This is a genomic window from Kluyvera sp. EC_51, assembly GCF_019584505.1.
GTDB classification, from domain to species: Bacteria; Pseudomonadota; Gammaproteobacteria; order Enterobacterales; family Enterobacteriaceae; genus Kluyvera; species Kluyvera sichuanensis.
The window spans coordinates 57,672-113,199 of sequence record NZ_VDAG01000061.1 but is presented as its reverse complement, the minus strand read 5'-3'; the positions used below and the strand labels follow the sequence as shown (position 1 = coordinate 113,199).

59 protein-coding genes and 2 tRNA genes (2 of these 61 only partly in view) are annotated in these 55,528 nt (G+C 55.1%); 33 read left to right on the top strand and 28 right to left on the bottom strand.

The annotated features are described in order from the left end of the window. Positions 1–266: the beginning of a phosphatase gene (locus tag FHC49_RS12195; protein WP_220439888.1), read on the bottom strand. Its footprint begins 472 nt before the window's first position; 266 of the gene's 738 nt are visible here — the first part of the coding sequence; its start codon is at positions 264–266; its stop codon lies beyond the left edge, outside the window. A 66-nt stretch (positions 267–332) separates the two neighbouring features. Further along, positions 333–1,271 (bottom strand): glyoxylate/hydroxypyruvate reductase GhrA, encoded by a 939-nt coding sequence (gene ghrA / locus FHC49_RS12190; protein WP_185666450.1) that lies wholly within the window; start codon positions 1,269–1,271, stop codon positions 333–335. Between the two features lie 259 nt (positions 1,272–1,530). Between ghrA and FHC49_RS12185 the strand changes: the two genes are divergently transcribed. Next, positions 1,531–1,618, top strand: a tRNA-Ser gene (locus FHC49_RS12185). A 134-nt stretch (positions 1,619–1,752) separates the two neighbouring features. Here FHC49_RS12185 and FHC49_RS12180 read toward each other — a convergent pair. The 3 genes from FHC49_RS12180 to FHC49_RS12170 all read right to left on the bottom strand — a co-directional run bounded on the left by FHC49_RS12180 (position 1,753) and on the right by FHC49_RS12170 (position 5,250). Next, on the bottom strand, positions 1,753–3,180 hold the full coding sequence (locus FHC49_RS12180; RefSeq protein ID WP_220439887.1) for a glycosyltransferase family 39 protein: 1,428 nt from the start codon (positions 3,178–3,180) through the stop codon (positions 1,753–1,755). A gap of 237 nt (positions 3,181–3,417) precedes the next feature. Next, on the bottom strand, positions 3,418–4,227 hold the full coding sequence (locus FHC49_RS12175; protein ID WP_220439886.1) for an arylamine N-acetyltransferase: 810 nt from the start codon (positions 4,225–4,227) through the stop codon (positions 3,418–3,420). Between the two features lie 111 nt (positions 4,228–4,338). Continuing rightward, positions 4,339–5,250 carry a LysR family transcriptional regulator gene (locus FHC49_RS12170; RefSeq protein ID WP_220439885.1) on the bottom strand — a complete coding sequence of 304 codons (912 nt, stop codon included), beginning with the start codon at positions 5,248–5,250 and terminating at the stop codon, positions 4,339–4,341. Between the two features lie 108 nt (positions 5,251–5,358). Between FHC49_RS12170 and FHC49_RS12165 the strand changes: the two genes are divergently transcribed. The 3 genes from FHC49_RS12165 to FHC49_RS12155 all read left to right on the top strand — a co-directional run bounded on the left by FHC49_RS12165 (position 5,359) and on the right by FHC49_RS12155 (position 7,149). Continuing rightward, positions 5,359–6,219: a pirin family protein gene (locus tag FHC49_RS12165; RefSeq protein WP_220439884.1), complete on the top strand. Its 861-nt coding sequence runs from the start codon at positions 5,359–5,361 to the stop codon at positions 6,217–6,219. Positions 6,220–6,238: 19 nt separating this feature from the next. Further along, positions 6,239–6,916, top strand: a complete 678-nt coding sequence (locus FHC49_RS12160) for an isochorismatase family protein (RefSeq protein ID WP_220439883.1) — start codon at positions 6,239–6,241, stop codon at positions 6,914–6,916. A 145-nt stretch (positions 6,917–7,061) separates the two neighbouring features. Continuing rightward, a tRNA-Ser gene (locus FHC49_RS12155) sits at positions 7,062–7,149 on the top strand. 163 nt (positions 7,150–7,312) lie between these two features. On the opposite strand, the gene FHC49_RS12150 is transcribed toward FHC49_RS12155, so the two are convergent. The 4 genes from FHC49_RS12150 to FHC49_RS12135 are packed head-to-tail and all read right to left on the bottom strand — an operon-like array spanning position 7,313 to position 11,013. Then, positions 7,313–8,308: a methionine ABC transporter ATP-binding protein gene (locus FHC49_RS12150; protein ID WP_220439882.1), complete on the bottom strand. Its 996-nt coding sequence runs from the start codon at positions 8,306–8,308 to the stop codon at positions 7,313–7,315. Between the two features lie 11 nt (positions 8,309–8,319). Beyond that, positions 8,320–9,093, bottom strand: coding sequence for a MetQ/NlpA family ABC transporter substrate-binding protein (locus FHC49_RS12145; protein WP_220439898.1), 774 nt, complete (start codon positions 9,091–9,093; stop codon positions 8,320–8,322). Positions 9,094–9,114: 21 nt separating this feature from the next. Then, complete coding sequence (locus FHC49_RS12140; RefSeq protein ID WP_185666456.1) at positions 9,115–9,780, bottom strand: methionine ABC transporter permease; 666 nt, start codon at positions 9,778–9,780, stop codon at positions 9,115–9,117. Positions 9,781–9,789: 9 nt separating this feature from the next. Beyond that, complete coding sequence (locus tag FHC49_RS12135) at positions 9,790–11,013, bottom strand: SfnB family sulfur acquisition oxidoreductase (RefSeq protein ID WP_220439881.1); 1,224 nt, start codon at positions 11,011–11,013, stop codon at positions 9,790–9,792. A gap of 412 nt (positions 11,014–11,425) precedes the next feature. Between FHC49_RS12135 and FHC49_RS12130 the strand changes: the two genes are divergently transcribed. From FHC49_RS12130 to FHC49_RS12060, 15 genes are all read left to right on the top strand, one after another. Then, positions 11,426–12,541, top strand: a complete 1,116-nt coding sequence (locus tag FHC49_RS12130; RefSeq protein WP_220439880.1) for a 1-propanol dehydrogenase PduQ — start codon at positions 11,426–11,428, stop codon at positions 12,539–12,541. 124 nt (positions 12,542–12,665) lie between these two features. Continuing rightward, complete coding sequence (gene pduL / locus FHC49_RS12125; RefSeq protein WP_220439879.1) at positions 12,666–13,346, top strand: phosphate propanoyltransferase; 681 nt, start codon at positions 12,666–12,668, stop codon at positions 13,344–13,346. Next, on the top strand, positions 13,339–14,157 hold the full coding sequence (eutJ, locus tag FHC49_RS12120) for an ethanolamine utilization protein EutJ (RefSeq protein WP_220439878.1): 819 nt from the start codon (positions 13,339–13,341) through the stop codon (positions 14,155–14,157). Before pduL ends, eutJ begins: the two co-directional genes overlap by 8 nt. Positions 14,158–14,168: 11 nt before the next feature. Then, on the top strand, positions 14,169–14,912 hold the full coding sequence (locus FHC49_RS12115) for a hypothetical protein (protein WP_220439877.1): 744 nt from the start codon (positions 14,169–14,171) through the stop codon (positions 14,910–14,912). Beyond that, positions 14,894–15,166 carry a EutN/CcmL family microcompartment protein gene (locus FHC49_RS12110; protein WP_220439876.1) on the top strand — a complete coding sequence of 91 codons (273 nt, stop codon included), beginning with the start codon at positions 14,894–14,896 and terminating at the stop codon, positions 15,164–15,166. Before FHC49_RS12115 ends, FHC49_RS12110 begins: the two co-directional genes overlap by 19 nt. A gap of 19 nt (positions 15,167–15,185) precedes the next feature. Continuing rightward, positions 15,186–15,683 (top strand): heme-binding protein, encoded by a 498-nt coding sequence (locus tag FHC49_RS12105; RefSeq protein WP_220439875.1) that lies wholly within the window; start codon positions 15,186–15,188, stop codon positions 15,681–15,683. Positions 15,684–15,706: 23 nt separating this feature from the next. Beyond that, positions 15,707–16,918: a propionate kinase gene (gene tdcD, locus FHC49_RS12100; protein ID WP_220439874.1), complete on the top strand. Its 1,212-nt coding sequence runs from the start codon at positions 15,707–15,709 to the stop codon at positions 16,916–16,918. Between the two features lie 197 nt (positions 16,919–17,115). Further along, a complete protein-coding gene (grpH, locus tag FHC49_RS12095) occupies positions 17,116–17,397 on the top strand; it encodes a propanediol utilization system shell hexameric protein GrpH (RefSeq protein WP_004863596.1) in 282 nt (93 codons plus the stop codon). A 21-nt stretch (positions 17,398–17,418) separates the two neighbouring features. Beyond that, positions 17,419–18,204, top strand: coding sequence for a propanediol utilization microcompartment protein PduB (gene pduB / locus FHC49_RS12090; protein WP_220439873.1), 786 nt, complete (start codon positions 17,419–17,421; stop codon positions 18,202–18,204). Positions 18,205–18,253: 49 nt separating this feature from the next. Further along, positions 18,254–19,756, top strand: coding sequence for an aldehyde dehydrogenase family protein (locus FHC49_RS12085; RefSeq protein ID WP_220439872.1), 1,503 nt, complete (start codon positions 18,254–18,256; stop codon positions 19,754–19,756). A 25-nt stretch (positions 19,757–19,781) separates the two neighbouring features. After that, positions 19,782–20,081 (top strand): BMC domain-containing protein, encoded by a 300-nt coding sequence (locus FHC49_RS12080; RefSeq protein WP_220439871.1) that lies wholly within the window; start codon positions 19,782–19,784, stop codon positions 20,079–20,081. 10 nt (positions 20,082–20,091) lie between these two features. Further along, the gene (locus FHC49_RS12075) at positions 20,092–20,667 is read left to right on the top strand and encodes a DJ-1/PfpI family protein (protein ID WP_220439870.1); all 576 of its coding nucleotides are present in this window, start codon (positions 20,092–20,094) and stop codon (positions 20,665–20,667) included. 79 nt (positions 20,668–20,746) lie between these two features. Next, positions 20,747–23,299, top strand: coding sequence for a glycyl radical diol dehydratase GrpM (gene grpM, locus FHC49_RS12070; protein WP_220439869.1), 2,553 nt, complete (start codon positions 20,747–20,749; stop codon positions 23,297–23,299). A gap of 90 nt (positions 23,300–23,389) precedes the next feature. After that, positions 23,390–24,307 carry a glycyl-radical enzyme activating protein gene (locus FHC49_RS12065; protein ID WP_220439868.1) on the top strand — a complete coding sequence of 306 codons (918 nt, stop codon included), beginning with the start codon at positions 23,390–23,392 and terminating at the stop codon, positions 24,305–24,307. 104 nt (positions 24,308–24,411) lie between these two features. Continuing rightward, positions 24,412–25,221: an MIP/aquaporin family protein gene (locus FHC49_RS12060; protein WP_220439867.1), complete on the top strand. Its 810-nt coding sequence runs from the start codon at positions 24,412–24,414 to the stop codon at positions 25,219–25,221. A gap of 112 nt (positions 25,222–25,333) precedes the next feature. On the opposite strand, the gene FHC49_RS12055 is transcribed toward FHC49_RS12060, so the two are convergent. The 9 genes from FHC49_RS12055 to putP all read right to left on the bottom strand — a co-directional run bounded on the left by FHC49_RS12055 (position 25,334) and on the right by putP (position 36,254). Next, positions 25,334–25,849 carry a BMC domain-containing protein gene (locus tag FHC49_RS12055; RefSeq protein ID WP_220439866.1) on the bottom strand — a complete coding sequence of 172 codons (516 nt, stop codon included), beginning with the start codon at positions 25,847–25,849 and terminating at the stop codon, positions 25,334–25,336. 12 nt (positions 25,850–25,861) lie between these two features. Further along, the gene (gene metK / locus FHC49_RS12050) at positions 25,862–27,052 is read right to left on the bottom strand and encodes a methionine adenosyltransferase (RefSeq protein WP_220439865.1); all 1,191 of its coding nucleotides are present in this window, start codon (positions 27,050–27,052) and stop codon (positions 25,862–25,864) included. A 131-nt stretch (positions 27,053–27,183) separates the two neighbouring features. Beyond that, on the bottom strand, positions 27,184–28,230 hold the full coding sequence (locus FHC49_RS12045) for an AraC family transcriptional regulator (RefSeq protein ID WP_220439864.1): 1,047 nt from the start codon (positions 28,228–28,230) through the stop codon (positions 27,184–27,186). Between the two features lie 15 nt (positions 28,231–28,245). Then, positions 28,246–29,475: a PocR ligand-binding domain-containing protein gene (locus tag FHC49_RS12040; protein WP_220439863.1), complete on the bottom strand. Its 1,230-nt coding sequence runs from the start codon at positions 29,473–29,475 to the stop codon at positions 28,246–28,248. A gap of 345 nt (positions 29,476–29,820) precedes the next feature. Then, entirely contained in the window at positions 29,821–30,612 is a 792-nt protein-coding gene (gene phoH, locus FHC49_RS12035; RefSeq protein WP_185666458.1) for a phosphate starvation-inducible protein PhoH, read from the bottom strand. A gap of 566 nt (positions 30,613–31,178) precedes the next feature. After that, positions 31,179–32,453: an iron uptake transporter deferrochelatase/peroxidase subunit gene (gene efeB / locus FHC49_RS12030; protein ID WP_220439862.1), complete on the bottom strand. Its 1,275-nt coding sequence runs from the start codon at positions 32,451–32,453 to the stop codon at positions 31,179–31,181. A 5-nt stretch (positions 32,454–32,458) separates the two neighbouring features. Then, positions 32,459–33,586, bottom strand: coding sequence for an iron uptake system protein EfeO (efeO, locus tag FHC49_RS12025; RefSeq protein ID WP_185666460.1), 1,128 nt, complete (start codon positions 33,584–33,586; stop codon positions 32,459–32,461). A 49-nt stretch (positions 33,587–33,635) separates the two neighbouring features. Next, positions 33,636–34,469 (bottom strand): iron uptake transporter permease EfeU, encoded by an 834-nt coding sequence (gene efeU, locus FHC49_RS12020; RefSeq protein ID WP_185666461.1) that lies wholly within the window; start codon positions 34,467–34,469, stop codon positions 33,636–33,638. A gap of 264 nt (positions 34,470–34,733) precedes the next feature. After that, positions 34,734–36,254: a sodium/proline symporter PutP gene (putP, locus tag FHC49_RS12015; protein WP_185666462.1), complete on the bottom strand. Its 1,521-nt coding sequence runs from the start codon at positions 36,252–36,254 to the stop codon at positions 34,734–34,736. A gap of 409 nt (positions 36,255–36,663) precedes the next feature. Here putP and putA point away from each other — a divergent pair, with 409 nt between their 5' ends. Continuing rightward, complete coding sequence (gene putA / locus FHC49_RS12010; RefSeq protein WP_220439861.1) at positions 36,664–40,626, top strand: trifunctional transcriptional regulator/proline dehydrogenase/L-glutamate gamma-semialdehyde dehydrogenase; 3,963 nt, start codon at positions 36,664–36,666, stop codon at positions 40,624–40,626. Positions 40,627–40,707: 81 nt separating this feature from the next. On the opposite strand, the gene FHC49_RS12005 is transcribed toward putA, so the two are convergent. Then, positions 40,708–42,057 (bottom strand): MATE family efflux transporter, encoded by a 1,350-nt coding sequence (locus FHC49_RS12005; RefSeq protein WP_255581354.1) that lies wholly within the window; start codon positions 42,055–42,057, stop codon positions 40,708–40,710. Between the two features lie 180 nt (positions 42,058–42,237). Between FHC49_RS12005 and FHC49_RS12000 the strand changes: the two genes are divergently transcribed. After that, positions 42,238–42,633, top strand: a complete 396-nt coding sequence (locus FHC49_RS12000) for a lysozyme inhibitor LprI family protein (RefSeq protein WP_185666464.1) — start codon at positions 42,238–42,240, stop codon at positions 42,631–42,633. On the opposite strand, the gene rutR is transcribed toward FHC49_RS12000, so the two are convergent. Both rutR and FHC49_RS11990 read right to left on the bottom strand, forming a co-directional pair. Further along, positions 42,630–43,268, bottom strand: coding sequence for an HTH-type transcriptional regulator RutR (gene rutR / locus FHC49_RS11995; RefSeq protein WP_185666465.1), 639 nt, complete (start codon positions 43,266–43,268; stop codon positions 42,630–42,632). The two genes, FHC49_RS12000 and rutR, sit on opposite strands and share 4 nt — an antisense overlap. Before the next feature lie 113 nt (positions 43,269–43,381). Continuing rightward, the gene (locus FHC49_RS11990) at positions 43,382–43,558 is read right to left on the bottom strand and encodes a general stress protein (RefSeq protein WP_185666466.1); all 177 of its coding nucleotides are present in this window, start codon (positions 43,556–43,558) and stop codon (positions 43,382–43,384) included. A 369-nt stretch (positions 43,559–43,927) separates the two neighbouring features. Here FHC49_RS11990 and wrbA point away from each other — a divergent pair, with 369 nt between their 5' ends. After that, entirely contained in the window at positions 43,928–44,533 is a 606-nt protein-coding gene (wrbA, locus tag FHC49_RS11985) for an NAD(P)H:quinone oxidoreductase (protein ID WP_035896674.1), read from the top strand. Between the two features lie 20 nt (positions 44,534–44,553). Next, positions 44,554–44,781, top strand: coding sequence for a YccJ family protein (locus tag FHC49_RS11980; protein WP_185666467.1), 228 nt, complete (start codon positions 44,554–44,556; stop codon positions 44,779–44,781). Positions 44,782–44,876: 95 nt separating this feature from the next. On the opposite strand, the gene FHC49_RS11975 is transcribed toward FHC49_RS11980, so the two are convergent. Genes FHC49_RS11975 through FHC49_RS11960 form a run of 4 tightly spaced genes read right to left on the bottom strand, consistent with a single transcriptional unit; the run spans position 44,877 to position 47,982 of the window. After that, on the bottom strand, positions 44,877–45,560 hold the full coding sequence (locus tag FHC49_RS11975; protein ID WP_220439860.1) for an amino acid ABC transporter permease: 684 nt from the start codon (positions 45,558–45,560) through the stop codon (positions 44,877–44,879). Then, complete coding sequence (locus FHC49_RS11970; protein WP_185666469.1) at positions 45,550–46,335, bottom strand: amino acid ABC transporter permease; 786 nt, start codon at positions 46,333–46,335, stop codon at positions 45,550–45,552. The genes FHC49_RS11975 and FHC49_RS11970 overlap by 11 nt, the downstream gene beginning before the upstream one ends. Further along, positions 46,335–47,153, bottom strand: coding sequence for an amino acid ABC transporter ATP-binding protein (locus tag FHC49_RS11965; protein WP_220439859.1), 819 nt, complete (start codon positions 47,151–47,153; stop codon positions 46,335–46,337). The genes FHC49_RS11970 and FHC49_RS11965 overlap by 1 nt, the downstream gene beginning before the upstream one ends. A gap of 1 nt (position 47,154) precedes the next feature. Continuing rightward, a complete protein-coding gene (locus FHC49_RS11960; RefSeq protein WP_223883136.1) occupies positions 47,155–47,982 on the bottom strand; it encodes an ABC transporter substrate-binding protein in 828 nt (275 codons plus the stop codon). 425 nt (positions 47,983–48,407) lie between these two features. On the opposite strand from FHC49_RS11960, the gene FHC49_RS11955 reads away from it, so the two are divergent. Both FHC49_RS11955 and FHC49_RS11950 read left to right on the top strand, forming a co-directional pair. Beyond that, a complete protein-coding gene (locus FHC49_RS11955) occupies positions 48,408–48,818 on the top strand; it encodes a Spy/CpxP family protein refolding chaperone (RefSeq protein ID WP_185666471.1) in 411 nt (136 codons plus the stop codon). 5 nt (positions 48,819–48,823) lie between these two features. After that, positions 48,824–49,075 (top strand): late histone H1, encoded by a 252-nt coding sequence (locus FHC49_RS11950; RefSeq protein ID WP_220439858.1) that lies wholly within the window; start codon positions 48,824–48,826, stop codon positions 49,073–49,075. 83 nt (positions 49,076–49,158) lie between these two features. Here the strand turns inward: FHC49_RS11950 and FHC49_RS11945 are convergent, their stop codons facing one another. Together FHC49_RS11945 and FHC49_RS11940 are read right to left on the bottom strand one after the other, a co-directional pair. Then, a complete protein-coding gene (locus FHC49_RS11945) occupies positions 49,159–49,500 on the bottom strand; it encodes a HigA family addiction module antitoxin (RefSeq protein ID WP_185666473.1) in 342 nt (113 codons plus the stop codon). Positions 49,501–49,566: 66 nt separating this feature from the next. Beyond that, positions 49,567–49,872, bottom strand: a complete 306-nt coding sequence (locus FHC49_RS11940) for a type II toxin-antitoxin system RelE/ParE family toxin (protein WP_185666474.1) — start codon at positions 49,870–49,872, stop codon at positions 49,567–49,569. 266 nt (positions 49,873–50,138) lie between these two features. On the opposite strand from FHC49_RS11940, the gene FHC49_RS11935 reads away from it, so the two are divergent. From FHC49_RS11935 to FHC49_RS11925, 3 genes are read left to right on the top strand one after another with little or no spacing between them, the layout of a single operon-like run. Then, a complete protein-coding gene (locus FHC49_RS11935) occupies positions 50,139–50,717 on the top strand; it encodes a TetR/AcrR family transcriptional regulator (protein WP_220439857.1) in 579 nt (192 codons plus the stop codon). Positions 50,718–50,738: 21 nt separating this feature from the next. After that, the gene (locus tag FHC49_RS11930; RefSeq protein WP_220439856.1) at positions 50,739–51,539 is read left to right on the top strand and encodes a winged helix-turn-helix domain-containing protein; all 801 of its coding nucleotides are present in this window, start codon (positions 50,739–50,741) and stop codon (positions 51,537–51,539) included. Continuing rightward, positions 51,539–52,057 (top strand): FidL-like protein, encoded by a 519-nt coding sequence (locus FHC49_RS11925; protein WP_185666477.1) that lies wholly within the window; start codon positions 51,539–51,541, stop codon positions 52,055–52,057. The genes FHC49_RS11930 and FHC49_RS11925 overlap by 1 nt, the downstream gene beginning before the upstream one ends. Here the strand turns inward: FHC49_RS11925 and FHC49_RS11920 are convergent. Continuing rightward, positions 52,054–52,482 (bottom strand): FosA family fosfomycin resistance glutathione transferase, encoded by a 429-nt coding sequence (locus FHC49_RS11920; RefSeq protein ID WP_220439896.1) that lies wholly within the window; start codon positions 52,480–52,482, stop codon positions 52,054–52,056. The genes FHC49_RS11925 and FHC49_RS11920 overlap by 4 nt on opposite strands. Before the next feature lie 464 nt (positions 52,483–52,946). Here FHC49_RS11920 and FHC49_RS11915 point away from each other — a divergent pair, with 464 nt between their 5' ends. The 5 genes in view from FHC49_RS11915 to FHC49_RS11895 are tightly spaced (at most 53 nt apart) and all read left to right on the top strand, a layout consistent with a single transcriptional unit that may run on beyond the window. Next, the gene (locus FHC49_RS11915; RefSeq protein ID WP_001540796.1) at positions 52,947–53,225 is read left to right on the top strand and encodes a BMC domain-containing protein; all 279 of its coding nucleotides are present in this window, start codon (positions 52,947–52,949) and stop codon (positions 53,223–53,225) included. 16 nt (positions 53,226–53,241) lie between these two features. Then, on the top strand, positions 53,242–53,526 hold the full coding sequence (locus tag FHC49_RS11910) for a BMC domain-containing protein (protein WP_115074640.1): 285 nt from the start codon (positions 53,242–53,244) through the stop codon (positions 53,524–53,526). Between the two features lie 14 nt (positions 53,527–53,540). After that, positions 53,541–53,819 (top strand): BMC domain-containing protein, encoded by a 279-nt coding sequence (locus FHC49_RS11905; protein WP_015585230.1) that lies wholly within the window; start codon positions 53,541–53,543, stop codon positions 53,817–53,819. Positions 53,820–53,872: 53 nt separating this feature from the next. Beyond that, positions 53,873–55,471 (top strand): acetaldehyde dehydrogenase (acetylating), encoded by a 1,599-nt coding sequence (locus tag FHC49_RS11900; protein WP_220439855.1) that lies wholly within the window; start codon positions 53,873–53,875, stop codon positions 55,469–55,471. 26 nt (positions 55,472–55,497) lie between these two features. Next, positions 55,498–55,528 carry the beginning of a EutN/CcmL family microcompartment protein gene (locus FHC49_RS11895; protein WP_220439854.1) on the top strand. Its footprint extends 227 nt past the window's final position, so the window shows 31 of its 258 coding nt (coding positions 1–31); it begins with the start codon at positions 55,498–55,500; the stop codon falls past the right edge of the window.

The window sequence follows — 55,528 nt, the reverse complement described above, 5'->3', positions numbered from 1 at the left end:
ATCGGCCCGGAGCAGTCAATCTCGCCCGCGGTGTTTTTGATATTCGACTCGATACCGCGCAGGATCCCGACCCCATCAACAATACGCGGCCAGATGCGCATGTTCACGAAGTGCCAGTAGTGCGGGGCATCGGCCATATCCGGGCCGTGATCGGTGATGGCGAAGAGTTTAATTCCCTTGCGCTTCGCCTCGGCGATATAGTCGTGCAGCGTACTGTAGGCATGCGTGCTGGCAACGGTGTGCATATGTAGGTCAACAGGATACATCACATTCTCCTTTCTCGTGGTAAGCCAAGGATAGCAGGAAACCCTCATGTTTATTAGCCAGGGACATCAATAGCCGCGCACGCGATCGACCTGCCCGCTTGGCTGTTCACCGCGCTCAAGCTGCGTGATAGTCCGGGCAATATAGGCAATCGCCTCTTTAGGGCGAGTCACGGCGGCAACATGAGGCGTCATCGTTACGCGCGGATGCTGCCAGAGCGGGCTTTCCTGCGGCAGCGGCTCACGGCTAAAGACGTCCAGCATTGCCGCCTTCAGTTTGCCACTGTCGAGCGCTGCCAGCAGATCGTCTTCCACAACGTGAACGCCGCGCGCCAGGTTCAGCACATAGCTATTATCCGGGAGTTGGGACAGATTCTGACGGTTAATAATCCCCACCGTTTCCGCAGTGTTAGGCAGCAGATTAATCAGCACCCGCGTCCCTTGTAAAAAGGCATTCAGCTCGGCTTCCCCGGCAAAGCTCGTCACCTGCGGCCATTCCTTACGGCTACGGCTCCAGCAGCGAACCGGGAAGCCCCACGCCAGCAGGCTCTCAGCGACTTTTGAACCCAGCACGCCCGCGCCCATAATACCGATGGCAAATTCGTCGTGGGTGTAATCCGGCAGTGGCTGCCAGCTGGACTGACGCTGCAGCGCCTGATAGTCATCAAAGCGACGGAACCAGTGTAGTACCTGGCTGACCGCGTACTCCTGCATTTGAATGCCCATACCGGTGTCTTCCAGGCGGAAGAGCGGGATAGATTCCGGCAGCATTTCCGGATGCGCCTTGAGCTTGCTGAGGATCGAGTCAACGCCAGCCCCCAGAGCGAACACGGCTTTAAGACTGCGGCCTTGCAGCATTTCCACCGGCGGATGCCACACCAGCGCGTAGTCGGCAGGTGCATCATCGCCACGCTGCCAGCCGCGAATGCGGGCATTCGGCAGCAATTTGCTTAGCTCGGCAATCCAATAAGGGGTATCAAACGTGGGGTGATAAAAGATGATCTCCATAATGACTCCTGCTCTGTGCACCGTTACCGGGATGGATCGGCGCTGTTTTTGATTATTTTTGTGGTTTAACAGAATAACAAATTTCTTTTGCCTGTCCCGGAAAATGCGGAGGCGATCGCAAAAAATACGATTTATGTCTGTTTAAGAAGCATGTTGGTTGAAGTTTGTGTAAACGCACGATTTTTTTAAAAAGTTTATTGACGGTGAGGAGCCTTTTCCCTACATTAGCGCTCGTCCCAGCAACACGGGACAACAATATGGTGAGGTGTCCGAGTGGCTGAAGGAGCACGCCTGGAAAGTGTGTATACGGCAACGTATCCGGGGTTCGAATCCCCGCCTCACCGCCATATTTGAGAAAGAGCTCGTACGAAAGTACGGGCTTTTCTTTCGCCTATTGCACAGGGCCAGCATCAATACCGCCGACCCCGAGCTACATTCAAACCGTAGCCCGGCCAAGCGCAGCGCCGCCGGGAATCGCTCATCACCCCACCGGACGCACAAAGCCAATACAAACGGTCTGAACGTCATGAGACGGGTCCGTCTGAAAATCGATCGGTATCTTCATATCAATTTGCATATGCGGCCACGCCTGTAGAGCCGTACCAAAATGTTCCGTGGAACATGAGCCCCCTACGCGGCCAATCAGCGCAACACCATCATGCAACAACTGCGCGCGACGAATATCCGCACTGTAGATATTTGGCTGCGTGATGTTGTTCCATTTGGTGATGATTTTAGGCCGGGAAGGAACGTAAAACGTTAACCATTCTGCCAGACGCTCCCCACCGACATACTTCAGCGGAGTACCGTAGCGTTGAAACCAGAGGCGGTTTACCGTATCGCTGAACGGGATAACACCGCTCATCTTTTGCCCTGCATTAGCCACGTTGGCGTACATCACACCACAGTAACCCGCAAGGACCAGCAGTGCAGCGCTGAACAAGGTTACAAACGCGGCGCGTGGAACGATGACGGACGTTTGGTTGACGCCGCTGATCATTAGCGCCGGTGCCAGAATGAAAAAAGGCTGCAGCCATTCAGTTAATCTGCCGCTGTTGAAGAAAAAAAACCAACAGCAAAGCGCTGTCAGCGGAATCAGGTAGACTCCCAGCACTACCCGACCTTCCCATGACGCAGGCCAGCGTAAGCGCGCGCCACAAAAATAGAGAATAGCGCCAGAAATCAGCAGGGGGTAAAAAATGGATATTAAGCAGGTAAAAAGCCCCGGATTAATCCCTGGGTGCATTTCTGAATTTACCCAATGTAGCGCAGCAAAGTTATGCTTCTGTAACCACAGGATATTAGGGATAATTAACAGTACGCCTAATGCTAACGCACAATACCAGACAATATGCCGATAACAGCGACGAATATCCGCCACAACAAGCGTTGAGAGAAAAACAGACCCGACCAGAATCAACGTAGAATATTTTGACATGGTTGCCAGTCCGGCCAATAGAGCAAAGGCAAGCCACCAATACGGGCTTCGGCTAATAGCCTGTAGATAGCAATACATCATCCACGGCCATAGCATCACCAACAGATAATTATCGTTGTAGCTGATGATATCAAAGTTAATTAACCCTGATAAATTAAGGGTTAACAATGCCACCCAGGCCAGCTTTTTGCTGCCAGTAAGCCTGTGTGCAAATACCCAACTGCCGACCATCCCTATTGCAATGGCAAGAAAATGCGCAGCATACCAGTAAATATGCGCGGGTAAATGGAGTGCAGGCTGCATGACCAGGCCGACCAGCCACGGATTTTTTGGCGAGCCCCATTCGGCGTTTTGCGCCCAATTTAACGCCTCTACGGCATCATAGGGAACCGCAGGGTCGAGCGCTACCGTCGCGACAGTCCACAGTACGGCATACAGCGATGCCCAGATTATAACCAACCGTAAATTCATTATGTTTACCGGGCAGATATTCAACCTATCGAGCTTAGAGTTATCCCTCATAAAAAAGTATAAACAGAGATTCAATGAGATGCTTATTTATGCCCCACTGAAATAGTAAAAATAACAACGTTATCCGGATGACACATTTTAAAATATATCATCAAAATAATTAGTCACAATTTGTTAGATGTAATAGTACAAACAGAACACCGTAGAATATCTCTTTTAATCATTGCCGCGTCCTGGTTACTGCGGCACCTCATCCGCCGGTACCTGTGCCGCAATCTCTTCCGCAATACCAAACCGCTCCACCAGCAGTGCCTTTTGCTGACGGTGCGACAACGTCTCGAACGTCTCCTTCCCTCTGGCTTCTCTGAAAACCTTTTCACCTTTTACTATCCCGGTAATCGAATCATGACCCGCCAGACGAATCAGCAGCGCGCCGTCAAAGCGACTGCTGTGGCGACTGCGTTCATGTCGCTGCGGGTATTCCGTTTCGGCAGCATCCATCTCCAGCAGTTGGCAGTCTATGCGTGAACGCCCCAGCGGTTTCCAGTTCACACACCAGAATCCCTCATCACGGTGCACCCGCGTGCCCCATACCGGATGCGTGGAGTGCCAGGCCTGCAACGGTAACGGCTGGCCGTGAAGCATCGTGGTGTCGACAATAAAAAGAGTGTTATCCAGAGGAACAAACAACGTGCCGTGCCCAGGGGAGTCCGCACTTACCGGGCGCGGTGAGCGCATCGTGGACAGGCCAAACTGTACGGGGAATCCCACGGCTTTCAGCAACGCATATAGCGCGCCGTGGCTCGCCCAGCAGGTGCCACCGGTGCCAAAGCGCAGCCAGTGTGAAAAGAAATCCTCCGGCGTAAAGCCCGGTAAGGCGCCCTGAATGCCCTGCGATACCTGGATTCGTTTACGAATATTGTCGAACGGTACGGAACGGCACCACGCCTGGTAAATCTGCCCCAACCCAGACTCACTAACCGCCGGATAAGCGCGAAAACCCATTTTTTCAAGCGCCTGTTCGGCAAGCGCTGGCGGGATATCCATAGGAACATTATGTGAATTCATCATTTACCTGCGGCGTGTTTCAGACCGTCGAAAAAGAGCAACGGAGCATCAATATCACTACCCGCACGCGATTGTAAATGAAATGTAAATTCACTCTTCGATCATCAGCGCATACTCCTCGCTGAGGAAATCCACCAGCGCGCGCACCGCAGGCAGCAGCCCTCGCCGTGAAGGGAAGACCGCGTGAATCACCTCCCGCTTCGGTTCCCAATCATCGAGCACGCGCACCAGCGATCCATTGGCCAGCTGTTCTCTCGCCATCAGGATCGGCAGCTGCACCACCCCGACACCCGCCACCGCCGCCTCACGCAGCGCCAGCATATCGCTGGTCGTCAGCCGTGGCGTAAAGTGCACTTCGGCCTTTGCGCCATCCGGGCCATGTAGCGACCAGCGATGCACATGCTTACCTGCCGACATGCTTAACCCCGGCCAGCGACTGAGTTCGTCCGGCACCTGCGGCTTGCCCATCGTCGCCACCAGCGACGGGCTGGCGACGAGACAGTGACCGCGGTCCGCCAGTACGCGCATCACCAGGTCGCTGTCATCAAAAGGACTCGGCCTGACGCGAATCGCCACATCAATCCCCTCCGCCACCAGATCCACCCGTCGGTTTGTCGCTTCAAGCTGAATCTGCACGCCCGGATAACGCACCATAAAGCGCGCCAGCATCGGCCCAACGTGCACATGCAACAGCGTGACCGGGCAGGTCAGCTTCACGCAGCCTCTCGGCTCTGCCTGGAGCACGGCAATCGCTTCCTGCGCTGCCTCTGCCTCAATCAGCATCGCCTTACAGTGCTGATAAAACGTCTGCCCAACTTCCGTCACCGTGAACTGCCGGGTGGTGCGCTGGATCAGCCGCACCCCAAGCTGCTCTTCCAGTTGCGCAATGCGTCGGCTGAGCTTTGACTTTGGCATATCCAGCGCGCGCCCCGCCGCAGCGAAGCCGCCGTTGTCCACCACGTGAACAAACCACGCGAAATCATTGAGATCCTGCATCACCACCTCATCGTTCTATTTTTGCAACAGTGTGGGTCATTTCCGCTATCTACCGAGTCATTACATCTGAATATAAGCTAATCCACATCAAAGCTCACTACGCAGGAGAAACAAATGAAACAGATTACGGGTGTTTATACCGCGCCACGTCCGCACTGGGTGGGTGATGGCTTCCCGGTTCGTTCGTTATTTTCCTATCAGTCTCACGGTGAAAGCCTGAGTCCTTTCCTGCTGCTCGACTATGCCGGGCCATACAGCTTCCCGGCAGACGGTGCGAAGCGCGGGGTGGGAGAACATCCACACCGTGGGTTCGAGACGGTCACTATCGTCTACGCCGGGGAAGTAGAGCATCGGGATTCCACCGGTAAAGGCGGCGTGATTGGCCCGGGGGATGTGCAATGGATGACCGCAGGCTCCGGCATTCTGCATCAGGAATTTCACTCGGCGGAGTTTGCCCGTCGCGGCGGCGAACTGAAGATGATCCAGCTGTGGGTCAATCTGCCAGCGAAGGACAAGATGACCGCACCGGGCTACCAGAGTATTGAAGCGGCCGCGATTCCAACGGTAGAGCTGCCGGATAACAGCGGGTCGCTGCGGGTGATTGCCGGTCACTACCAGGAGGCGACGGGCCCGGCCAACACCTTCTCACCGCTGAACGTCTGGGATATGCAGCTTCAGGAAGGTAAAGAGGTCTCTTTCGAGCAGCCTGATGGCTGGAGCACCGCCCTGGTGGTGCTGGAAGGTAGCGTTACGGTGAACAGCGACACCCACGCTCAGGAAGCGCAGCTAGTCGTACTCAGCCAGGAAGGTAAGCGCGTTCATCTGCACGCCAGCAACGACGCAAAAGTACTGGTACTGGCAGGCGCGCCGATCAATGAACCGATTGTGGGCTACGGGCCCTTCGTGATGAACAGTAAAACCGAAATCGACGAAGCCATTCGCGATTTTAACTCCGGCCGCTTTGGTCAGATCTGACACTACAGAGGTGAATAACATGTCTACTCCAGCAAATTTCAACGGCGCGCGTCCAGTGATTGATGTTAACGATGCGGTGATGCTGTTAATCGACCATCAGAGCGGCCTGTTCCAGACGGTGGGCGATATGCCGATGCCAGAGCTGCGCGCTCGCGCTGCGGCACTGGCGAAAATGGCGACGCTTGCCGGACTGACGGTGATCACCACCGCCTCAGTGCCGCAAGGTCCGAACGGTCCGCTGATCCCGGAGATTCACGAAAATGCACCGCATGCGCACTATATTGCGCGTAAAGGCGAGATTAACGCCTGGGATAACCCGGAGTTCGTGGCTGCCGTGAAGGCCACGGGTCGCAAAACGTTAATTATCGCCGGGACGATCACCAGCGTCTGCATGGCCTTCCCAGCTATTGCCGCCGTCGCCGATGGTTATAAAGTGTTTGCGGTCATTGATGCTTCCGGCACCTACAGCAAGATGGCGCAGGAAGTGACGCTGGCCCGCGTGGCGCAGGCAGGCGTAGTGCCAATGGATACCGCGGCGGTCGCCTCTGAACTGCAGCGTACCTGGAACCGCCCGGATGCCGCCGAATGGGCCGAGGTGTATACCAAAATCTTCCCGGCGTATCAGCTGTTGATTGAAAGCTACGCAAAGGCGCAGGACGTCGTGAAAAACAACGAACAGCTTGATTCTCAGCGTTAACCCACCCGCCCCGCCGCTTTTCGGCGGGGCGGTGTTCATTGCTTAACCGAACGATAAATAAATCTGAATTTATGCTTGACCGTTTCAGGTCAACTCCCTATAGTAGCGCCCCGTTGACCACCTACGGTGAGCAGCAAAACAATATGGTGAGGTGTCCGAGTGGCTGAAGGAGCACGCCTGGAAAGTGTGTATACGGCAACGTATCCGGGGTTCGAATCCCCGCCTCACCGCCATCTTTGAGAAAGAGCTCGTACGAAAGTACGGGCTTTTTTTTCGCCTATTGCACAGGGCCAGCACCAATACCACCTGTTTCCCCGGGGTCGGCGTAAACGCCTCGCCCGGGATCCATTCAAATCGTAGCCCGGCCAAGCGCAGCGCCGCCGGGAATCGCTCGGTCTACCTCACCGCCACCCTATCCGCCACCTGCGCCGCCTGCCGTAAAGACTCCGCCGTCAGGGGCGAATCGACGCGAATCCGTAGCTGCCCAACGATCCGCCCCTGAATCGGCTCACAGCTGCTGTACACCAGCTGCGGATTGCCACCGAGCGCCCGCGCAATCTGTTGTAAATCCGGCTCCCGCCCGTTAACACCGTTAAAATGCAGCGTGATCAGTTGCTGTCCTTCGGCTAACAGCTCGCGATTCTCCTCGCGCCCGTGATGCAACGTGCCGAGCATCCCGCGCGTCACCTCATGCTGCGGGTCGCCAAACACCTGCCACACCGCCCCTTGCTCAATCACCCTGCCCTTTTCCAGCACCGCGACTCGATCGCAGAGCGTACGGATCACGTCCATCTCGTGGGTAATCAGGATAATCGTCAGTCCCAGCCGCTGATTAATCTCTTTGAGCAGGCTAAGTACCGCCAGCGTGTTTTCCGGGTCGAGCGCCGAGGTCGCCTCATCGCACAGCAAAATCTCCGGCTGCGTGACCAGCGCCCTCGCTATCCCAGTGCGCTGCTTTTGCCCACCGGAAAGCTGGCCAGGAAAGCTATTGCTCAGCGACTCCAGCCCCACCAGCCGCAGCATATCGTCAACGCGATGCCGACGTTCGGCGGCAGGGATACCCGCCATACGCAGCGGCAGCTCGACGTTCTCCGCCACCGTTTTGGTGGCGTGCAGATTGAAGTGCTGGAAAATCATCGCCACCCGGCGTCGCAAATCCCGCAACTGCCCGCGTGCGCCTTCACCAATGGGCACACCGCTTATCGTCATCTCCCCTCGATCAGCGTTCTCCAGGCGGTTAAACAGCCGCAGCAGCGTCGATTTTCCCGCGCCGCTGCGCCCGATAATGCCAAAGATCTCCCCGGCCTGAATCTCCAGGTTGATATCGTCAAGCGCCTGCACACCGTTCGGGTATGCCTTGCGAATCCCGCGCAGGCGGATATGTTGTGTCATGGTCGTCACTCCTAAAATCCGGGCGCAATTTTTCCCTTGTACCGGGTCAGAATAAACTGGCGCACCGCATCGGAATTCAGCGCCTTCGCCAGTTTCTGAATACCGGGATCGTTGATGTTATCCGGGCGAGCGACCAGATATTCGACGTACAGACTTTTCCCCTTTTCCACAATCAGCGCTTTATCGGTATCAATTCCGGCTTCCAGCGCATAGTTGGCAAAGATAAACGCCAGATCAACCTGGCTTACCGCCCGCGCCAGCATCGCCCCTTCCAGCGGACGAATTTTGAAATGGTGCGGGTTGGCGGTGATATCTTTCTCCGTCGACTGAGGATCTTCCGGGCTCTTGAGCGTAATAAGCCCAGCCTCGCTGAGCAGCACCAGCGCCCTGCCAGTATTCACCGGATCGTTAGGGATCGCGATGCTCGCGCCATCCGGCAGGTCCTTAATGCTGGTGTATTTGGTCGAGTACGCGCCAAATGGCTCGATATGCACGCCCACCACCGGCAGCAGATTGGTATGGCGCGTCTTGTTATAATCATCGAGGAACGGACGATACTGGTAGTAGTTCGCATCCAGATTCTTCTCAACAAGCTGCTGGTTTGGCTGAATAAAATCATTAAAGACTTTAATCTTCAGGTCCACCCCTTCTTTTGCCAGCTGCGGCTTCACAAAATTCAGAATTTCAGCATGCGGCACCGGCGTCGCGCCCACCACCAGGGTTTCATTGGCCGCCGCAGATAAAGAGAACAGCGCCATCAGCCCGGCTATCACGGTTTTTTTCATCATTTCATCCTGTCTATAATCTTATTTACGGCTCATGCGGCGCACCAGGCGGTCGCCGCTCATTTGAAGAATTTGTACCAACGCAATCAACAGCACGACCGTCACCGCCATCACGTCAGTCTGAAAACGCTGATAGCCAAAGCGAATCGCCAGGTCGCCTAAACCACCGCCGCCAATCACCCCGGCCATCGAGGTGTAATCGACCAGTACAATGGCGGTTACCGTTACCGCTGCTATCAGCCCACCGCGCGACTCCGGCAGCAGGGTGTGCCAGATAAGCTGCCAGGTGTTACCCCCCATCGCCCAACTGGCCTCCACCAGCCCGTGGTCTACTTCGCGCAACGAGGTCTCAACAAGGCGAGCAAAGAACGGCGCGCAGCCCGCCACCAGCGGCGGAATAGTGCCCTGCACGCCCAGCGAAGTGCCGGTAATTAACGTCGTCAACGGGATCATCACAATCAGCAGAATGATGAACGGCAGCGAACGCATTACGTTCACCAGCAGTGACAGCACCCGATGCAGCAGCGGCGCATACAGCAGCCGGGGCTGCCCCGTCAGATAGAGGATGACGCCCAGCGGCAGCCCAATCAGCACCGTAAATCCCAGTGCACAGGCGAGCATCACCAGCGTATCCAGCCCCGCCTGCGCCACATCGTTCCAGTCAATTCCGGCCAGAAAAGCGAGCATGCTCTCTCCTCAGTTCCAGTCGTGACGCGCCGGGCGCTTGCCGTTCAACACCCAGTTGCCCAGCAGGTGATACTTCCAGCGCACCGGATCATGCAGCGTATGCACGCGTCCGTTACGCCAGTGGCGGTCGTAGTTGTAGCGAGGGTGCGTCGAGCGGGTGCCTCCCAACTCAAACAGCCGCGAGGCGGCCTCAAGCGCGGCTTCGGTGGTGAAAATCTTGGCACGCGCCACGGCAATCGATGCCAGTGCCACCGTCTCCTCCGAGAGGTCATGTTTATAGCGATCCAGCACCTTACCGGCCTGCTCCAGCAGCGCATCGGCGGCGGCTAGGCGACTATCGAGCGCGCCAATCTGGTAGACGGTCAGCGGGTCATCCCCCGCCCGTTCGACACCGGCATCAATCCACGGTCGGGCAAACTGATTCACAAAGCTGACGGTATCGTTCAGCGCCGCGCGGGCGATCCCGGTATCTATGGCCGCGGTGGTCAACTGCGCAAACGGCCCGGCGAGCGTTGGCGTGTCGTAGGATTTCCAGGTCGGTATCAGGTTAAACGGCTCCACGTGAAGGTTTTCAGCCAGCACCGTGCCGCTTGAGGTGGTGCGTTGACCCAGGCACGCCCAGTCGTTTACCACCGTCAGCCCCTTTGTCCCGCGCGGTACAAAGGCCAGCTGCGCGTGTCCGTCATCGTCCAGTGCTAGCACCCCGAGCCAATGGGCGTACAACGAACCGGTGCAGTAGCCTTTACGACCGTTTATCCGCAGGCCATCAGCGGTATGGCAAATCCGCGTCTGGATGTCCTGCACCGTTTTGCCGCCGGTTTCCGACAGCGCGTTGGCAAAGCGATAGCCCTTCAGCGCCAGGTCAAAGAAATAGCGCTGCTGCTCTTCATCCCCCTGCAGGCGAATATCCTCAAGCAGGCAGTAGTGGTTCTGCGGAATTTGCCCCAGCGCAGGGTCAGCGGCGGAGATAATGGCAATCACCGCCGCGAGCGTCGCGGCCGACACCTCTGCACCGCCAAAACGGCGCGGCACGGTAATGCCCCACAGCCCACTGTTGGAATAGGCATTAACCACCTCGGGCGGCACCACGCCGCTGAGGTCGCGCTCAGACGCGCCGGGCTGCAGAAAAGCGGCAATCTCGTGAGCGATGCTAATCGCCTCTTCATCGCGGGTAATCACGTGCGCATGGGGTGCCGCGCGGGTGTAGTCGGGGTTTATTTGCGTCTCTGACATAGCATGGTCTCGGGTGGTGTTATCAGCACGGTAAAAATGCAATATCTGATTGATATTCATGCATATCCCATTAAGGAATGAATGATTGCATCTTTTAACTTTTAGGTTATATGTGTTGATAGCAATGTTTATGCCAGCTTTAACAGCCCCGTATTTCAGGCAGTTATTCTTAACCGTGAGTACCAGAGAGTGGGATTTGCAACACGCCGTTGCTGCAGGTGTTGTATTTGCAACAACGCCCTGCTGCTCCTGTCTTTTTTTGTCCACCTTCAAAGACGGCAACAACATAATCCTGTCAGTGCACAAACATGACTAGCTTATTTTTTTACCGCCTATGCCACCATTTGCTCTCTTTTTATAAGCAGCGTGCACACCCCGGCACGATGTATGACGGGATAAAGGTGATCGAGAGATGGCGAGCGATTTTTTTTCTATTCCTAAAGTCTATTTTGGCGAAAATGCGATTCAGGCATTACGCCAGCTAGGTAATAAGAAGGTCGGTATCGTGACGGATAATTTTATGGTGACGTCGGGGAAGACGCGCTATCTGATTAGCGAGATGCCGCAGGCCTCCGTGTCTATTTTTAGCGACGTCAAGCCCGATCCAAGCGTTGCCACCCTGCAGGCGGGCGCCGCAAAATTTATGCGTTTTAAGCCTGAGGTCATTATTGCACTGGGCGGTGGGTCATCGCTTGACGCCGCTAAGGGCATCAAGGCCACGCTGGAAGAATCACTTGCGGACTGTTCGATAACGCTGGTGGCGATTCCAACAACCAGCGGTTCCGGTTCAGAAGTCACCTCTTATGCCATTATTTCCGATCCGCAAAATGGGCGGAAATATCCTCTGGTAGCGGCCGAGCTGATACCCGACTACGCCATCCTCGATCCGCAGTTGGTGCTATCGGTTCCACGCCAGGTCGCCGTTGATACTGGTATGGATGTACTGACGCACGCCATTGAAGCGCTGGTCTCTTGTGGTGCGAATGATTTCAGCGATGCGCTAGCAGAAAAAGCGATTGCGCTGGTCTGGCAGCATCTCCCCGAGATCTTCCACAACGAAACGGATATTCAGGCCAGAACGCATATGCACAACGCATCATGCATGGCGGGGATGGCATTTAACTCCGCCGGCCTGGGGCTAGTGCACGGCATGGCACATGCCATCGGCGGCATGCTGCATATTGCGCACGGCAAAATTAACGCCATGTTGCTGCCGGGTATCATCGACTGGAATATTCAACATGCGCCGCACGCCATTCCTCGTTACCTGAAATGCGCGGCAATCATGGGCATCAAATCCGCCACGCCAGAACAGACGTTGAACGCATTGAGCAACCGCATTCGCGAAATGAATCGTCATTTTGGTATTCCCGCGACCCTGTGCGAAGCGGGTAAAGATCGTGTCGAGGTCGAATCATTACACCAGCAACTTATTCACGCCACCCTCTCTGATGGTTGCACCGCCTCGAATCCTTGTCGACCAACGGCCGCTGATATTGAGCAACTGTTGACGGACATCACCGGGTAAATCTGGACAACGTTGTCTTTGAATTGTCGGGCCGTCAAAAAAGTCCTGCGTCGGGGCAAAAAGCCCCTCGCAGAAGCGAATACTCTGGATATTGCTCCATTCACCCTTTTAGGTCGTTGACGTTATGAACTCTAGCCAACAGCAAGCCGAACTAATTACGCAACAGATTATTCAGGAACTTGCCGCACGTGGTACCCCATTTTCCCCCGTGCCGCAGGCGCTGGAAATTCCGATTGGCATCTCCAATCGCCATGTGCACTTGAGTCGGGAGGATATGGACACTCTGTTCGGATCCGGCTCTACCCTCACCCGCATGAAGGCGGTAAAACAGCCTGGCCAGTATGCCGCCGAAGAGACGGTTACGCTGCGCGGTCCAAAAGGACAGCTCGCCAACGTTCGCGTACTCGGTCCGCTCCGTCGCGCTACCCAGATCGAAATTTCCGTTTCCGATGGCTTTACGCTGGGCGTCAAAGCGCCCGTCCGTATGTCCGGCGATCTCGAGCATTCACCAGGCATTGAAATTATTGGGCCACGCGGATCGATCAAAAAAACGGAAGGGACAATTGTCGCCTGGCGGCATATTCATATTTCCCCGATACAGGCCCGCCAGTCCGGATTGCAGGACGGCATGGAGATAGACGTCCAGGTTGCGGGACAGCGCGGCGGCGTTCTCAGCCACGTTGTCGTACGCGTGAGTGAAGATGCCGTGCTGGAAATGCATATCGACGTGGAAGAAGCGAATAGCGTCGGCTTACGCAACGGCGATTGCGTCACGCGCGCCATGACGGAATGCCACGATGGCTGACAGCCCTGAAACCCTGCGATTACAGGCGCTGGCTGAATGGGTCAGCCGTGAAGCATGTGCGCCTTACGACGGGAATATCAAGGTCGGCGTCGATCCTGGAACGGCCAATATCGCATTGGTGGTGGTGGATGAGAACGATAATCCCATCGCCGGCATCAGTCACCCTTCGTGCGCGGTGAGAGACGGCATTGTGGTCGATTTTCTGGCGGCAAGTCGGGTGGTTAGCCGTCTGAAAACCTCGCTTGAGGAGCGACTGGGAAGGCCACTGACCCACGCGGCTACCGCCATTCCGCCGGGGATCCTCCCCGGCAACACGAAAGTCATCGTCAACATGGTGGAAGCCGCTGGATTTGAGGTCACGCACATTGTTGATGAACCGGTTGCCGCAGCCCTGGCGCTGAATATTCGCGACGGCGCCGTCGTTGACGTTGGCGGCGGCACCACCGGCATTAGCATCCTGAGGAACGGAGAGGTCGTTTTTAGCGCCGATGAACCAACCGGCGGCAATCATATGACGCTGGTGATTGCCGGTGCGCTAGGCCTCTCTTTTGCACAAGCGGAAGAGATGAAAAAGGCGCCGGAGCATGAAGAACAGGTGTTCGCGCTGGTGCGCCCGGTTGCCGAAAAAATGGCCTCGTTGGTGGCCGAATGGGTTGCCCGTTACCCCATTGACACGCTCTATCTGGTTGGCGGTGCCAGCAGTTTTCATCAGTTCGCTGAAGTTTTTCGCCAGACGACGGGCAAACGGGTGGTACAGGCGCCGCAACCGCTTCTCGTCACACCACTCGGCATTGCGATGCACAGCCATTGAGAAGGGAAACTATGGATACGCAGCAACTCTCTCACCTCGTGGATACCGTTATTGATGAGATGCTGGCGCAGCGTAAACGACGTCTGCAGAGCCACAATAAAGTCATGCGGGTCGTTTTGAGCGGAGAGGATCTCTCCACGCTCCCCTCCACCCTGGAGTGCCTCATCGCGCTTGAACGCTGCGGCTACCTATTGGTCATGGCATTTTCACACAGCGCCAGACGCTCTTTATTACAGTCTCATTGCCTGCAAGCGCTGGCGGAGCAAGGGGTGGAAGTTATTTGCGACAATCAGCCTCCATCGTCAGCACAGAGCACTTATCACGACATTTTTTTCCCGGCGCTCTCAACGAACAGCCTGAGTAAAATTGCGCTCGGCATCCGCGATAATCTGGTATGTCGCTGGGCTTTCCATGCGCTCAGCGCGCGTAAAACCGCCATTATCACGCTCAATGCTGAATGCCGTCCCGACAGCCACTCCGCGCTACCACCAGCCCTGAAAGCGCGCCTGATGAACTACGCCAGCACGCTGACTGAGTACGGTTTTACCGTGATCGGTCTACCAGAATCGACGCCGGAATTACGTTCGCGCCGCTCCCTGATTACGCTCAGCGACGTACGCCAGCATCCTCAAGGGCAACCGCTGAAAATAGACAGCCGCACGCTGATTACCCCGGCCGCCCAGGATGAAATCCGCGATCGCCATCTCGTTATTGTTCAACCCCTCCAGGAGGACTTATGTATCTGGCAAAGGTAACCGGTGCGCTGGTGTCGACCACCAAACACGCATCGCTCAACGGCGCAAAGCTGCTGATCGTCGCCCGTCTGGATGAGCACTATCAACCGACGGGGACCGCGCAGGTCGCCGTTGACTTCGTCGGTGCCGGAAATGGCGAAACGGTTCTCGTCACCACTGGCAGTTCAGCGCGCATGAGTACCAGCAAAGAACACTCCGTCATCGATGCTGCGGTCGTCGGGATTGTCGACTCCCTCGATCTTAACGGTCAGTAACCCTTCGCGAGGAAACGCCATGCCCCCTGAATCAAACGCTGGACTGGACTACCAGATTGACCAGGCCATTTCGTCTCAGCTATCACCGCGTACGCTCAGCCTGGAGGATGCCGCGCGCCTGGCGGAATATGCCCGGGATGCAGCGGATGAGTCCGCGGTTCCCATTGTGTTCAGTCTGGTCGATAGCCGCGGTCAGCAGCGCTACTTTTTCAGCATGGATAATGCGCTGCTGATTAGCCATACGCTAGCAGGTCAAAAAGCCTGGACCGCCGTCGCGCTGAAAATGCCGACACAGCAGCTCGCCGGGCAGATCCAGCCCGGTGCAAGCCTTTATGGTTTGCACCATGAACCTGGCATCTGCGGTATTGGCGGCGGCCTTCCCTGCTGGTCAAACGGCATACTGCTGGGTGCCATTGGCATCAGCGGCGGCAGCGTCGATGAGGACATCGCCATCGCCAGCGCGGCCCTCGCGCGATTTAGCCGTGAACGATTCCCGCTCACCATTTTTCCTGAATAACTTTCAAAAAATACAGGTATATCATGCCGTTATCATCATTGGTTCTGGTTATTAACTGTGGTTCATCTTCACTAAAATTTTCCGCGCTCCCGCTCAATGAAGAGACGCCGCTGCTCTCAGGGCTCGCCGAAAAGCTCGGTCTGGCAGATGCCTGCATCACCTTTAAAGGGGCAGATGGCTGCAAGATTACCGAGCCGCTGGCTGAGTCCAGCCACCTCTGCGCCCTAAAAACGCTCTTCGCCAGACTCGACGAGTCGTCTCTACTCCCGCAAGTCTGCGCGATTGGCCATCGCGTTGCGCACGGCGGCAGCGATTTCAAGCAGTCTGTTCTGCTCACCGACGCCGTGATAGCCCGCATTCATGAACTCTCAGCGCTGGCCCCGTTACATAATCCCGCCAACCTGACAGGCATTAAAGCCGCGATGGCCCTGCTGCCGCACCTTCCCCAGGTCGCGGTATTTGATACCGCATTCCATCAGACCCTGCCGCCCGCAGCCTATACCTACGCGATCCCGTATGAGTATCAGCAGCAGTATCAGGTAAGGCGATACGGCTTTCATGGTACCTCGCACCGTTTTATCGCCGCAGAGGCCGTTGCGCGTTTAAACCTCGACCCGGCAAATCATGGCATTTTGATTGCCCATTTGGGCAACGGTTCATCGGTATGTGCGGTAAAAAATGGCGAAAGCGTCGATACCTCAATGGGCATGACGCCGCTTGAAGGGCTGGTCATGGGCACCCGCTGCGGGGATCTCGATTTCGGTGCGGCCACCTATATCGCCAGGTGTACAGGACAAACCATTGAGTCGCTCTACAGCATGGTCAATAACGACTCCGGCCTGTATGGCATATCGGGCATCTCCAGCGATTGCCGAACCTTGCAGGACGCACGTAACCACGGCGACCCTCGCGCCACGCTTGCGATTGACGTTATGGTGCACCGTCTTGCACGCCATCTTGGCGCGCATCTCGCGTCACTACACCGTTTTGATGCGCTTATTTTTACCGGTGGCATTGGTGAAAACTCAGCGCTGGTGCGTGAACTTACCGCACAAAGAATGTCCGTGTTTGGCATCCTTCTCGATGCGGCAAAAAATAAGCAGATGGTTGCTGGCCGCGAAGGCGTCATTTCGCAGCCCGGTTCCCCCATCGTGGCGGTCATTCCAACCAATGAAGAGAAAATGATTGCACAGGATGCCGCAGCATTCTCCCCCCTATGCCAGGGCGCAGCCTGAATCACATATTGCGATCGCTGACAGGGAGGATTTTATTGTCTGGGATAATGCCAAACAGCAAGAAAGTCTCTCTGACGGGCAAAACATTTTGTCCTTAGCACAATAATATGATGGACGTATTTATTAGATACATGAATTTTCTGCCAAAGGTTAATTCATGACTACCGCTTACCCCTATATTAAATATTGAGGTCGTTATGCAACAAGAAGCATTAGGTATGGTTGAAACAAAAGGTCTGGTATCCGCAATTGAAGCCGCAGATACCATGGTTAAATCCGCTAACGTCACTCTGGTCGGCTACGAAAAAATTGGTTCAGGCCTGGTCACCGTCATGGTTCGCGGCGACGTTGGTGCGGTAAAAGCGGCTACTGATGCCGGTTCTGCCGCTGCGGGTAAAGTCGGTGAACTGGTCTCCGTACACGTTATTCCTCGCCCACATATCGAAGTGGAAAAAATCCTGCCAAAAGCGGTTAGTTAATAACGTCTGGGAATTCTGGCCATGAGAGATAATTTTGTTGAACAGATTATATCTGAGGTAATGAATAAACAGTCTGACACCAACGCTAATAATAAAACCAAGGCCAGCATTGCTGGCTGTGGTTTAACCGAGTTTGTTGGTACAGCCCTTGGTCACACCATTGGATTGGTTATTGCAAACGTTGATCACCAGCTGCATGACGTTATGGAGATCGATAAGAAATATCGTTCTATCGGTATTCTTGGCGCGCGTACTGGCGCGGGCCCGCATATTTTTGCGGCCGATGAAGCCATTAAAGCAACGAACAGTGAAATTCTGTCGATTGAACTGGCTCGCGATACCGAAGGCGGCGGCGGGCACGGATGTTTAATTATTTTCGGCGCTTCCGATGTCTCCGACGTTCGCCGTGCCATCGAAGTCGCACTGGGAGAAATCGAGCGCACCATGGGTGATGTCTACGGTTCACCGGCGGGTCATCTGGAGTTCCAGTACACCGCCCGTGCCAGCTACGCCCTCAACAAAGCCTTTGGCGCACCGCTGGGTAAATCCTTCGGTATGACCTGCGCCTCACCGGCGGCTATCGGTATCGTTGTTGCCGATGCCGCGGCAAAAGCCGCGGTCATTGAGCCTGTGGGATACGCCAGTCCGGCAAAAGGCACCAGTTTTAGTAATGAGGTGATCTTCACGTTTGCCGGTGACTCTGGCGCCGTTCGCCAGGCGGTCATTGCAGCAAGAGAGGTCGGGAAGCAACTGCTGGCTACCCTGGATCCGGCGCCAATCAAATCGACAACAACACCGTATATTTGATAGCGAACGGCAATGCATGCGAAGCGATGTGATGTAAGGAAAGTAGAGCATGAACGATCTTGAAATTACTCAGGCCGTCTCTCGCGTTCTGAGTAAATACACTAAAACCGCACCGGACATCCGGGAAAGTAGCCCCCAACCGGCTGCCCCCGAACGCGACGGCATTGATGCGATTATTGCCAGCGTGCTGGCCAATCGCGTCGATGCTGCACCTGATGACGACTCGTCGTCAGGTGATGGCGCCTTTGCCACAATGGATGAAGCCATTGCGGCAGCACAGCTCGCGCAGCGTCAGTATCGCCACTGCTCAATGCAGGATCGTACCCGTTTTATTGATGGCATCCGCCAGCTGTTTCTACAAGAAACGGTGCTACAGGCCATTTCTCACATGGCCGTAGAAGAGACGGGGATGGGGAATTATGCCGATAAGCTGGTCAAGAACCGCGTCGCCGCGCAAAAAACGCCCGGCGTTGAGGATCTGACAACCGGCGCACTCAGCGGCGATGGCGGCCTGACGCTGAGCGAATACTCCGCCTACGGTGTCATCGGTTCAATTACACCAACCACTAACCCAACGGAAACCATCATTAATAACAGCATCGGTATGCTGGCTGCAGGTAACACGGTGGTATTCAGTCCTCACCCACGCTCTCGCCGCGTCTCGCTGCACTGTATTGCGTTGATTAACCAGCAGCTGGCACGGCTTGGCGCGCCCGCAAACCTGGTGGTGACGGTTTCAACCCCTTCAATTGCTAACACCAATGCCCTCATCAACGACCCGCGCGTCAATATGCTGGTCGCCACCGGTGGGCCAGCGATTGTTAAAACGGTGATGTCGTCAGGCAAAAAGGCCGTGGGTGCCGGTGCCGGTAATCCTCCCGCTGTTGTTGATGAGACTGCCGATATCGAGAAAGCGGCGCGTGACATCATTAATGGCTGCAGTTTCGACAACAACCTGCCCTGCGTTGCCGAAAAAGAGGTCATCGTCGTCAATGACGTCGCGGATTATCTCATTCATTGCATGAAGAAAAGCGGTGCCTGGTTGCTGTGCGATAAGCAGCACATCCAGCAACTGCAATCACTGGTGCTTAATGAAAAAGGAACCGGGCCGAATACGGCGTTCGTCGGGAAAGATGCACGTTACCTTCTACAGCAGATTGGCATCAGCGTACCGGAAGAGATCAAAGTCGTGCTGATCGAAACCGAGCGCGATCATCCGTTCGTCGTGCATGAACTGATGATGCCAATTCTTCCAGTGGTGCGGGTAGAGAACGTCGATGAAGCGATTGAGCTAGCCATCCAGGTGGAACATGGCAATCGTCACACGGCAATGATGCATTCCACTAACGTGGAAAAACTCACCAAAATGGCGCGTCTGATCCAGACCACGATTTTTGTGAAAAACGGCCCTTCTTACGCGGGCATCGGCGTTGGCGGCGAGGGACATGCCACCTTTACGATCGCCGGGCCAACTGGGGAAGGTCTGACCTCCGCACGTACATTTGCCAGAAATCGTCGCTGCGTAATGGTCGAAGCGCTCAATATTCGTTGATATAAGCAAAGTGGGTAACCCAGAGATGAATAAACGGATCATCAATGCACCGACGCCGGAAACGCTGGCCATGCTGAAACGGCGGATGCCTTCTGAGTCTCGCAACCGTCTGGATCGGGTGCGTATCGATGCGGTTGGGTTGATTATGCTGCCGATACCAGATTTGTACTTTTACGCCGATCGGGCAAGTAAAAGTGCTCACGTAGCGGTATCGGAAATCTTTGGTAGTTGCCCGCAACATATCACCACGCTGGCTATATTCGGTGAAGTCGCCGCAGTGAATGAAGCCATGCGTACTATTGAGGATGATTCAAATACATTCTGAGAGTTCGCTGATGAAAAGAGTTCTGATTCTCGCAGGCGATTTCTCTGAAGACTATGAAGTCATGGTGCCCTTTCAGGCATTAAGCATGTTAGGTTTCAGAGTTGATGTGGTTTGTCCTGGAAAACGTTGTGGCGAATATATTAAAACGGCTATTCACGATTTTGAAGGCGATCAAACCTATAGTGAAAAACCTGGTCATTTATTTCGCTTAAACGCATCTTTTGATGAAGTCAGGATGCAGGAATACTGCGGCGTTTATATTACCGGCGGACGAGCGCCAGAATATTTACGCCTGAATAAATCGGTACTGAACATTATTCATTATGCGAATAATTTTTCATTACCTATTGCCGCAGTATGTCATGGGCCACAGGTACTGGTAGCAGCAGGCATATTGAAAGACAAAAGGCTGACGGGATATTTTACGTTAAAACCGGAGATTGAAATGGCCGGCGGGACGTGGGTGACCTCAACGGATGATGAAGCCGTGCAGGACGGCAATCTGGTCACCGCCGCAACCTGGATGGGACACCCTGCGCTATTACGTCAGTTTATTAGCTTAATCGGCACCAGCATTATTCACTAATGTTCTCGGCGCTGCCGTCAGATCAAAAAATTCAGCAGTGGTGAATAAACCACGCTCATATTATTTCGGGAGTTATTGTATGTTAGAGAAAGGCTTTACTAATCCGACCGAACGTGTTGTCAGACTCAAAAATATGATTCTGCATGCTAAACCCTATGTTGAATCTGAGCGTGCTGTATTAGCCACTGAAGCATATAAAGAGAACGAACAGCTTCCGGCTATTATGCGCCGCGCAAAGGTTGTCGAGAAAATATTCAATGAACTGCCGGTAACGATTCGCCCGGACGAACTTATTGTCGGCGCGGTGACGATTAATCCTCGCTCCACCGAGATCTGCCCTGAGTTCTCTTATGACTGGGTTGAGAAAGAGTTCGACACCATGGAAAAACGTGTCGCCGACCCATTTATCATTCCGAAGAAAACGGCGGAAGAACTGCACCAGGCCTTTACATACTGGCCGGGTAAAACCACCAGCGAATTAGCGGCATCGTATATGTCCGAAGGCACCAAAGAGAGTATGGGCAACGGCGTATTCACCGTCGGCAACTACTTCTTTGGCGGCGTAGGTCACGTCAGCGTTGATTACGGCAAGGTCCTGAAAATCGGTTTCCGCGGCATTATTAACGAAGTGAACCGCGCGCTGGAAAATCTCGACCGTACCTCTCCGGACTACATTAAAAAAGAGCAGTTTTATCATGCGGTTATCTTAAGCTACCAGTCTGCTATCAATTTCGCCCATCGCTACGCACAGGAAGCGACCCGCCTGGCGCGCGAAGAGCGTGACCCAACTCGTCAGCGCGAACTGGAACACATTGCCCAGAACTGTACTCGCGTGCCTGAACATGGCGCCACCACGTTCTGGGAAGCCTGTCAGACGTTCTGGTTTATCCAGAGCATGCTGCAAATTGAATCCAGCGGCCACTCCATCTCTCCAGGGCGCTTCGATCAATATATGTACCCGTATCTGGCTGCTGATAAATCGATTGATGCCGAGTTTGCTCAGGAACTGGTGGACTGCTGCTGGATCAAACTGAATGATATCAACAAAACCCGCGATGAAGTCTCCGCGCAGGCCTTTGCCGGTTACGCCGTATTCCAGAACCTGTGCGTTGGCGGGCAAACTGAAGATGGCCGCGACGCGACCAACCCGTTGACCTACATGTGTATGGAAGCCACTGCCCACGTTCGCCTGCCGCAGCCGTCCTTCTCTATCCGCGTCTGGCAGGGTACACCCGATGAGTTCCTCTACCGCGCCTGCGAACTGGTGCGCTTAGGGCTGGGCGTCCCGGCGATGTACAACGACGAAGTGATTATCCCATCGCTGCAAAACCGAGGCGTTTCACTACGTGATGCGCGTGATTACTGCATCATTGGCTGCGTGGAGCCGCAGGCACCGCACCGGACGGAAGGCTGGCACGATGCCGCGTTCTTTAACGTGGCGAAAGTGCTGGAAATTACCCTCAACAACGGCCGTTCAGGCAGCAAACAGCTGGGCCCAATCACCGGCGAGATGACGCAGTACACCTGTATTGATGACTTCTATACCGCCTTCAAAAAGCAGATGGCGCATTTCGTTCATCAGCTCGTCGAAGCCTGTAACAGCGTTGATATTGCCCATGGTGAACGTTGCCCGCTGCCCTTCCTTTCCGCGCTGGTTGATGACTGCATCGGCCGGGGAAAATCACTCCAGGAAGGCGGCGCCATTTATAACTTCACCGGCCCACAGGCCTTTGGCGTGGCGGATACCGGTGACTCCGTGTACGCCATTCAGAAGCAGGTATTTGAAGACCGACGCCTGACGCTTCAGGAGCTGAAAGGCGCGCTGGATGCAAACTTCGGCTATCCCGTTGGGGCAACGCCTCATGGCGCAGCGGCGAAGACATCGCTTGGGGAACAGGATATCTACGACGTCGTGAAACGGGTTATTAGCCAGCACGGTGCGCTTGACCCAGCGGCCATCAAAGAGGAGGTCTATCGTCAGCTTTCTCAAACGGCAACCTCTGCCGCACCGGCGACGACGGATGTCTCTCGTTATGAAGAGATCCGCCATATCCTGGAAAATACGCCGTGTTTCGGCAACGACATTGATGAAGTCGACCTTGTGGCCCGCCAGTGCGCACTGATTTACTGCCAGGAAGTAGAGAAATACACCAACCCGCGCGGCGGCAACTTCCAGGCGGGCATCTACCCGGTATCGGCCAACGTTCTGTTCGGTAAAGACGTCACCGCGCTTCCAGATGGACGTCTGGCAAAAGAGCCGCTGGCAGATGGCGTATCCCCGCGCCAGGGCAAAGATACCCTTGGCCCAACCGCAGCGGCCAACTCGGTCGCCAAGCTGGACCACTTCATCGCCTCCAACGGGACGCTCTATAACCAGAAATTCCTGCCGTCGTCTCTGGCTGGCGAAAAAGGCCTGCGTAACTTTGGCGGGCTGGTACGCAACTACTTCGACAAGAAAGGGATGCACGTCCAGTTCAACGTTATCGACCGCGCAACGCTAGTGGAGGCGCAGAAAAATCCACAGCAGCATCAGGATCTGGTCGTACGCGTGGCGGGCTATAGCGCGCAGTTCGTCGTCTTAGCCAAAGAGGTTCAGGACGACATCATCAGCCGTACCGAACAGCAATTCTGATTTTTCCTCCCTGCCAGGGCCATGCCGCAGCGCATGGCCCTTTCTCAGGCTCAATTTGGGCCGCTGGCTGTTTTTTTGACGAGTGATGTTATGAAGAGAGTCGACTACGAAACCGAGGGCGTTTTATTCAATATTCAACGCTATTCGCTGCACGATGGTCCTGGTATCCGGACTATTCCGTTCTTTAAAGGCTGCCCCCTTACCTGCCGCTGGTGCAGCAACCCCGAGTCACAGCGTCCGCAGCCAGAGTTGGTGTATAAAAAAAATGACTGCATCCGCTGCGGAAAATGCGTCGATACCTGTAAGCAAAAAGCCCTTTCTCCCAGCAATCCTTTTTTCATTGACCGCGAACGCTGCATCCAGTGCGGCGATTGCACACGCGTTTGCCCTACTCAGGCCCTGGAGATGAAAGGGAAACGGATGACGGTGCGCGACGTGATCCGGGAATTACAAAAGGAGGAGAATCTGTTCCGGCGTTCTGGCGGAGGCATCACCCTATCCGGCGGTGAGCCGTTGGCTCAGCCTGAATTTGCGCGCGAATTATTAAAAGCCTGCAAAGAAAAAGGATGGCATACCGCCATTGAAACCACCGGCCTGACGAGTAAAGAAACCATCGAAGAGGTTTTTCCGTGGATCGATTTAGCCTTAACGGATATTAAAGCGATTAACCCTGCGGCGCATGAAGAAAATACCGGGGTCAATAACAGCCGTATTCTGGAAAACCTGATCCGAATTTCATTCCTCACTAAAGTCATTGTCCGTATTCCGGTGATCCCTGGCGTTAATGACAATCCTGATGAAATACGCAGCATCGCTGAGTTTGCTCGCTTAATGTCGGGAGTCGATACTATTCATCTGCTGCCGTACCATACTTTCGGAGAGAATAAATACAGCCTCCTCGGTCGAATTTATCCGATGGGTGATGCGCAATCGCATTCCGAAAATAAAATAGAAAGTCTGAAGAAAATCGTCGAATCAATGGGATTCCATTGCCATATCGGAGGTTGATGGTTCTCTCAAATAATAAAATAAACATACCCTTGAACATTATCTCTATTGTACTTACCCATCATTAAGCGATGGCAAACACAGGCTTAATACAGGAAAAAAACATGAGTAAACCCTACGAATCCCTAACCGGACCATGTATTGCAGAATTTCTTGGCACCGGCTTATTTCTGTTTTTTGGCACCAGCGTACTGTCTGCGGCCAAACTGGCAGGCGCCAGTTTTGGGCTGTGGGAAATCTGCATAGTATGGGGGTTGGGTATTGTGCTCGCCGTCTACCTGACCGCCGGGACGTCCGGGGCGCACCTTAACCCCGCGGTGACCATATCCTTATGGGCGTTCGCCAATTTCGATGCCAGAAAAGTGCTCCCTTATATTGTGGCGCAGATGGCCGGAGCGTTCTGCGGCGCGGCTCTGACCTATTTGATTTACCACAATCTGTTCGCCGATTACGAACACGCCCACCAGCTCGTGCGCGGTAGCCAGGATAGCCTGTATCTGGCGAGTATTTTTTCAACCTATCCTGCCGATTCCATCAGCATATGGCTCGCCGCGCTGGTCGAAATCGTCATTACCTCAATGCTGGTTGGCCTTATTATGGCGCTCACCGATGATGGTAACGGCGTCCCCAAAGGGCCGCTTTCACCACTCCTGATCGGGATCCTTGTTGCGGTTATTGGCGCCTCAACGGCGCCGCTGACCGGGTTTGCTATGAACCCTGCGCGCGACTTTGGGCCGAAGCTCTTTACCTTCCTGAGCGGGTGGGGAACGGTTTCCATGACCGGCGGCAGAGAGATCCCCTATTTCCTCGTCCCGCTCATTGCGCCGGTGATTGGCGGCCTGCTGGGTGCGGCTATTTATCGTTACGGAATCGAACGTCATCTGCCGACAGCGAAAGCCGCCAAAGCCGCCTGATTGCTCCCATTGTGGCAAACGCCATCGCGCTTACCGGCGCGATGGCGTTTTTCTATGCGTAGCGCACATAAAAAAACCACCCGCAGGTGGCTTTCATTGATGGCTCATCGTGTTATCGGCGGGGGCCTTTTCCGCGACTGCGCGGTGATTTTTTATCATCGTCAGCGAGGGGTTGCGCAGCAACCGGCGCGGAAGTTGATTCGGGTTCGACGACCGGTGACGGAGGTAACGCCGTTTCCGCCATGCATCCTTCCTGCGCGACAACGGCTTCAATGTTAACGACCGGTATCGCGATCGCTGTTTGCTCCGATACCGGCGCTACCGGCTGAACGGGTGCTGCGCCGCACGTCTCGACTGAGCTGATAACCCGATCAATCCCGGTTGCCGTACGCGCAATGACCTTCCAGGCGTAAACCTGGCCAATGCGGCCTGCGGCAGCGACACCGGCCGATACCGCTGCGTTCATGGCGCCGACGTCCCCCGTGAATTTCACCGTCACCAGACCGCCGCCTTTCGTCAGCTCGTATCCGACCAGGTCAACATTTGCAGACTTCATGGCGGCATCAGCGGCTTCGACCGCCACCGCCAGACCGACGGTTTCAATTAGACCCAAGCTCTGCCCGGACATAAATATCTCCTGTTATTTGCAATTCGATAGAGTAGCCACGGGGGCACACGCTGAGGTTGCGGCATCATCCCGCAGCAACTCCGCTTTATCAGTGCGCTCCCATGGAAAAATTTCCCGGCCAAAGTGGCCATAGCACGCCGTCTGGCGATAGCGAGGGGCCAGAAGGTCGAGCTGGCAAATCATGCCGTAGACGCTCAAATCAAAATGGCGCTCGACCAGACGCGCCAGCGACGCTGAGGACAACCGGGAAGTAGCAAAAGTATTGATACGGATTGAAACCGGCCGAGGTAAGCCAATCGCCCAGGCCAGTTGCACCTCACAGCGCTGAGCCAGACCGGCAGCAACGATATTTTTAGCCACATAGCGTGCCGCATAGGCGGCAGAGCGGTCGACTTTGGAAGGATCCTTACCTGAAAACGCCCCGCCGCCGTGACAGGCGGCACCACCGTAGGTATCGACAATGATTTTACGGCCGGTTAAGCCACAATCAGCGAACGGGCCGCCCATTACAAACGGCCCGGCAGGGTTGATCAACAGTTGCGTATCAGAGGTCAGCCAGGACGAGGGAATAATCGGTTTTACAATCTCGTCGATTACCGCCTCACGCAGCGCATTGAGGGGCATGTCTTCACGGTGCTGAGTAGACACTACAATCGCCGCCGCATGAGAAATTTGCCCATTGCGATACTGCAGCGTAACCTGGCTTTTAGCATCAGGGAGTACCCCATCAAGTTGATGGGTCTTTCGCAGCATCGCCTGGCGCTCCATCAACCGATGTGCGAACAGCAATGGCGCCGGCATCAACTGCGGCGTTTCATCGCAAGCGTAGCCGAAGGTAATCCCCTGATCGCCCGCCCCAAGCGACGTTGGTTCACTGGCGCGAATGCCTCGAGCAATATCGCCAGATTGCTGGCCCAACATGTTGATGACCGCACAGGTGGCACCATCAAAGCCTTTCGTTGAGCTATCGTAACCAATGGATTTCACCGTGCTGCGTACAATCTGTTCAATATCAACGGTGGCCGTGGAGGTCACCTCCCCGGCAAGGATGACGGCGCCGGTTTTCACCAGACATTCGCAGGCCACTTTAGCCCAGGGATCGCGCAGCAGGTATGCATCGAGAATGGCATCGGATATCTGGTCTGCCATTTTATCCGGGTGCCCTTCGGCAACCGATTCAGAAGTAAAAAGATAGTCGTCCACGGCGGCGCCACGTTAGAAGGAGGATAGACCATTCTAGCGGCCGCCGATTTTGGGATACGTAAACTATATTGCTGGAATGGCGGACTTTTTTGCGCTAACGAGGGCCGTAAGCGCAAAAAAAACGGGATCGTTCAGTGGAGCTCAGCGGCGACCTGCCGACGGTAGTCCGACGGCGCAATTCCAGTCTCTTTTTTGAAAATTCGGCAGAAATAGTTCGCATCCTGCCAGGAGAGTTCGAGAGCAATCGTATTCACTTTTAGATCACTGAATTGCAAAAGCGATTTGGCCATATTGATTTTGCGACCGGTAATATAACTCGAAAACCCCATGCCGGTGGCCTTTTTAAAGGCTCGACTCAAGTAGCAGGAACTCACAAAGGCTTTCGCCGCAATATCATCCAGCGTCAGGTTCTTGAGGATATTTTTCTCAATATGGAACTGTGCTCGCGCAACAAAATCCATATTCCCACTGGCCTGTTTAAAGGCCTGCTCGAAAATATCATCACTAATTTGTAACAGCCCCACCATCACCCGCCAGTAGTGGTTCACGGACAGCCCATGCAGGCGAATATATTGGATCATGTCGGTAACGCTATGACGGCATAACACATACTTCTCACCCGCCCCCGCCAGATACTGCTGGAGCAATTCCAGTACGTCGGTGACCGTTTTTACCCCCCCAGCAACCTGCTCACGACAAGCGGTATCGAGTAAATCAAATAAAAAGGAGTGCCAGCCGGAATAATCGCAACTGCCGATCAATTCACTGATGTTTTGCCGGAGCTCACGGGTCGCTGCGGCTTCTTCTTCGTCAATCAACAATGTTTTCTGAATCGTATCGTGGAGGATGCTCTGTTTAACCGGTTTTAAAAGATAGTCATCCACTTTCAGGCTGAGCATCCGACGAACGATGTCAAAATCATCATTTGCCGTCGTCACAACCACTTTAGTATCGGTGTTTTTTTGCTTGAGGTACTCAATCACCTGATTACCGTTAGGTAATGGGATATTGATATCGACAAACATCATGTCGATGTGGTTAAGCTCATCAATGAGCTGAATCGCTTTTCGCCCCGTCGACGCCTCATGAATGACAACGTTCTCAACGCAACGTGAGATGATGCGCTTGAGTGATTCCAGCTCAATATGCTCATCTTCAACAATGACAATATTATACATATGCACACTCCACTCTCAGGCGGCCAATAATGGAAAGCGTAGCTTTATGGTGGTACCAAACATAGGCTTATGGGGGCTGGTTATCTGCAGGCCATAATTCTCGCCAAACAGCAGCTGTAGACGATTCTTGATATTGTTAATACCAATGCCGCCTTTCTGTCGGTTCTGATTCCCGGAGAGGATATGTTCAATATCTTCAGCAGAGATGCCATCACCGTTATCGGTGATCTCGATGATCACATCCTTACCGTCATCATTGGCACGCAAAATGATATGACTTTTCACTTCTCGTGGTTCGACGACATAGTTAAAGAAATTTTCCACCAATGGCTGAAGAATTAAAAAAGGACACACCACATTATTATATTTCTCGGCAATATCGCAGACGTAGTCAAAACGATCCGTCATCCTGACTTTTTGAATAGCCATATAGCAATTTACGTAATTCAACTCCTGACCCAGAGTTATCAATCCATTGTTATTTTTACGCAGGAGATAGCGCATCATGTCCGAAAAATCATGCACCATGGTTTCCGTTCGATTGGCGTCTTCAAGAAACGCCAGCCGACCAATCGTGTTTAGCACGTTGAATAAAAAGTGGGGGTTGATCTGGTACGAGAGCGCTTTGAACTCGGCATCATGTAATGAGCGTTCGATTTCCACTCGTTTACGTAATTCGCTGGTTAATTCTTGCTCTTTATGGCGTAACTCACGCTCGATATTGTTGGTATGAGCCTGTTCAACAAGGTAAGAAGCCACATGGAGAAGCGTATAGGCCGTGGACTCAAAGCGCTCATAGGGCATACGCTGCATATTATCATGCAGATTGGTAATCCACGTGTTCTCCTGCCAGAGATGGTTGTTATCGAGGATGTAGGGAATGCTTTTCTCTTTCTCTTCCTCAACCTTCACCTGACCGGAAATAAAGGCGCCAAGATAATGATTATTAATCATGATGGGAACCGCGAACTCGACAAAGCCGCAGTAGCAGCGATACACCACCGGTTTTCCGGCACGCATTGCGGCTTCCCCACCTGCGCTATCGCTATTATAGCAATGCCTTGCGAGCGATTGATTCATTCTTGAGCGGGCGCAAAAATCGGAAAATCCGCTGGGATGGGTCACGGGAACGCCATCTTGATCCACCACAACAAGCGCAATCAACATTGATTTGCTGAAATTGTCCTGGAGAGTTTGTAAACGCTCAACGTCAAGAAATTCGTGTAACTTATATTTACGATTCACCGTATACACCAAATCAATTTAAATGCTAACAAACCATACCCTATTCCCAACAAAAAAATGATGAAATAGCTCACAAACAAAAAATTAGTCGTTTAATTTTGTTAAATTATTAGGGTTAATGTTTCTGTTTTTAACATTGGGTATATTTAAATTCCTAATCCACCATAACTTATTAAATCAAAGGTGCTCATTTAAAATATTTATTACCGTCATTCTTTTGGAAATGATAATTAATATTTAAAAACATTATTTTATCCACTCAATATTAAGTGCGAAAATAATAATCGAGGAAAGGTCAATATAAAACAAAGCCCGGTTTCCCGGGCTTTGCAGACGTTACAGCGGTTAGTAGTAGGCTTTCAGCGTGCGCTGGCAGAGCGCCGAGCGTACGCAGTCATCTTTGGTGAAGCGAACAATGCCTATCATCTCATCTTCTTCAAAGCGGGCCAGCGCATCGCTGAGCCCGGACTGAACGCCGCGCGGCAGGTCACACTGGGTGATGTCCCCATTCACGATAACCGTGACGTTCTCCCCGAGGCGGGTTAAAAACATCTTCATTTGCGCCGCGGTAACGTTCTGAGCCTCATCAAGAATCACCACCGCATTTTCAAATGTACGTCCGCGCATGTAGGCGAACGGCGCGATCTCTACCTTACCAATTTCCGGGCGCAGGCAATATTGCATAAAGGAGGCGCCCAGTCGTTTCACCAGCACGTCATAGACGGGGCGGAAGTAAGGGGCGAATTTCTCCGAGATGTCTCCGGGCAGGAACCCCAGGTCTTCATCGGCCTGAAGGACGGGACGCGTCACGATAATCTTATTCACATCCTTATGAATGAGCGCCTCCGCAGCTTTCGCTGCGCTGATCCAGGTCTTGCCGCAGCCCGCTTCGCCAGTAGCGAAGATCAGCTGCTTACTCTCGATAGCATGCAGGTAGTGGGCCTGAGCGTCATTGCGGGCGGCAATCGGCGAGGTGTCGCGACTATCGCGCGCCATACCGATTGCTTCCACTCCACCACTCATTTGCACAAGCGAGGTGACCGATTCTTCTTCACGTTGTTTGTGGCTGCGTGAGTCACGTCTCAGCACACGTTTTGCTTCGCGATGAGCTTTGATCACTGCTTTCTGTCTTCCCATGGATAGCACCTTGAGTTGTTGGTATACATCACACGCGCTGATATCAGCACGATTATGCGCACGAACGTCTGAGGTTTGGCTTCCTTGTAAGCCATAGCAACTGCCTGTCGAAATGACGAATACGCACGGCTACGCGCACCGCGCAATACGTCGGGAACAACGGGTTGAATTCGAATTGGATGAAAAATTGAAGTGACGAAATCGCTGCCGGAGAGAGGGCCTCCGCGCGGGATGGTGCGGGTTGAGGTTCTGCTTAGTCCAGTCAAGGACGCTACCATTCGCGATCTCCATAGTGAAACGGAAACTACCGCTATATTTATTATTACATCCAAATCAACAAAAGATGCAACATAATTTTTACATAAATATAACGATGGCTTTCAGAGATAGCATCTGACATTTATGTGACAGTTTTATATCAATCAGGGGGGAATGAAAAAAAAGGACTGATTTTTGGCGATATTCTGAAGTTTAGGGGAAATCCCGGGGTCGCTTGCGCTCGCCCGGGCTACAAATGCGTGTCGTACAATGTAGCCCGGCCAAGCGTAGCGCCGACGGGACTGCACTCAGGCCTGCAACAGCGTGCTACCCAGATAGCTCTTATCCGATGCCACCCCCGGCAGCACAAAGAAATACCCGCCGCCAATCGGCTTCACGTACTCTTCCAGCGCTTCCCCATTCAGGCGTTTTTGCACCGTCAGGAATCCTTTTTCCAGGTCGTGCTGATAGCAAACAAACAGCAGCCCCATATCCAGCTGGCTGGAGTTGGAAATGCCCAGCGAGTAGCTGTATCCCCGACGCATCATCAGGCTCGACTGGGTCTCTTTGGTCCGCGGGTTAGCCAGACGAATGTGGCTGTCCAGTGCAATCACATCGCCGTTCGGGTCGCGGGTGTAGTCCGGCGCATCGTGCTCGTTCTTCATGCCCAGCGGCGCGCCGCTGTGCTTGTCGCGCCCGAAAATCGTCTGCTGCTCCTTGAGCGGCGTACGATCCCAGGACTCAACGTGGAACTGAATAATGCGCACGGCCTGATACGAACCGCCCTTCGCCCACGCCGGTTCCCCCTGATCGCCGGTCACCCACACCACCTCGTCCATCAGCGGCTTATCGCGGCCGTCCGGGTTGGCCGTGCCGTCTTTAAAACCGAGCAGGTTGATTGGTGTCTCTTTCCCTTTGCTGCGCGCCGCGTGGTCGGAGATAAACCCTTCCCGCTTCCAGCGCACGCTGAGCAAGTCCGGCGTGTGCTTGATAATATCGCGCAGCGCGTGGATCACCGTGTCCTGCGTGTTGGCGCAAATCTGCAGCAGCAGGTCGCCGTGGCACAGGGCCGCATCCAGCGCATCGTTCGGGAAGCGCGTCATCTTCTGTAGTTTCTTCGGTGCTTTATACGTCAGACCAAAACGGCTGTCGAACAGCGACTGGCCGACCGATACCGTCATGGTCAGGTTATCCGGGGCGATAAACGCACCGAGAATGCCGGAGTCCATCGGCGGCAAACGTGGATTCGGTGTATCCGGTGCCGGGCCACCTTTGGTGAGGAAGGCAATGCGGTCGGTCAGCAGACGGAACAGACGCTCAAGGTCTGCTTTATCCGCCGCCAGCACGTCAAATGCCACCAGCATCATCGCGGCCTGCTGCGGCGTCAGTACGCCTGCCTGATGCTCGCCGTAAAACGGCTGGATTTCCATCCGGCTATTGGTCGTCGGCGCCTCGCTAGCCTTCGCCGCGTGCGCCACCGGGCAACCGCCGGAAATTGCCAGCGCGCCTCCCAGCGCGCCGATCCCTTTTAATAAACGACGACGTGACGGTTCGTTCAGGTCGTCAGCGTGCTGCTTTGCCATCTTGCTTAGTCCAGACCCAGGATCCCACGAAGCTGCGCCAGATCTTCCGCCAGAGTGGTGATCGGCCCTTTCAGCGCATTGCGGTCCGCATCGGTCAGCTTGTCATAGGTTTCGAAGCCGTCTTTGGTGCGGTATTTGCTAAGAATGGTGTCCACTTTCTTGAAGTTAGCGTCAACCTTCGCCAGCAGCGCGCTGTTCTCTTTCTGCAGTTGAGGACGCAGCAGGTCAACAATCTTCTGCGCGCCATCGATGTTAGCCTGGAAGTCCCACAGGTCAGTGTGGCTGTAACGATCTTCTTCGCCGCTGATTTTGCTCGCCGCCACTTCTTCAATCAGACCCGCCGCGCCGCCTACCACTTTTGACGGTGGGAAAGCCAGCTCGGAGATACGTTTTTGCAGCTCCAGCACGTCGGTATTCAGTTGGTCGGCATAGTGCTCCATGCCTTTCACGCTGTTGTCGCCAAACAGCGCTTTTTCCAGACGGTGGAAGCCGGTGAATTTCGGATCCGCCGCTTTCTGTTCGTAGTCGTCTTCACGGGCATCGATGCTACCGTCGAGGTCAGAGAACAGCTCGGCAATCGGTTCGATACGCTCGTAGTGCTGACGAGTAGAAGCGTACAGGGATTTCGCTTTAGCGATATCGCCCGCTTTCACCGCATCGGTAAAGGCTTTGGTGCCTTTCACCAGCTCAGCCGTTTCGGCGGTCACATACGCTTTATAGGCAGTAATGGCGTCGTTCAGGCCCAGCAGCGCGTTGGCTTTCGCCGCGTCTTTGGTCGCTTCGCCTTTGACGATCAGCTTGCCTTTCGGGTTGGTCAGCAGGCCGCAGGTCATGTCGTATTCGCCCGGCTGCAGGTTCGCGGTCATCTTCTGAGTGAAGCCCGGCGCGATGTTTTCACGCTCTTCCACCACCATGACCCCTTTCAGGATCTCCCACTCCAGCGCCTTCTGGCTATGGTTCTGGATGATAAACTGGGTTTTACCGGCGTTCACAGTGATGGACATCGGTTCACACTGTTTGTCGTTTACCGTCACTTTAACCTGCGGAATATCGGCAGCCTGTGCCATAAACGCCGTAGAGAAGAGTGCTGCGATGCCCGTCTGCAACGCGCTGCGGCGGAAGTTCTTGGTCATGGTCCATCCCTTTCGATAAGTAGTAGTCACTAAACAGCCGTTTTCTGCCTTATGGGGCGATACGTGATGTTGATGTAGCAGCGCGCGGCGGCCAGAAGAACAGCGCCAGTGCCGGAATCAGATACAGGAAATAGACCGCCACTTCGCTGACGCTCGGCGCTTCCTGATAACCAAAGATGCCTTCCAGCAGCGTGCCGAAAAGCGAATGTGTAGTCAGCGTACCGCTGAGGTCAAAAGCGACGTCCTGGAAAGCGTTCCACAGGCCCGCTTCATGGAAGGCGCGAATCGCCCCAGCCGCCAGCCCAGCCGCGACCAGCAGAATAAACAGGCTCGTCCAGCGGAAGAACACGCCGAGGTTGAGGCGAATGCCTCCCCAGTAAAGCAGGAAGCCCAGCACGACGGCCGTTGCCAGACCCAGTATCGCCCCCAGCGGCGGCCAGATACCGAGATCCTGCTGGAATGCTGCCAGCAGGAAGAAGACCGACTCCAGCCCTTCACGCGCCACGGCGAAAAAGACCATCATAATCAGCGCCCAGCCGTGGTTATTGCCCTTTTGCAGCGCGTTATCCACCGCCTGCTCGAGCTGCTGTTTGACGTTGCGGGACACCTTACGCATCCAGAACACCATCCACGTCAGAATAACCACCGCCACCACGGCCACCAGTCCTTCAAACAGCTCTTGCTCTTTTTGCGGGAACTCACCGGTAGTTTCGTTGATAAAGATGCCCAAACCTAAGCACAGCGCGGCGGCCAGAATCACGCCAATCCACATGACGCCAATCCAGCGGCCGCGCTGCGTGCGCTTAAGATAGCTGGCAATCAGGCTGACGATCAGCGCTGCTTCCAACCCTTCGCGCAGCATAATGAGAAAAGGCACAAACATGCGGACATCCTTAAATGTGTAACGCCGTCAACTTTTGCAAAGACAGGTAAATGTGAGTGATAGTGATTATCATTAAGCCAAAAATAAACACAAGCGAAATGTGAGGGAAATAATGACGAGATGTAAAAAAATAGCGTCGATATAGTTGCGTGAGTTATCAAGTACAGACATAAAAAAGCCCGCAGTATTGCGGGCATTTAGAAGGGTAGCCCGGCCGAGCCAAGCAACGCTGGGATCGTGCACCGAGCTACCCCGGAATCGGTGCTACCGCACCTCGTCCGGGCTACTTAAGCGGGACGGCGGCGCAGAGTGATAATGCGCGTCCGCTTTCGCAAAACGCTCCTGCATGCTGGTCGACGGTGCCTTATCCAACAGGCTGAACAGGACGATACCGGCGCTGCCAAAGATAAAGCCTGGGATGATTTCATACAGCCCCAGCCAGCCGAACTGCTTCCAGACGATTACGGTAACAGCACCGATAATCATCCCTGCCAGCGCGCCGTTGCGAGTCATACGCGACCACATCACCGAGAACAGCACCACCGGGCCAAACGCCGCACCGAAGCCAGCCCAGGCGTAGCTCACCAGACCCAACACGCGATTTTCCGGGTTTGCCGCCAGCGCGATAGCCACCAGCGCCACCACCAACACCATAAAGCGCCCTACCCATACCAGCTCTTTCTGGCTGGCGTTTTTACGCAGAAACGCTTTGTACAAATCTTCGGTAATGGCACTTGAGCAGACCAGCAACTGGCAGCTCAGGGTTGACATCACCGCCGCCAGAATAGCCGACAGCAGGATCCCGGCAATCCATGGGTTAAACAGAATCTGCGCCAGTTCGATAAACACACGCTCGGCGTTCTGGCTTACCGGCCCGGCCACCGACGGGTTGTTCTGGAAGTAGGCAATGCCGAAGAAGCCCACGGCAACCGCACCGGCCAGACATAGGATCATCCAGGTCATGCTGATACGGCGGGCGTGCACAATGCTGTGGTGGGAATCGGCAGCCATAAAGCGCGCCAGAATATGCGGCTGACCGAAGTAGCCCAGACCCCAGCCCATCAGTGAAATGATGGCGACGAAGTTCAGCCCTTTGAGCATATCGACGTTCTCAATGCTCTTCTGTTTGATAACTTCCAGCGAGTCGCCCATGCCGCCGACCGCGAAGATAACAATCACCGGGGTGAGGATCAGCGCGAAAATCATCAGGCTGGCCTGCACGGTATCGGTCCAGCTTACTGCGAGGAAGCCACCGATAAAGGTGTAGAGGATGGTCGCTGCCGCCCCCGCCCACAGGGCGGTTTCGTAGCTCATGCCGAAGGTGCTTTCGAACAGACGCGCACCGGCAACAATCCCGGAAGCACAGTAGATGGTGAAGAACAGCAGAATAACCAGCGCGGAGATAATACGCAGCACGCGGCTGTTATCTTCAAAGCGCCCGGTAAAGTAGTCCGGCAGCGTTAAGGCGTTATTGTTGGCCTCGGTGTGCACGCGCAAGCGCCCGGCTACCAGCTTCCAGTTAATCCACGCACCGACGGTCAGGCCGATGGCAATCCAACTTTCCGAGATACCGGAGATGAAGATGGCGCCCGGTAGGCCCATCAACAGCCAGCCGCTCATATCAGAGGCGCCGGCTGAAAGCGCAGTCACGAACGGGCCCAGGCTGCGGCCGCCGAGAATATAGTCATCGAAATTTTTGGTGTTGCGCCATGCAAAGAAGCCAATGAGGATCATGCCAAAAATATAAACAACAAAGGTCACCAGCATCGGTGTACTAATAGTCATTAAATTCTCCAGAATTATGCGTCGGCAATATCCCAATTTGCCGTCTTTATCATTGCCGGAACGGGGCAATCATTTGAAGCGACCGTATCCTGACGGAAGCGGAATTTTTTCACAAACGATTTAACACCGCATTTACATCGAATGCATTAGCCCGCTGATAGCATTTTCCTATAGGTTGCACTCCCTCACGCTTTTTACGGTTGCACCGATAATAACTGTTAAGTGGCGCATAAAATCAGCTCGCGATACCTATTTCCAGATCCGCTTGCCATAAGTTTTACCATTAACAATTAATTCATTTTTAAGCCTGCAACGGACATCACATTTAACACGGTTGCACAAAGTTGCAACATGATAGATATTCCTGTTACGCAATTACGATGATAACCGAGCAACAGGAGTAGATGGCATGGGCACCACCACCATGGGGGTTAAGCTGGATGACGCAACGCGTGAGCGCATTAAGAGTGCGGCGACACGGATCGACCGCACCCCTCACTGGCTCATAAAGCAGGCGATTTTTAACTATCTGGAAAAGCTGGAAAACGATGAAGTCCTGCCTGAGCTGCCTGCGCTGCTGTCGGGTGCCGCGAACGAGAGCGATGAATCAGCCCAGCCGGCGGAAGAAATCCACCAACCGTTCCTCGAATTCGCCGAGCAGATCCTGCCGCAATCCGTGACCCGTGCGGCGATCACCGCCGCCTGGCGTCGTAGCGAAACCGACGCCGTGCCGATGCTCATGGAGCAGGCCCGTCTGCCGCAGCCGATTGCCGAACAGGCGCATCAGTTAGCCTGGAAGCTGGCGGAAAAGCTGCGCAACCAGAAAACCGCCAGCGGCCGTGCCGGGATGGTACAGAGCCTGCTGCAGGAGTTTTCCCTCTCTTCTCAGGAAGGCGTGGCGCTGATGTGCCTCGCGGAAGCGCTGCTGCGTATTCCTGATAAAGCCACCCGCGATGCCCTTATCCGCGACAAAATCAGTAACGGTAACTGGCAGTCGCACATTGGCCGCAGCCCGTCACTGTTCGTCAACGCCGCCACCTGGGGGCTGCTGTTTACCGGCAAGCTGGTCTCTACTCACAACGAAACCAGCCTATCGCGTTCGCTGAACCGCATTATCGGTAAGAGCGGCGAGCCGCTGGTGCGTAAAGGCGTGGACATGGCGATGCGTCTGATGGGCGAGCAGTTCGTGACCGGCGAAACCATTGCCGAAGCGCTGGCCAACGCCCGTAAGCTCGAAGAAAAAGGCTTCCGCTACTCCTACGATATGCTCGGCGAAGCCGCGCTGACCGCCGCCGATGCGCAGGCCTATATGGTCTCTTATCAGCAGGCGATTCACGCCATTGGCAAAGCCTCCAATGGGCGTGGCATCTATGAAGGCCCGGGGATCTCCATCAAGCTTTCCGCCCTGCACCCGCGCTACAGCCGAGCGCAGTACGACCGCGTGATGGACGAACTCTATCCGCGCCTGAAATCGCTGACCCTGCTGGCGCGTCAGTACGATATCGGCATTAACATCGACGCCGAAGAGGCCGATCGTTTAGAGATCTCCCTCGATCTGCTGGAAAAACTGTGCTTTGAGCCAGAGTTGGCGGGCTGGAACGGTATTGGCTTCGTGATTCAGGCCTACCAGAAGCGCTGCCCGTTCGTCATTGATTACCTGATTGACCTCGCCACCCGCAGTCGTCGCCGCCTGATGATCCGTCTGGTGAAAGGCGCCTACTGGGATAGCGAAATCAAACGCGCGCAGATGGACGGTCTCGAAGGCTATCCGGTCTACACCCGCAAGGTGTACACCGACGTCTCTTATCTCGCCTGCGCGAAAAAACTGCTCGGCGTGCCGAACCTGATCTACCCGCAGTTCGCCACCCACAACGCCCACACCCTGGCGGCGATTTACCAACTGGCGGGCAATAACTACTACCCGGGCCAATATGAGTTCCAGTGCCTGCACGGCATGGGCGAACCGCTGTACGAGCAGGTAGTGGGTAAAGTGGCGGAAGGCAAGCTGAACCGTCCATGCCGTATTTATGCCCCGGTAGGTACTCACGAAACGCTGCTGGCCTATCTGGTGCGTCGTCTGCTGGAAAACGGCGCCAACACCTCATTCGTTAACCGCATTGCCGATAGCAGCCTGCCGCTGGACGAGCTGGTTGCCGACCCGGTGCTGGCGGTCGAGAAGATGGCGCTACAGGAGGGCGCGTCCGGTCTGCCGCATCCGAAGATCCCGCTGCCGCGTGATCTCTACGGTAAAGGCCGCGTCAACTCCGCTGGTCTGGATATCGCCAACGAACACCGTCTGGCCTCCCTCTCCTCGTCGCTGCTCAATAGCGCGCTGCATAAGTGGACGGCGAAGCCGATGCTGGAGCATCCGGTTGCCGACGGCGATATGGTGCAGGTGATTAACCCGGCTGAGCCAAAAGACGTGGTGGGCTATGTCCGCGAAGCGACTTCCAGTGAAGTGGAGCAGGCGCTGGACAGCGCGGTGAACAACGCGCCAATCTGGTTTGCCACTCCGCCGCAAGAACGTGCCGCGATTCTGGAACGTGCGGCGGTGCTGATGGAAGATCAGATGCAGCCGCTGATGGGGATTCTGGTGCGTGAAGCCGGGAAAACCTTCAGCAACGCCATTGCCGAAGTGCGTGAAGCGGTCGACTTCCTGCACTACTACGCTGGTCAGGTTCGCGATGATTTTGATAACGAAACCCACCGCCCGCTGGGCCCGGTAGTCTGTATCAGCCCGTGGAACTTCCCGCTGGCTATCTTTATGGGTCAGGTTGCCGCCGCCCTTGCCGCGGGTAACAGCGTGCTGGCCAAACCGGCCGAGCAGACCCCGCTGATTGCCGCACAGGGTATCGCCCTGCTGCTGGAAGCAGGCGTACCGGCAGGCGTGGTGCAGCTGCTGCCAGGCCGTGGTGAAACCGTCGGCGCGCAGTTGACCGGCGATGCCCGCGTGCGCGGCGTGATGTTTACCGGGTCTACCGATGTCGCTACCCTGCTGCAACGCAATATCGCCACCCGTCTCGACGCTCAGGGCCGCCCAACGCCGCTGGTCGCCGAAACCGGCGGTATGAACGCGATGATCGTCGACTCTTCCGCGCTCACCGAGCAGGTGGTGGTTGACGTGGTGGCCTCAGCCTTCGATAGCGCAGGCCAGCGCTGCTCGGCGCTGCGTGTGCTCTGCCTGCAGGACGATATCGCCGACCACACGCTGACCATGCTGCGCGGCGCCATGGCGGAGTGTCGGATGGGCAACCCTGGCCGTCTGACCACCGATATCGGGCCGGTGATTGATGCCGAAGCGAAAGCCGGTATTGAACACCATATCCAGACCCTGCGCGCCAAAGGCCGCACCGTCTTCCAGGCCGCGCGCGAAAACGCCGAAGACAGCCGCGAATGGCAGAGCGGCACCTTTATTCCACCAACGCTGATTGAACTCGACAGCTTCGACGAACTGAAAAAAGAGGTCTTCGGCCCGGTACTGCACGTGGTGCGCTACAGCCGTAATCAGCTGGATTCGCTGGTTGAACAGATTAATGCCTCCGGCTATGGGCTGACCCTCGGCGTGCACACCCGTATTGATGAAACCATCGCTCAGGTGACCGGCAGTGCGAAGGTCGGCAACCTGTACGTCAACCGTAATATGGTCGGCGCGGTCGTGGGCGTACAGCCGTTCGGCGGTGAAGGCCTCTCCGGCACCGGCCCGAAAGCGGGCGGCCCGATGTACCTGTACCGTCTGCTGGCAAGCCGCCCGGAAACGGCGCTGGCGAAAACGCTGGCGCGTCAGGATGCCGGTCAGGTCGTCGATTCGCAGTTGAAAACGCTGCTGGAAAAACCGCTCACCGAGCTGCAAAGCTGGATGGCCGGTCGTCCGGAACAGCTGGCGCAGAGCAAGCGGTATAGCGAACTGGCACAGGCCGGTACCCAACGCGTGCTGCCGGGACCAACCGGCGAGCGCAACACCTGGACGCTGGTACCGCGTGAGCGCGTGCTATGCGTAGCCGACAATGAGTCGGATCTGCTGACGCAGCTCTCGGCGGTGATGGCGGTCGGCAGCGAAGTGCTGTGGCAGGATGCGCCGTTGCAGCGTGAGCTGGTGAAATCGCTGCCGAAAGCGGTGAGCGAGCGTATCCACTTTGCGAAGCCGGAAACGCTGATGAACGCCTTCTTTGATGCGGTGATTTACCACGGTGATTCTGACCAACTGCGCGAACTCTGCGAGCAGGTGGCGGCGCGCGACGGGGCGATTGTTTCGGTGCAGGGCTTTGCTCGCGGGGAAACTAACCTGCTGCTGGAGCGTCTGTATCACGAGCGTTCGCTCAGCGTGAACACCGCCGCAGCGGGCGGCAACGCCAGCCTGATGACGATTGGTTAAGATATTCAAACCCGGCGATTGCCGGGTTTTTTATTTGGGTGCCGTCCCGGGGTCGCTTGCGCTCGCCCGGGAACTCACTGGCTAAAATACAGATTTTGTCGTCCACACCCGGCTGTGCCAGCGCCGGTACATCAGCATCGCCCGCAGCCCTTCATCAATAATGTAGGCTATCCACACCCCCACCAGCCCCCAGCCGATATACACGCCAAGCAGGTAGGAAAACGGCAGGCTGACAATCCACATCACGATAATCCCGCAGATAAACGGAAATCGAACGTCGCCGGTGGCGTTCAGGCTGCTGATAACGATGATATTGGTCGCGCGCCCCAGCTCAAGCAAAATTGACAGCATAAACAGCTTTTTGGTCAGGGCAATAATCTCCTGATTAGGGGTAAAGAGCTGCATAATCGGCTCGGCAAGCAGGTAGATAACCACGCTGATAGACAAGGCCACCATCAGCCCCAGTCGCCAGCTTTTAATCCCCTGGCGGTACGCCGCGTCTATCTCCCGCGCCCCCACCGCGCGGCCGATAATAATCTGCGATGCCTGGCCGATGGACATGGCAAACAGCGCAACAAACTGGCTGATCGTTGAGGCGTACACCTTAGTGGTCAGCGCCTCGGTACCGAGAAAGGCGATAATCGCCGTTACCACTAGCTGCGACCCCGCGTAGGAGAGGTTCTCCCCTGCCGACGGCAGGCCGTAGCGTAGAATAGCCCCCAGCATCTTACGCGAGCACTGCTTCAATTTCTGCCAGCGGAACACGTAGCCGATGTATTTTTTCAGCATCCACGCCGACATCAGCATGCCAATGATGTTGGCAATACACACCGCAATCCCCACCCCGGTGACGCCAAGGTCGAGAAAGCTCAGCTTACCGTAGAGGAAGAGATAGTTGAACACCACGTTAATTACGCTGACCGTGATCGGCACCAGCATCGCCTGGCGGACATAGCCGTGGGTGCGCAGAATCGGCAAAATGGACGAATAGAGAGCGATAACCACCGAAATGCCGCCGATAATGCGGATAAACGGCGACCCCACGACCACCAGCGCTTCGCTGAGCCCCAGCATGCGCAGAAACGCATCACCAAACAGGATAAAGATAAGGCTCATCGCCACGCCAATGAGAAAAGCCACCACCAGCCCGTTAGTGATCACCCGCTCAACGCGCTTAAACCGCTTCGCGCCAATCAGTTGCGCCACCACAATCTGCACACCGACGGTCAAAAAACCGTAAAAGATCACCGAAATTGCCAGTATCTGGTTGGCAACGCCGGTGGCGGCAACGGCTTCGTCGGAATAGTGCCCCAGCATAAAAACGCTGACGTACCCGAGCATCAACCGCAGCAGTTGCTCCACAAAAATCGGCCACGCCAGCGTGAAAAGCTTTAACCGAGGCTGAACGTTAGTGCCGGACATCACTGTCATCTCCCTTTCCTCTCCCATGCGAATGCGCGATCATCAACCTTCTACACCAAAGGCGTCCAGTCGATCGTTGCGCCACCTTTCAAATTCGGAAAAACGAACGGTGGTTGGAGGAGATTCGGGGGTAAAATCGTGTTATATCCTGAGCCTAAGCGCCGTATGAATAATCTGGAGAGTCAACCGATGAAACGTCTCTTACCCGCCTTCGCCCTGCTGCTGACCAGCGGTTATGCCTTGGCGGACGAATGTGCCGATGCCACCACGCAGGCGGATTTGAATACCTGCTCCGCCGCGCAGTATCAGGCGGCCGATAAAAAACTCAATCAAACCTGGCAGGATGTGCTGAAGCGCGCGGAGCCCGCGCAGCGAGATTTACTGAAGAAAGCCCAGTCGGCGTGGATTACGCTACGGGACGCGGACTGCGCGTTTATCAGCTCCAGTAGCCACGGCGGCACCGCGCAACCGATGGTAAACAGCCAGTGCCTGACCGACAAAACCAACGAGCGCGAGGCATTTCTCTCATCGCTGCTACAGTGTGAAGAGGGCGACCTGAGCTGCCCTCTGCCGCCCGCCAGCTAACGGACGCGAATACCGTCGATGATGATCCGCTGGACGTTATCGACGGTTTGCTGAAAGAAGGTTTCATCGCGCAGGGTTTTGCCGGTCACCGCTTCCACCTGAGTGGCGAAATCAGCGTAGTGTTGGGTCGTCGCCCAGATCATAAAGATCAGATGATGCGGGTCGATAGGTGCGAGCTTTCCAGCCTGAACCCAGGCGGCAATAATCGCCGATTTATCCGCCACCAGCGCTTTCAGGTCGCCGGTCAACTCATCCATCACCAGCGGTGCGCCCTGCAGCATCTCCAGACAGAACAGCTTAGAGGCCTGCGGGTAGTCGCGTGAGACTTCAAGCTTGAGGCGGATATACTCTTTAATCGCCACCAACGGCGCCAGATCTTCGCGAAATGCCTTTAGCGGAGCCAGCCAGATATCGAGGATCTGCTGCATCACGGCCACATAAAGCGCCTCTTTTGACGGGAAGTAGTAAAGCAGATTGGTTTTCGACACCCCGGCCAGTTCCGCGACCTGTTCAAGGCGCGTGCCGTGGATCCCGTATTGTGAAAAGGTATTCAGCGCGGCGGTAAGGATGGCCTGCTTTTTCGCACTCACGGCCTGCGAACGTTTGCCACCTTTCTTTACTGCATCCTGAGCCATGCGCCCTCTCCTTGTTATTTACGGCATCAATGCCTATTTTGCGGGTTACGGCCAGAAAAAGAAACCGCCGGATTATCCGGCGGTTAGGAGAGAGGCAGACATTTCACGCACCGCTAGCTGTTGCGGTGGCTGCCATGGCTGTTTTTCCCACCTTTTTTGCCCGCTTCCGAGGCGCGTTGGGGATCGTTCTTGAAGTTCCCGCCGCTATGTTGGCCGCCCTTACGACCTGCTTCTGATGCTCTTTCACGGTCTTCGGCAAAATTGCCGGAACCGCCACGATGGTTTGCCATTACTGACCTCCGGTTGAGAGAACGACATAGTGCATTACGTAATTCAAAGCGCGTTCACCCGCCGTGCTGCACGGGTAATAATAAGGTTAGCCGTCGCAGCGGCAGCGCAGGCGAATTGGTCACATTTTGTCATATCTGCCCGCCGTTTTTGCCAAATGGGTATCTTACGGGTGCGTAATTGACTCTTATGGTGGAGGAAAGCCGGTCAGATAAAAGTGTGTCAGCGTACGTCAAAGCGCGCAGCGGCGGCAAAAAATCATGCCACAAAGGCACGGATAAATTGCCGAATCGTTGCAGCGAATCCGTCATTAGCGACTATGCTTAAACATGCTTGTTAGAAACCGACGAATTTGACACAGGAGAGTTAAGATGAGTGGAAATGCAAGTGTTCTGGTGCTCTATTATTCTATGTACGGACACATCGAAACGATGGCTAAAGCGGTAGCCGAAGGCGCCAATAAGGTTGACGGCGTTGACGTCACCATCAAGCGCGTACCAGAAACCATGCAAGCAGAAGCCTTTGCCAAAGCAGGCGGCAAAGCGCAGGCGGTTCCCGTCGCCACCCCACAAGAACTGGCTGATTACGACGCCATTATCTTCGGTACCCCTACCCGATTCGGCAATATGGCCGGGCAAATGCGCACCTTCCTCGATCAGACCGGCGGCCTATGGGCGTCCGGCGCGCTGTACGGCAAACTGGCCAGCGTCTTTAGCTCGACCGGCACCGGCGGCGGTCAGGAACAGACCATTACCTCAACCTGGACGACCCTCGCCCACCACGGTATGGTGATTGTGCCGATTGGCTACGCAGCCCAGGAGCTGTTTGATGTTTCTCAGGTTCGCGGCGGTACGCCATACGGCGCGACTACCATCGCTGGCGGAGACGGTTCACGCCAGCCAAGCCAGGAAGAGCTGTCCATCGCTCGTTACCAGGGTGAATACGTGGCAGGCCTGGCCGTCAAAATGAAAGGCTAATGATTTAAGGGAGAAGCGATATGCCGACACAAGAAGGCAAGGCTCATCACATTGGTGAATGGGCCAGTCTGCGCAACACGTCACCCGAAATCGCCGAAGCGATTTTTGAGCTGGCGAAATATGATGAAAAGACGGCAGAAAAAATCTGGGAAGAAGGCAGCGATGCCGTTCTCGAACTGGCCTTCAGTAAAACGGACAAAGACGCGCTCTTCTGGGGCGAGCAAACCATCGAACGTAAAAACGTGTGATGTGCTAAACCCGGCGTCGGCATAAATGCCTCGGCCGGGCTACCACACCCTGTCATTCGTAGCCCGGCCGAGCATCGCGACGCCGGGTTTGTTTTTTATATCGCCACCCGCCGCTGCCAGCGTTTCGCCACCCTTTCCAGCCCAAAGCACAGCAGATAATAGACCACGCCGATAAAGACAAATATCGCCGTCGGGTAGATCTGCACGCGGTTGTTTACCTGTCCCGCTACCGTGGTCAATTCCGGTACGTTGACGATAAACGCCAGCGAGGTGTCTTTCAGCAGGCTGATAAAAATCCCCACCAGCGAAGGCAGCACGTTGCGCAGCGTCTGCGGCAGCAGAATCAACCGCAGGCTCTGCCCGGCGCTAAAGCCCTGGGTCAGCGCCGCTTCATACTGCCCGGTCGGTAGCGCGCGCAGCCCCGCCAGCACCGAGTGCATCACCGAGGCAGCGGTAAACCACGCCAGCGCCAGGGTCACCGTCACCGCGCCCGGTAGGTCGCTCCCGGTCAGCATCGGCAGCAGATACCACAGCCAGAAGATAACGAAGATCAGCGGAATACCGCGTATCGCCTCCGCCCACAGGTAGAGCAAACGCCGGGTCATGCCGGAGAATCGCCACGCCGCGCAGGCCAGCAGAATACCGCCCGGCAGCGCCAGCGCGCCTGCGCCTATCGCCATCATCAGCGTTAGCGCTACGCCACCGGGTTCACCGTCGGCCAGTCGCCCCCACAGCAGGTAGTCGAGGTTGTCGTAAATTACCGCCAGATTAGCGTTCATTTGCTACCCCTCCCGTGACGCTCGCCGCCGATTTTCGCACGCGCTTAGGCTGCCCTACCGGTTTGGGGCCCAGACGGCTCAACACTAGCCCAAGCGCTACGCCGGTCAGCAGATAGAGCACGGTGCCTACCGCGAAAGCCTCCAGCGCATGCGCGTTATAGCTTTCGATTTGCCGCACCTGGTAGGTCAACTCGGCAAAACCAATGCCGCTCGCCAGCGACGAGAGCTTCATCAGGTTCAGATACTGCCCCACCACCGGCTGCCAGGCGTTAGCCAGCCCCTGCGGCAGCAAAATATGTCGCAGCAGCCCGGCAGTAGAAAACCCCTGCGCCAGCGCCGCTTCACGCTGGCCGTTCGGCACGCTTTGCAGCCCCGCCGCCACTTCCTCAATTAAAAATGCCGAGGTAAAGACGCCAAGACCCCAGGCCGAGCACAGAAACTCCGGCGTCAGCCACCAGACGTTGCCGGGCAGAATCGACCAGTCGTGCGGGTCGTTGACAAAATCCCGCAGCCCCTGCGGCAGGAAGTTCCACGCTGCAAAGTACCAAAACAGCAGCTGTACCAGCAGCGGCGTATTGCGAAACAACGATACCCAGCAGGCGGTGATACCCTGCCCCACTCGCCCTCCGGCGAGGCGCAGCAATAAGAACAGCGCCGCCAGCGCGCTTGCCAGCACAATTCCGGCAAGCGACACCCATAGCGTGGTGAGAAAGCCCGAGATAATCCATTGCAGAGGCTGCCCGCTGAGCACCCCCTGCCAGTCAAAATGCATCATCACGCCGTCCGCTCCTGATGCAGCGGGTCCAGCACCTTCTGCAGAAAACGTCGTGCACGCGGATGCTGTGGATTGGCAAAGAACGCCGCCGGGGGCGCGACCTCCAGCACATCGCCGCCGTCGATAAACACCACCCGGTCAGCAATTTCGCGGGCAAACTGCATTTCGTGGGTCACCACAATCATGGTGATCCCGCTGTGCGCCAGTGACTGCATCACGTGCAACACTTCGCCGATCATTTCCGGGTCCAGCGCCGAGGTCGGTTCGTCAAACAGGATGATTTGTGGCGAGGAGGCCAGCGCCCGAGCAATCGCCACGCGCTGCTGCTGGCCGCCGGATAACTGCGAAGGCATCGCATCGGCCTTTTCTGCAAGCCCGACCTTTTGCAGCAACTCCAGCGCGCGCCGCTGGGCATCGTTGCGCTTCCAGCCGTGAACCGACTCCAGCGCTAACATGATGTTCTGCGCTGCCGTCAGATGGGCATAAAGATTGAACTGCTGGAAGACGAAGCCGATTCGGCTGCGCAGCTGGCGCAGTGCCCTGCCGCTTAGCTGGCTGGTTGGCTTATCGTCAATCAGGATTTCACCGCCACTGAGGCTTTCCAGCTGGTTTATCAGGCGAATCAGCGTTGATTTCCCCGAGCCCGAAGGCCCAAGGATCGCCACCACTTCGCCGGGATTAATCGTCAAATCGATGCCGTTCAGCACTCGATGACTGCCATATTCTTTCACCGCCTGTCGGAACGTCACGCTGGCATTCTGCAGATGTGAAAAATCCGCGGACTTCGCCGCGGAACGAGAAAGTAAAGCCGACAACATATTATTTTGCTTCTATGGTGAAGGAACGCGGCTGCGGCGCTTTAGTGGAAGGGCCAAACCAGGTGTCGTAGATTTTCGCCGCATCGCCCGATTTCTCCAGCGCCACCAGCTCATCATTCACCGCTTTCAGCAGCGCCGGTTCACCTTTTTTCACGCCTACACCGATCTCTTCTTTACTGAGCAAATCCGGCAGGATTTTGAATTTGGCTTTATCCGGCGCTTCGCCCAGCAGGCCTGCCAGAATGGTGCTGTCCTGGGTAATCGCCTGCACGTTGCCGTTACGCAGCGCAGTCAGTGCCAGCGGAATATCGTCATAGGAGAGCACGCGCGCCTGCGGGAAGCGCTGATGCAGCGTCTGCTCGCCGGTGGTGCCCTTCACCGCGCCGATGCGCGCTTTGCTGTAATCGTCGAGCTTATCGCCGCCGGTCGCCGGTACCAGGAACTGCTGGCCGGTAACGAAGTATGGGGTAGAGAAGTCGATAACCTGTGCGCGTTCTGGAGTAATGGTGATGTCAGCAACAATCAGATCCGCCTTGCCGGATTGCAGCAGCGGGATACGGTTAGCCGGGTTAGTCGCCACCAGTTCCAGCTTCACGCCCAGCGATTTAGCCAGCGCTTTGGCGAAATCGACGTCGTAGCCCACCAGTTCGTGCGTTTTCGCGTCCACGGAACCAAACGGCGGGTTGGCATCAAAGGTGGCCACTTTAACCACGCCTTTGGCCTTAATATCCGCCAGCTGATCGGCTTGCGCAGTGAAGGTGGTCAGGCCGGCAGCCACCAGGCCAGTGATAAGTGCGAGCTGTGCAACGGTCTGTTTTGTCTTTGCCATAATCTTTCTGGATACCCTTGTTTTTGTATTGTCTTTTTACGCTCCCACACTGCCCTCAGCGGAACAAATAACGATTCGCTATGCTTTATAACCAAATATCATTTGGCGAAAGTAATTGTTATCTAAAGGTAAAATTTGATAAGTAACGCCAGATATCGCAAATGCTTTGCACAATTTCGTCTTTCCATTGGCGTGGTTTTACTGCTGAAATGGTCGAAAATAAAACCGCAACATTAAGAAGGTCTTAATACGTAAACAGTTATGATTTCATAGAGTCATTGTTTCCCATCGTTACCAACAGACACAACAATCCGCGAGCATCAAGGCTGACTGTCAACCTATCATTACCCCGACAAAAATCAGGGGGTTTCTCCTCCGTTGCCTGGCGCTTCGGCGTCAATTTGAATGCTTTATGGATGACTACAATGAAAAAATTTACCCGCACCGCTTTACTGGTTGCCACCCTTGCTGGCGCGACCTTCGCCGCTCAGGCTGCTGATACCACCGCTGCCCCAGCGCCAGCTCAGGACCCTATCGTTCAGCATCTGAAGCTGACCGATGCTCAGGTGTCCAAAATGAAAACCCTGCACCAGCAGCTGGAGAAAAACGTTCAGGCTATCTCCATGAAGGATGTTAAAGACGGCATGATCATCGACATGATCCAGTCCGGCAAATGGGATGAAGCGGGCGTGAACAAACAGCTGGCGGCATTCAGCAAAGTTGATCAGCAGGTTCGCTACTACAAAGTGAAATACTACTTTGACTTAAGCCAGGTGCTGACCGCGGAACAGCGTAAACAGGTTCAAAACGATCTGGCCCAGGCTGCGGCGGAGTAAGCAACATGAAAAAAATCGCGATGATGTTAGGCGCCTGCGCACTGCTGGCAATGGGCGCGGCGAATGCCGCCAACGGTCAGGCAGTCGCCAACGCAAAAACCGCCTGCCAGAACAATCCATCCCAGTGCGCTCAGGCGAAGAGCACGGCAAAAGCCAACGCGCAGAAAGAAGCGAAAGCAGCAACAGACGCCTGTGCGAAAAACCAGACGGCCTGCGATAACGCAAAAGCGAAAGCTAAAAGCGCTGCACAGAAGTAAGTTACTGTAGTAAAAGCAAAAAGGCCGCAGAAAAAAAATCTAGCGGCCTTTATCATTAACAGAAAGTGAGTTTGAACCCTCGTTTACGCCGCGTTTTTATTTGCTTTAGCGCGTGCGGCTAGAAACTCTTCTGCCGTAACAATTTGATTAAGTTCAACCTGCAGACGGGCGTCGTTTTCGGTTTCCCATACATCAACAGCAACCTGTAAATTAATCCAGAATTCAGCTGAGGTATCAAACGCTTTAGCCAGGCGAAACGCCATATCAATAGTCAGCTTACGATTATTGTTCACTAACGCGCTGACCGTGTTGCGGTGTACCTGCAACATTTCCGCTAGTTCGTTGATTTTAAGGTCAAGCGGCTCCAGGTATTCAAACAGGAGGATGTCCCCTACTGTGGTCGGCTTTCTGGTTGCTTGATTCATAATTTACTCCATGATAGTCGGCAGCTTAGCTGCAATAAAAATGGCTCAGCCGATTCATTCCTGGGATTAGTATTCATGTGGGTCTAAGTATAAATCTTGTGCTTTACCATTTACCCACCGGAAAATTAATCGGTACTGCTTGTTAACCCTTATCGAAGAATAACCTTTGAGTTTTCCTTCAAGCTCCTCATAACGGTTACCGGGCGGCGACATTAAGTCTTTATAAGTTACCGCCGCATTAATGATATCTAACTTCCGAGCCAGAGCGGCATGTATGTCTGTCGGGATTTTTTTATGCGATGTTGCATGCTTAAAAAAATCCTCAAGCCAACGGTCTCGAAAACCTCCAATGTTTATAAGCATACCAGGCATTCCATCGCGCCTCCTTGGTTTCCTTAAGCAAAATATTAATGCACCGAAACACTGTGCGCAAGTGCGTAAATTTTCGATACCCCTCCCCAGGAATCGTATGGCAGTGTGAAATGATCCAGGTGATGCGTCATCGATATGTGTAGATAGCGCGGGAACCAACTGATTTCTACCGCAAATTGTGACCTCTCACGCATTACCCACAATCCTTCTACGGACATCCTCCTCGCTTTGATCGCTGTCAAAAATAATCATACCGTCTGGTCGGTATGATTCGGGCCATGAACATGGAAGCCCAACACCGCAAAAAAGATCCGGTCCGTTTATATCAGCTGCTGCTGGAGTCGGCAGCGATGATTGCCGGACGAGACGGCATTGCCGCCCTGTCGCTGAACGCTGTCGCCCGGGAAGCTGGCGTCAGTAAAGGCGGGTTAATCCACCACTTTCCCAATAAACAGGCGCTGATTTACGCGCTGTTTACCCGGCTGCTGGCGATTATGGAAGAAGCGATCGTCGCGTTGATGCAGAAAGATGGCGTCAGCTATGGTCGCTTTACCCGCGCCTATCTGAACTACCTTGCCGACCTGACGGATACGCACGAAAGCCGCCAGTTGATGGTGTTGTCGCTGGCCATGCCGGATGAACCGGTGCTGCGAAAATGCTGGCGCGACTGGATGCTCGATCACCTTGCGCGTGGCGACGCGCTGGATAATAGCCCCACCGGTACGCTGGTGCGCTATGCAGCAGACGGTATCTGGTTATCTGAACTCACGGAAGGGATCACCATGTGCACCGAGCACCGACGAACGTTGGTCGAATCTCTTAATAAGATGACGCTTCCCGCGTGAAGCACATAGGCTGAGGCCGCGATGCGCTACAACATCAATGCCCGTTTTATTTATGACGCAACGGATGGCACGATAACGCTGCCGCAAAGCGATGAGCCGGACAGCCAGCTGTCTATCACCGCCAGCGCCCTGCTGTTCTTCTTTTTGCATAACACCGGAATCGTCAGCCGGGAAGAGGTACTCAAGAAGGTCTGGGATGACAACGGGTTAACCTCGTCGAACAGCAACCTGAATCAATATCTGAGCATGCTGCGCAAAACCTTCCGCCACTACGGAATCGACAACATTATCGTCACCGTGTCGCGGAGTTATTTGCAGCTCAACCCGGACGTGGTCATTGAGGCGCTGGACGACACCCCTCCGCCCGCCCCCACGCCGGAACCGCCGGTCATCGTCGACGAAACTGCGCCAGAGCCGCCGCAGGAAACCCCTCCCGCTACGACGCATGCGCGCGGCACCTGCTGGTATATCGCTGGTGCCTGCCTGCTGACCATCGCGCTGCTGCTGCTTATTCTAAGCCTGGTGGGGGTGCGAGAGTCACGCCCCATCACCCTGAGTCAAATCACCCATAGCCAGTGCGAACTGCTGGCCAGCGATGAGATGCTGCGCTCGGTCAGCGCCAGCGCCTACGTGAAAAATTTCGATGAGGTGCGCCAGCGACTGAAAGTCGAGTGCAAACCCGGCGAGCGCTTCCTCTTCTTCTACGGCGACAGGCTGGAGACCAACGGTCTGGGGCGCGTATTCCTCGCCCACTGCGCGATGCATGAAGATAACCCGTTTAGCTACTGCGACAACTACTTTTACTACTCCTGGAAGCCGTAATGAAACTCGCGCCGCGTACGTTCTTTGCCCTTTCTCTGCTCATCTTTATCGTGGTCGCCGGGTTTAGCGCCTGGCGTCTTCTGCCCGATGAAAACGCCGGGGTGATGAGCTGCTCCACCAAAGGGATCATGCGTTTTGAAAATATGGAAAAAGAGAACGTGAACGGCAACATTCACTTCAACTTTGGCAGCCACGGCAAAGGCTCAATGGTGGTCGAGGGCTATACCGATTCGGCCGCCGGCTGGCTCTATCTACAGCGCTACGTCAAATTCAGCTACAGCAGCAAACGCATTTCCGCCACCGAACGCCACTACCGTATCAACCAGTGGGAGTCGAGCGCCTCGTCCATCGATGAGTCGCCGGACGTGATTTTCGCCTACTTTATGCGCGAGATGTCCGACAGCCACGACGGGCTGTTTCTCAACGCCCAGAAGCTTAACGACAAGGCGATTCTGCTCAGTTCCATCAACTCACCGCTGTGGATCTGTACGTTGAAGTCAGGTAGCGCGCTGAACTAAGACTCACCGTCCTCATAAAAGACCATGCCTTGATAGGGGCGCTCACGGCAGGCGGCCAGCCGCTGGGCGAGACTGCCAACGTGCAGTTCCAGCTTGTGTCCGTCCGGGTCGAGAAAATAGTAAGATGCCCCTTCGCTGCGGTTATCCTTCCACACCACCGTTCCGGCCTGCGCCAGTCGCTCGGCCATCGTTGCAAAATCAGCTTCCGCCACGCTAAAGGCATAGTGGGTATAATCGCTCTCCTCGGACGGCGTGTTGCGACGCTGGTCATCCAGCGACAGGCAAAGCCACAACGCTCCACACGACAAATAGGCTCCGCCATCCCAGCGAGCGTGCAGGCGCATCCCCAGTAACCGGTGATAAAAAGCGACGCTTGGCGTCAGGTCGCTGACTGCCAGGGTCAGATGATTAAGTCCACTCAGCATAATCCCCTCTGAATAATTAACGATGTTCAGGCGTACCAACGGCAAACTGTGATCCATCGCGCACCCGCTTTTTCCCGCCGATTACCCCTCGCAAAAAAGCGCATCTTTTGCGTTTAGCCTCGCCGCCAAAATTTGAACCTCACCACAGTTGCCCCTGCGCTATGTTACTCGACTTTTGTATAAATTTAGCAATTTCATAACATTCATGACTGCCGCCATGAGCGCTGAAAAAAGCACCTTACTTTCGTCAAAATCCCGCCCCGCGCCACAGCATAAAGAGATAAATCAGCGGCCATAAGAGGCTAAATGGCAGAATTTTTATCTAAATCAGACTCACGACCAGATTTAAATTCCACCATAACCGCTAGTCCCTATAGTGAATCCCGAACGCCGCTGCCGTGGGTTAACGCCGTGACACGGACGGTTTTCCTGAAATCACACAACCTGTTTTGAGGAGTGAAGCAATGGGTGATGCATTAGGGCTTATCGAAACCAAAGGTCTGGTGGCCTGCATTGAAGCCGCGGATGCGATGTGTAAAGCCGCCAACGTTGAACTGATTGGCTACGAAAACGTCGGCTCCGGCCTCGTCACCGCGATGGTGAAAGGCGACGTCGGCGCGGTGAAAGCGGCGGTGGATTCCGGTGTGGAATCGGCGCAGCGCATTGGGGAAGTGGTGACGTCGCTGGTGATTGCGCGTCCACATAACGACATCAACAAAATTGTCATTAAACACAAGGCTTAAGGCCAGGAGAACGCAAATGGGTGATGCATTAGGTCTGATTGAAACCAAAGGTCTGGTGGCCTGTATCGAAGCGGCAGATGCGATGTGTAAAGCCGCCAACGTCGAGCTTATCGGCTACGAAAACGTCGGTTCCGGTCTCGTCACCGCGATGGTGAAAGGCGACGTCGGCGCGGTGAAAGCGGCGGTGGACTCCGGCGTGGAATCGGCGCAGCGCATTGGTGAAGTGGTGACCTCGCTGGTTATCGCGCGTCCACATAACGACATCAACAAGATTGTCTCGCACTACAAAATTAGCGAATAACCGGAGAGAAAATGATGAAAGAAGCGCTTGGTCTGATTGAAACCAAAGGTCTGGTGGCCTGTATCGAAGCGGCAGATGCGATGTGCAAAGCCGCCAACGTCGAGCTTATCGGCTATGAAAACGTCGGCTCCGGCCTCGTCACCGCGATGGTGAAAGGCGACGTCGGCGCGGTTAACGCGGCGGTGGACTCCGGTGTGGAAGCGGCAAAACGCATCGGTGAAGTGGTGACCTCCCGCGTCATCGCCCGCCCGCATAACGACATCGAAAAAATCGCATCGCAGCATAAAGCATGACCTGACCGGGCACGCCCCGTCTGCACTCTTTTCGTCTGATGAAGGATAGACTCATGATTGAACTGGATACCGATTTGCTCTCTCGCCAGAACGCGCGAGAACTGGTGCGCAACGCCAAAAAAGCGCAAGCGGTAATGGCCACCTTTTCGCAGCAGCAAATCGACGCCATCGTGAAAAACGTGGCCCAGGAAGCGGCGCACCATGCCGAAGCGCTCGCGAAAATGGCCGCGGAAGAGACCGGCTTCGGCAACTGGCAGGATAAAGTCCTGAAGAACCGTTTTGCCTCGCTGCGCGTTTACGACGCCATCAAAGATATGAAGACCGTCGGCATCATTCATGACGATCAACAGAAAAAAGTGATGGACGTGGGCGTGCCGCTCGGCGTTATCTGCGCGCTGGTTCCCTCAACCAACCCGACCTCAACGGTCATCTACAAAACGCTGATTGCCCTGAAGGCCGGCAACGCCATTATCTTCTCGCCGCATCCGGGTGCACGTCAGTGCAGCTGGAAAGCGATTGAGATTGTCAAACGCGCGGCAGAAGCGGCGGGCGCACCGGCCGGCATCGTTGACGGCGTGAGCGAACTGACGCTGGAAGCCACCTCCGAACTGATGCACAGCAAAGACGTGTCGCTAATCCTGGCGACCGGCGGTGAAGGCATGGTGCGCGCGGCCTACGCTTCCGGTACGCCAACCATCAGCGGCGGCCCGGGTAACGGCCCGGCGTTTATCGAGCGCAGCGCCGATATTCCTCACGCGGTGAAAGATATCATCACCAGCAAAACCTTCGATAACGGCGTGATCTGCGCTTCTGAGCAGTCAATCATCGTCGAAGGCTGTATTTACGATGAAGTACATCGCGAGCTGGAAGCCCAGGGCGCGTACTTTATGAACGAAGGCGAAGCGGCGAAAATGGCGGCCCTGCTGCTGCGTCCGAACGGCACCATCAACCCGAAAGTCGTCGGCAAAACGGCGCTCTATCTGAGCCAGATGGCGGGCTTCTGCGTACCGGCCAGCACCCGCGTGCTGATTGCCGAACAGACCACCGTCTCGTCGAAAAACCCCTACTCGCGTGAAAAGCTGTGCCCGGTACTTGGCCTGTACGTGGAAGAGGACTGGAAAGCCGCCTGCCATCGCGTGGTGGAGTTGCTGACCAACGAAGGCCTTGGCCATACGCTGGTGATCCACACCCGCAACCAGGATGTTATCCGTCAGTTCTGCCTTGAAAAACCGGTTAACCGCATTCTGATCAACACGCCCGCAGCGCTGGGCGGTATCGGCGCGACCACCAACATCACCCCGGCGCTGACCTTAGGCTGCGGCGCGGTGGGCGGCGGCTCCAGCTCCGATAACGTCGGCCCGATGAACCTGCTCAATATCCGCAAAGTGGGCTACGGCGTGCGCTCTATCGACGAACTGCGCGCACCAAGCAGCCGCGTGGAACCGCAGCCGACCATCACCAGCCAGCCGGTTGACCCACGCCGCAGCATCGTTGACGACGCGCGTTTCACCTCCCCTGCCCCAGCCGTCACCCTCAATACCCACGGCGACAACCGTTTCGCGACGGCGGCGACCGCAGAGGCAGAAGGTGACATCAGCGAGCAGAACGTGGAGCGCGTGATCCGTCAGGTGCTTGAGCGTTTAGGCAAGTAACGCATTGATATAAGGCGATAAAAACAATGATTCTCGCAAAGGTTACCGGACATGTCG

Excerpts from the sequence above, each read along its gene's own strand:
- ghrA (WP_185666450.1), bottom strand. The coding sequence starts at position 1,271 with ATGGAGATCATCTTTTATCACCCCACGTTTGATACCCCTTATTGGATT.
- FHC49_RS12180 (WP_220439887.1), bottom strand. The coding sequence starts at position 3,180 with ATGAATTTACGGTTGGTTATAATCTGGGCATCGCTGTATGCCGTACTG.
- FHC49_RS12175 (WP_220439886.1), bottom strand. The coding sequence starts at position 4,227 with ATGGATATCCCGCCAGCGCTTGCCGAACAGGCGCTTGAAAAAATGGGT.
- FHC49_RS12165 (WP_220439884.1), top strand. The coding sequence starts at position 5,359 with ATGAAACAGATTACGGGTGTTTATACCGCGCCACGTCCGCACTGGGTG.
- FHC49_RS12160 (WP_220439883.1), top strand. The coding sequence starts at position 6,239 with ATGTCTACTCCAGCAAATTTCAACGGCGCGCGTCCAGTGATTGATGTT.
- FHC49_RS12150 (WP_220439882.1), bottom strand. The coding sequence starts at position 8,308 with ATGACACAACATATCCGCCTGCGCGGGATTCGCAAGGCATACCCGAAC.
- FHC49_RS12145 (WP_220439898.1), bottom strand. The coding sequence starts at position 9,093 with ATGAAAAAAACCGTGATAGCCGGGCTGATGGCGCTGTTCTCTTTATCT.
- FHC49_RS12140 (WP_185666456.1), bottom strand. The coding sequence starts at position 9,780 with ATGCTCGCTTTTCTGGCCGGAATTGACTGGAACGATGTGGCGCAGGCG.
- FHC49_RS12135 (WP_220439881.1), bottom strand. The coding sequence starts at position 11,013 with ATGTCAGAGACGCAAATAAACCCCGACTACACCCGCGCGGCACCCCAT.
- FHC49_RS12130 (WP_220439880.1), top strand. The coding sequence starts at position 11,426 with ATGGCGAGCGATTTTTTTTCTATTCCTAAAGTCTATTTTGGCGAAAAT.
- pduL (WP_220439879.1), top strand. The coding sequence starts at position 12,666 with ATGAACTCTAGCCAACAGCAAGCCGAACTAATTACGCAACAGATTATT.
- eutJ (WP_220439878.1), top strand. The coding sequence starts at position 13,339 with ATGGCTGACAGCCCTGAAACCCTGCGATTACAGGCGCTGGCTGAATGG.
- FHC49_RS12115 (WP_220439877.1), top strand. The coding sequence starts at position 14,169 with ATGGATACGCAGCAACTCTCTCACCTCGTGGATACCGTTATTGATGAG.
- FHC49_RS12110 (WP_220439876.1), top strand. The coding sequence starts at position 14,894 with ATGTATCTGGCAAAGGTAACCGGTGCGCTGGTGTCGACCACCAAACAC.
- FHC49_RS12105 (WP_220439875.1), top strand. The coding sequence starts at position 15,186 with ATGCCCCCTGAATCAAACGCTGGACTGGACTACCAGATTGACCAGGCC.
- tdcD (WP_220439874.1), top strand. The coding sequence starts at position 15,707 with ATGCCGTTATCATCATTGGTTCTGGTTATTAACTGTGGTTCATCTTCA.
- grpH (WP_004863596.1), top strand. The coding sequence starts at position 17,116 with ATGCAACAAGAAGCATTAGGTATGGTTGAAACAAAAGGTCTGGTATCC.
- pduB (WP_220439873.1), top strand. The coding sequence starts at position 17,419 with ATGAGAGATAATTTTGTTGAACAGATTATATCTGAGGTAATGAATAAA.
- FHC49_RS12085 (WP_220439872.1), top strand. The coding sequence starts at position 18,254 with ATGAACGATCTTGAAATTACTCAGGCCGTCTCTCGCGTTCTGAGTAAA.
- FHC49_RS12080 (WP_220439871.1), top strand. The coding sequence starts at position 19,782 with ATGAATAAACGGATCATCAATGCACCGACGCCGGAAACGCTGGCCATG.
- FHC49_RS12075 (WP_220439870.1), top strand. The coding sequence starts at position 20,092 with ATGAAAAGAGTTCTGATTCTCGCAGGCGATTTCTCTGAAGACTATGAA.
- grpM (WP_220439869.1), top strand. The coding sequence starts at position 20,747 with ATGTTAGAGAAAGGCTTTACTAATCCGACCGAACGTGTTGTCAGACTC.
- FHC49_RS12065 (WP_220439868.1), top strand. The coding sequence starts at position 23,390 with ATGAAGAGAGTCGACTACGAAACCGAGGGCGTTTTATTCAATATTCAA.
- FHC49_RS12060 (WP_220439867.1), top strand. The coding sequence starts at position 24,412 with ATGAGTAAACCCTACGAATCCCTAACCGGACCATGTATTGCAGAATTT.
- FHC49_RS12055 (WP_220439866.1), bottom strand. The coding sequence starts at position 25,849 with ATGTCCGGGCAGAGCTTGGGTCTAATTGAAACCGTCGGTCTGGCGGTG.
- FHC49_RS12045 (WP_220439864.1), bottom strand. The coding sequence starts at position 28,230 with ATGTATAATATTGTCATTGTTGAAGATGAGCATATTGAGCTGGAATCA.
- phoH (WP_185666458.1), bottom strand. The coding sequence starts at position 30,612 with ATGGGAAGACAGAAAGCAGTGATCAAAGCTCATCGCGAAGCAAAACGT.
- efeB (WP_220439862.1), bottom strand. The coding sequence starts at position 32,453 with ATGGCAAAGCAGCACGCTGACGACCTGAACGAACCGTCACGTCGTCGT.
- efeO (WP_185666460.1), bottom strand. The coding sequence starts at position 33,586 with ATGACCAAGAACTTCCGCCGCAGCGCGTTGCAGACGGGCATCGCAGCA.
- efeU (WP_185666461.1), bottom strand. The coding sequence starts at position 34,469 with ATGTTTGTGCCTTTTCTCATTATGCTGCGCGAAGGGTTGGAAGCAGCG.
- putP (WP_185666462.1), bottom strand. The coding sequence starts at position 36,254 with ATGACTATTAGTACACCGATGCTGGTGACCTTTGTTGTTTATATTTTT.
- putA (WP_220439861.1), top strand. The coding sequence starts at position 36,664 with ATGGGCACCACCACCATGGGGGTTAAGCTGGATGACGCAACGCGTGAG.
- FHC49_RS12005 (WP_255581354.1), bottom strand. The coding sequence starts at position 42,057 with ATGACAGTGATGTCCGGCACTAACGTTCAGCCTCGGTTAAAGCTTTTC.
- FHC49_RS12000 (WP_185666464.1), top strand. The coding sequence starts at position 42,238 with ATGAAACGTCTCTTACCCGCCTTCGCCCTGCTGCTGACCAGCGGTTAT.
- rutR (WP_185666465.1), bottom strand. The coding sequence starts at position 43,268 with ATGGCTCAGGATGCAGTAAAGAAAGGTGGCAAACGTTCGCAGGCCGTG.
- FHC49_RS11990 (WP_185666466.1), bottom strand. The coding sequence starts at position 43,558 with ATGGCAAACCATCGTGGCGGTTCCGGCAATTTTGCCGAAGACCGTGAA.
- wrbA (WP_035896674.1), top strand. The coding sequence starts at position 43,928 with ATGAGTGGAAATGCAAGTGTTCTGGTGCTCTATTATTCTATGTACGGA.
- FHC49_RS11980 (WP_185666467.1), top strand. The coding sequence starts at position 44,554 with ATGCCGACACAAGAAGGCAAGGCTCATCACATTGGTGAATGGGCCAGT.
- FHC49_RS11975 (WP_220439860.1), bottom strand. The coding sequence starts at position 45,560 with ATGAACGCTAATCTGGCGGTAATTTACGACAACCTCGACTACCTGCTG.
- FHC49_RS11970 (WP_185666469.1), bottom strand. The coding sequence starts at position 46,335 with ATGATGCATTTTGACTGGCAGGGGGTGCTCAGCGGGCAGCCTCTGCAA.
- FHC49_RS11965 (WP_220439859.1), bottom strand. The coding sequence starts at position 47,153 with ATGTTGTCGGCTTTACTTTCTCGTTCCGCGGCGAAGTCCGCGGATTTT.
- FHC49_RS11960 (WP_223883136.1), bottom strand. The coding sequence starts at position 47,982 with ATGGCAAAGACAAAACAGACCGTTGCACAGCTCGCACTTATCACTGGC.
- FHC49_RS11955 (WP_185666471.1), top strand. The coding sequence starts at position 48,408 with ATGAAAAAATTTACCCGCACCGCTTTACTGGTTGCCACCCTTGCTGGC.
- FHC49_RS11950 (WP_220439858.1), top strand. The coding sequence starts at position 48,824 with ATGAAAAAAATCGCGATGATGTTAGGCGCCTGCGCACTGCTGGCAATG.
- FHC49_RS11945 (WP_185666473.1), bottom strand. The coding sequence starts at position 49,500 with ATGAATCAAGCAACCAGAAAGCCGACCACAGTAGGGGACATCCTCCTG.
- FHC49_RS11940 (WP_185666474.1), bottom strand. The coding sequence starts at position 49,872 with ATGCCTGGTATGCTTATAAACATTGGAGGTTTTCGAGACCGTTGGCTT.
- FHC49_RS11935 (WP_220439857.1), top strand. The coding sequence starts at position 50,139 with ATGATTCGGGCCATGAACATGGAAGCCCAACACCGCAAAAAAGATCCG.
- FHC49_RS11930 (WP_220439856.1), top strand. The coding sequence starts at position 50,739 with ATGCGCTACAACATCAATGCCCGTTTTATTTATGACGCAACGGATGGC.
- FHC49_RS11925 (WP_185666477.1), top strand. The coding sequence starts at position 51,539 with ATGAAACTCGCGCCGCGTACGTTCTTTGCCCTTTCTCTGCTCATCTTT.
- FHC49_RS11920 (WP_220439896.1), bottom strand. The coding sequence starts at position 52,482 with ATGCTGAGTGGACTTAATCATCTGACCCTGGCAGTCAGCGACCTGACG.
- FHC49_RS11915 (WP_001540796.1), top strand. The coding sequence starts at position 52,947 with ATGGGTGATGCATTAGGGCTTATCGAAACCAAAGGTCTGGTGGCCTGC.
- FHC49_RS11910 (WP_115074640.1), top strand. The coding sequence starts at position 53,242 with ATGGGTGATGCATTAGGTCTGATTGAAACCAAAGGTCTGGTGGCCTGT.
- FHC49_RS11905 (WP_015585230.1), top strand. The coding sequence starts at position 53,541 with ATGAAAGAAGCGCTTGGTCTGATTGAAACCAAAGGTCTGGTGGCCTGT.
- FHC49_RS11900 (WP_220439855.1), top strand. The coding sequence starts at position 53,873 with ATGATTGAACTGGATACCGATTTGCTCTCTCGCCAGAACGCGCGAGAA.